General features: G+C 63.1%; 48 protein-coding genes and 1 tRNA gene (1 of these 49 running past the window's edge). 36 read left to right on the top strand and 13 right to left on the bottom strand.

Translation table 11 applies throughout. The annotated features are described in order from the left end of the window. The first annotated feature begins 200 nt into the window (after positions 1–200). The 6 genes from norR to K7I12_RS01630 all read left to right on the top strand — a co-directional run bounded on the left by norR (position 201) and on the right by K7I12_RS01630 (position 5,569). Positions 201–1,718: a nitric oxide reductase transcriptional regulator NorR gene (gene norR, locus K7I12_RS01655; RefSeq protein ID WP_231662804.1), complete on the top strand. Its 1,518-nt coding sequence runs from the start codon at positions 201–203 to the stop codon at positions 1,716–1,718. Between the two features lie 426 nt (positions 1,719–2,144). Then, positions 2,145–2,462: a hypothetical protein gene (locus tag K7I12_RS01650; protein ID WP_231662803.1), complete on the top strand. Its 318-nt coding sequence runs from the start codon at positions 2,145–2,147 to the stop codon at positions 2,460–2,462. 27 nt (positions 2,463–2,489) lie between these two features. Then, the gene (locus K7I12_RS01645) at positions 2,490–3,197 is read left to right on the top strand and encodes a succinate dehydrogenase iron-sulfur subunit (RefSeq protein ID WP_231662802.1); all 708 of its coding nucleotides are present in this window, start codon (positions 2,490–2,492) and stop codon (positions 3,195–3,197) included. 229 nt (positions 3,198–3,426) lie between these two features. After that, complete coding sequence (locus K7I12_RS01640) at positions 3,427–4,035, top strand: hemerythrin domain-containing protein (protein WP_231662801.1); 609 nt, start codon at positions 3,427–3,429, stop codon at positions 4,033–4,035. Between the two features lie 60 nt (positions 4,036–4,095). Beyond that, complete coding sequence (locus tag K7I12_RS01635) at positions 4,096–4,293, top strand: hypothetical protein (protein ID WP_231662800.1); 198 nt, start codon at positions 4,096–4,098, stop codon at positions 4,291–4,293. A 76-nt stretch (positions 4,294–4,369) separates the two neighbouring features. Further along, the gene (locus K7I12_RS01630) at positions 4,370–5,569 is read left to right on the top strand and encodes an NnrS family protein (RefSeq protein ID WP_231662799.1); all 1,200 of its coding nucleotides are present in this window, start codon (positions 4,370–4,372) and stop codon (positions 5,567–5,569) included. A 340-nt stretch (positions 5,570–5,909) separates the two neighbouring features. Here K7I12_RS01630 and K7I12_RS01625 read toward each other — a convergent pair whose 3' ends face one another. From K7I12_RS01625 to K7I12_RS01615, 3 genes are all read right to left on the bottom strand, one after another. Further along, positions 5,910–6,203, bottom strand: coding sequence for a YbaN family protein (locus K7I12_RS01625; RefSeq protein WP_231662798.1), 294 nt, complete (start codon positions 6,201–6,203; stop codon positions 5,910–5,912). A 164-nt stretch (positions 6,204–6,367) separates the two neighbouring features. After that, positions 6,368–7,756, bottom strand: a complete 1,389-nt coding sequence (hemN, locus tag K7I12_RS01620) for an oxygen-independent coproporphyrinogen III oxidase (protein ID WP_031383397.1) — start codon at positions 7,754–7,756, stop codon at positions 6,368–6,370. A gap of 258 nt (positions 7,757–8,014) precedes the next feature. Then, positions 8,015–8,091 (bottom strand) — tRNA-Pro (locus K7I12_RS01615). Between the two features lie 202 nt (positions 8,092–8,293). Between K7I12_RS01615 and K7I12_RS01610 the strand changes: the two genes are divergently transcribed. The 4 genes from K7I12_RS01610 (at position 8,294) to msrQ (ending at position 11,442) form a co-directional block, all read left to right on the top strand. Further along, a complete protein-coding gene (locus tag K7I12_RS01610; protein WP_031383398.1) occupies positions 8,294–8,659 on the top strand; it encodes a CidA/LrgA family protein in 366 nt (121 codons plus the stop codon). Between the two features lie 2 nt (positions 8,660–8,661). Further along, on the top strand, positions 8,662–9,384 hold the full coding sequence (locus K7I12_RS01605) for an LrgB family protein (RefSeq protein WP_031383399.1): 723 nt from the start codon (positions 8,662–8,664) through the stop codon (positions 9,382–9,384). Positions 9,385–9,778: 394 nt separating this feature from the next. Then, entirely contained in the window at positions 9,779–10,795 is a 1,017-nt protein-coding gene (gene msrP, locus K7I12_RS01600) for a protein-methionine-sulfoxide reductase catalytic subunit MsrP (protein ID WP_231662797.1), read from the top strand. After that, entirely contained in the window at positions 10,795–11,442 is a 648-nt protein-coding gene (gene msrQ / locus K7I12_RS01595; protein ID WP_231662793.1) for a protein-methionine-sulfoxide reductase heme-binding subunit MsrQ, read from the top strand. Before msrP ends, msrQ begins: the two co-directional genes overlap by 1 nt. Before the next feature lie 45 nt (positions 11,443–11,487). Here msrQ and K7I12_RS01590 read toward each other — a convergent pair whose 3' ends face one another. Then, positions 11,488–12,948 carry an SLC13 family permease gene (locus tag K7I12_RS01590; protein WP_231662790.1) on the bottom strand — a complete coding sequence of 487 codons (1,461 nt, stop codon included), beginning with the start codon at positions 12,946–12,948 and terminating at the stop codon, positions 11,488–11,490. A gap of 179 nt (positions 12,949–13,127) precedes the next feature. On the opposite strand from K7I12_RS01590, the gene K7I12_RS01585 reads away from it, so the two are divergent. The 10 genes from K7I12_RS01585 (at position 13,128) to ihfA (ending at position 22,505) form a co-directional block, all read left to right on the top strand. Then, the gene (locus K7I12_RS01585) at positions 13,128–13,595 is read left to right on the top strand and encodes a DUF2489 domain-containing protein (protein ID WP_231662787.1); all 468 of its coding nucleotides are present in this window, start codon (positions 13,128–13,130) and stop codon (positions 13,593–13,595) included. A 38-nt stretch (positions 13,596–13,633) separates the two neighbouring features. After that, on the top strand, positions 13,634–13,858 hold the full coding sequence (locus K7I12_RS01580; protein ID WP_031383404.1) for a hypothetical protein: 225 nt from the start codon (positions 13,634–13,636) through the stop codon (positions 13,856–13,858). A 387-nt stretch (positions 13,859–14,245) separates the two neighbouring features. After that, the gene (locus K7I12_RS01575) at positions 14,246–15,127 is read left to right on the top strand and encodes an OmpA family protein (RefSeq protein ID WP_231662785.1); all 882 of its coding nucleotides are present in this window, start codon (positions 14,246–14,248) and stop codon (positions 15,125–15,127) included. A gap of 313 nt (positions 15,128–15,440) precedes the next feature. Beyond that, positions 15,441–17,336, top strand: coding sequence for a threonine--tRNA ligase (gene thrS / locus K7I12_RS01570; protein WP_231662784.1), 1,896 nt, complete (start codon positions 15,441–15,443; stop codon positions 17,334–17,336). Continuing rightward, a complete protein-coding gene (infC, locus tag K7I12_RS01565) occupies positions 17,302–17,913 on the top strand; it encodes a translation initiation factor IF-3 (protein ID WP_084173405.1) in 612 nt (203 codons plus the stop codon). The genes thrS and infC overlap by 35 nt, the downstream gene beginning before the upstream one ends. 93 nt (positions 17,914–18,006) lie before the next feature. Then, positions 18,007–18,201 (top strand): 50S ribosomal protein L35, encoded by a 195-nt coding sequence (gene rpmI, locus K7I12_RS01560; RefSeq protein WP_231662782.1) that lies wholly within the window; start codon positions 18,007–18,009, stop codon positions 18,199–18,201. A 37-nt stretch (positions 18,202–18,238) separates the two neighbouring features. Further along, complete coding sequence (gene rplT / locus K7I12_RS01555) at positions 18,239–18,592, top strand: 50S ribosomal protein L20 (protein WP_136067628.1); 354 nt, start codon at positions 18,239–18,241, stop codon at positions 18,590–18,592. A gap of 133 nt (positions 18,593–18,725) precedes the next feature. Continuing rightward, complete coding sequence (gene pheS, locus K7I12_RS01550) at positions 18,726–19,745, top strand: phenylalanine--tRNA ligase subunit alpha (protein WP_231662781.1); 1,020 nt, start codon at positions 18,726–18,728, stop codon at positions 19,743–19,745. Between the two features lie 26 nt (positions 19,746–19,771). After that, entirely contained in the window at positions 19,772–22,171 is a 2,400-nt protein-coding gene (pheT, locus tag K7I12_RS01545) for a phenylalanine--tRNA ligase subunit beta (protein ID WP_231662780.1), read from the top strand. A 28-nt stretch (positions 22,172–22,199) separates the two neighbouring features. Next, entirely contained in the window at positions 22,200–22,505 is a 306-nt protein-coding gene (gene ihfA, locus K7I12_RS01540) for an integration host factor subunit alpha (protein ID WP_031383412.1), read from the top strand. Between the two features lie 140 nt (positions 22,506–22,645). On the opposite strand, the gene K7I12_RS01535 is transcribed toward ihfA, so the two are convergent. After that, positions 22,646–22,957 (bottom strand): SCP2 sterol-binding domain-containing protein, encoded by a 312-nt coding sequence (locus tag K7I12_RS01535; RefSeq protein ID WP_031383413.1) that lies wholly within the window; start codon positions 22,955–22,957, stop codon positions 22,646–22,648. Positions 22,958–23,088: 131 nt separating this feature from the next. Between K7I12_RS01535 and sohB the strand changes: the two genes are divergently transcribed. After that, a complete protein-coding gene (gene sohB, locus K7I12_RS01530; protein WP_231662779.1) occupies positions 23,089–24,114 on the top strand; it encodes a protease SohB in 1,026 nt (341 codons plus the stop codon). Position 24,115: 1 nt separating this feature from the next. Here the strand turns inward: sohB and K7I12_RS01525 are convergent, their stop codons facing one another. Next, positions 24,116–24,433 (bottom strand): ArsR/SmtB family transcription factor, encoded by a 318-nt coding sequence (locus K7I12_RS01525; RefSeq protein WP_231662778.1) that lies wholly within the window; start codon positions 24,431–24,433, stop codon positions 24,116–24,118. 407 nt (positions 24,434–24,840) lie between these two features. Here K7I12_RS01525 and K7I12_RS01520 point away from each other — a divergent pair, with 407 nt between their 5' ends. The 3 genes from K7I12_RS01520 (at position 24,841) to K7I12_RS01510 (ending at position 27,783) form a co-directional block, all read left to right on the top strand. Continuing rightward, the gene (locus tag K7I12_RS01520; protein ID WP_231662777.1) at positions 24,841–26,754 is read left to right on the top strand and encodes a propionyl-CoA synthetase; all 1,914 of its coding nucleotides are present in this window, start codon (positions 24,841–24,843) and stop codon (positions 26,752–26,754) included. A 167-nt stretch (positions 26,755–26,921) separates the two neighbouring features. After that, positions 26,922–27,386, top strand: coding sequence for a flavodoxin (locus tag K7I12_RS01515; protein WP_231662776.1), 465 nt, complete (start codon positions 26,922–26,924; stop codon positions 27,384–27,386). A gap of 16 nt (positions 27,387–27,402) precedes the next feature. Beyond that, positions 27,403–27,783 (top strand): hypothetical protein, encoded by a 381-nt coding sequence (locus K7I12_RS01510; RefSeq protein WP_231662774.1) that lies wholly within the window; start codon positions 27,403–27,405, stop codon positions 27,781–27,783. A gap of 259 nt (positions 27,784–28,042) precedes the next feature. Here K7I12_RS01510 and ppnN read toward each other — a convergent pair whose 3' ends face one another. Further along, positions 28,043–29,407 (bottom strand): nucleotide 5'-monophosphate nucleosidase PpnN, encoded by a 1,365-nt coding sequence (ppnN, locus tag K7I12_RS01505; protein ID WP_269438527.1) that lies wholly within the window; start codon positions 29,405–29,407, stop codon positions 28,043–28,045. Between the two features lie 386 nt (positions 29,408–29,793). Between ppnN and K7I12_RS01500 the strand changes: the two genes are divergently transcribed. Continuing rightward, positions 29,794–30,711, top strand: a complete 918-nt coding sequence (locus tag K7I12_RS01500; RefSeq protein WP_031383421.1) for a LysR family transcriptional regulator — start codon at positions 29,794–29,796, stop codon at positions 30,709–30,711. 93 nt (positions 30,712–30,804) lie between these two features. On the opposite strand, the gene K7I12_RS01495 is transcribed toward K7I12_RS01500, so the two are convergent. After that, the gene (locus tag K7I12_RS01495) at positions 30,805–30,975 is read right to left on the bottom strand and encodes a hypothetical protein (protein ID WP_160171091.1); all 171 of its coding nucleotides are present in this window, start codon (positions 30,973–30,975) and stop codon (positions 30,805–30,807) included. Between the two features lie 363 nt (positions 30,976–31,338). On the opposite strand from K7I12_RS01495, the gene K7I12_RS01490 reads away from it, so the two are divergent. From K7I12_RS01490 to K7I12_RS01460, 7 genes are all read left to right on the top strand, one after another. Further along, positions 31,339–32,544, top strand: coding sequence for an ABC transporter substrate-binding protein (locus K7I12_RS01490; RefSeq protein WP_231662773.1), 1,206 nt, complete (start codon positions 31,339–31,341; stop codon positions 32,542–32,544). Beyond that, the gene (locus K7I12_RS01485; RefSeq protein WP_231662772.1) at positions 32,541–34,253 is read left to right on the top strand and encodes an ABC transporter permease; all 1,713 of its coding nucleotides are present in this window, start codon (positions 32,541–32,543) and stop codon (positions 34,251–34,253) included. Before K7I12_RS01490 ends, K7I12_RS01485 begins: the two co-directional genes overlap by 4 nt. A 16-nt stretch (positions 34,254–34,269) precedes the next feature. Continuing rightward, a complete protein-coding gene (locus K7I12_RS01480; RefSeq protein ID WP_031383424.1) occupies positions 34,270–34,902 on the top strand; it encodes an ATP-binding cassette domain-containing protein in 633 nt (210 codons plus the stop codon). Between the two features lie 83 nt (positions 34,903–34,985). After that, complete coding sequence (locus K7I12_RS01475; protein WP_231662771.1) at positions 34,986–35,609, top strand: DUF3047 domain-containing protein; 624 nt, start codon at positions 34,986–34,988, stop codon at positions 35,607–35,609. 165 nt (positions 35,610–35,774) lie between these two features. Continuing rightward, positions 35,775–36,383, top strand: coding sequence for a sigma-70 family RNA polymerase sigma factor (locus K7I12_RS01470; protein ID WP_051907417.1), 609 nt, complete (start codon positions 35,775–35,777; stop codon positions 36,381–36,383). Beyond that, positions 36,380–36,598 carry a zf-HC2 domain-containing protein gene (locus tag K7I12_RS01465; RefSeq protein ID WP_035575196.1) on the top strand — a complete coding sequence of 73 codons (219 nt, stop codon included), beginning with the start codon at positions 36,380–36,382 and terminating at the stop codon, positions 36,596–36,598. Before K7I12_RS01470 ends, K7I12_RS01465 begins: the two co-directional genes overlap by 4 nt. Then, entirely contained in the window at positions 36,595–37,506 is a 912-nt protein-coding gene (locus tag K7I12_RS01460) for an AraC family transcriptional regulator (protein WP_084173407.1), read from the top strand. Before K7I12_RS01465 ends, K7I12_RS01460 begins: the two co-directional genes overlap by 4 nt. Here the strand turns inward: K7I12_RS01460 and K7I12_RS01455 are convergent. Then, positions 37,496–37,798 carry an EthD family reductase gene (locus K7I12_RS01455; protein WP_031383428.1) on the bottom strand — a complete coding sequence of 101 codons (303 nt, stop codon included), beginning with the start codon at positions 37,796–37,798 and terminating at the stop codon, positions 37,496–37,498. The genes K7I12_RS01460 and K7I12_RS01455 overlap by 11 nt on opposite strands. A 100-nt stretch (positions 37,799–37,898) precedes the next feature. Further along, a complete protein-coding gene (locus tag K7I12_RS01450; RefSeq protein WP_031383429.1) occupies positions 37,899–38,567 on the bottom strand; it encodes a haloacid dehalogenase type II in 669 nt (222 codons plus the stop codon). A 177-nt stretch (positions 38,568–38,744) separates the two neighbouring features. Here K7I12_RS01450 and K7I12_RS01445 point away from each other — a divergent pair, with 177 nt between their 5' ends. Both K7I12_RS01445 and K7I12_RS01440 read left to right on the top strand, forming a co-directional pair. Beyond that, the gene (locus K7I12_RS01445; protein ID WP_031383430.1) at positions 38,745–39,302 is read left to right on the top strand and encodes a carboxymuconolactone decarboxylase family protein; all 558 of its coding nucleotides are present in this window, start codon (positions 38,745–38,747) and stop codon (positions 39,300–39,302) included. Positions 39,303–39,542: 240 nt separating this feature from the next. Further along, positions 39,543–41,690 (top strand): FAD-dependent oxidoreductase, encoded by a 2,148-nt coding sequence (locus K7I12_RS01440; protein WP_031383431.1) that lies wholly within the window; start codon positions 39,543–39,545, stop codon positions 41,688–41,690. Between the two features lie 36 nt (positions 41,691–41,726). Here the strand turns inward: K7I12_RS01440 and gcvP are convergent, their stop codons facing one another. Together gcvP and gcvH are read right to left on the bottom strand one after the other, a co-directional pair. Continuing rightward, on the bottom strand, positions 41,727–44,621 hold the full coding sequence (gcvP, locus tag K7I12_RS01435; RefSeq protein WP_231662769.1) for an aminomethyl-transferring glycine dehydrogenase: 2,895 nt from the start codon (positions 44,619–44,621) through the stop codon (positions 41,727–41,729). Positions 44,622–44,716: 95 nt separating this feature from the next. After that, on the bottom strand, positions 44,717–45,121 hold the full coding sequence (gene gcvH / locus K7I12_RS01430; protein WP_031383433.1) for a glycine cleavage system protein GcvH: 405 nt from the start codon (positions 45,119–45,121) through the stop codon (positions 44,717–44,719). A gap of 527 nt (positions 45,122–45,648) precedes the next feature. On the opposite strand from gcvH, the gene K7I12_RS01425 reads away from it, so the two are divergent. Both K7I12_RS01425 and gcvT read left to right on the top strand, forming a co-directional pair. Further along, positions 45,649–47,028, top strand: a complete 1,380-nt coding sequence (locus tag K7I12_RS01425; RefSeq protein WP_031383434.1) for an alanine/glycine:cation symporter family protein — start codon at positions 45,649–45,651, stop codon at positions 47,026–47,028. A gap of 31 nt (positions 47,029–47,059) precedes the next feature. Next, entirely contained in the window at positions 47,060–48,175 is a 1,116-nt protein-coding gene (gcvT, locus tag K7I12_RS01420) for a glycine cleavage system aminomethyltransferase GcvT (protein WP_231662766.1), read from the top strand. 78 nt (positions 48,176–48,253) lie between these two features. Here gcvT and K7I12_RS01415 read toward each other — a convergent pair whose 3' ends face one another. Then, positions 48,254–48,648, bottom strand: partial view of an alpha-ketoglutarate-dependent dioxygenase AlkB family protein gene (locus K7I12_RS01415; RefSeq protein WP_031383435.1) — the 3' portion only. The gene runs 241 nt beyond the window's last position; 395 of the gene's 636 nt are visible here — the last part of the coding sequence; its start codon lies off the right edge, out of view; it ends in the stop codon at positions 48,254–48,256.

Here is a 48,648-nt window from a genome sequence, read left to right as displayed (position 1 = left end):
TTTCAAGCCGCCCGATCACGGGCTCGCGGGTACCGCAACGAGGGCTACTTCATCACCATGATCTATCTGATTGGCAGCCCGGTGGGGAGCCTGCTGGATCAGGCCAAATCCACATGAAACGTCGAAGAGCCGGTAATAATGACCCTGCTGTGGTTGTTTTTACCGTTACTTGTTCACCGCGATCCGCCAGGAGTCTTGCCATGCTCGAAGATGTCGTGTTCGCCGATCTCACCGCCGAGCTGCCCAGCGCGGTACGGTTGCAGCGTCTGGTCAGGGCGCTGCGCGAGTACTTTCATTGCGGTGCCGTGGGCTTGCTGCGTCTCGATGGCGAGGCGCTGTGTCCGGTGGCGGTCGACGGGCTGACGCGCGAGGCGCTGGGGCGACGCTTCGTGGTGGCCCAGCACCCAAGGCTGGCGGCGATTCTCGCCCGTCGCGAGACGGTGGCCTTTCCGCCCGATTCCAGCCTGCCCGACCCCTACGATGGGCTGGTCGACAATCAGCTCGGCGACCCCTTGCCGGTCCACGATTGCATGGGCGTCAGCCTGCATGTCGAGGGCAGCCTGTGGGGCGCATTGACCCTGGATGCACTTACGCCCGGCACCTTCGACGAACGTGCGCAGGATGACCTGCAGCGTTTCACCCTGCTGGTCGAGGCGGCCGTGCGGATGACTCGCCTGGAGCAGGACGTGCGTCGCCTTCGCCTGTCGCGCAGCGATACCGCCAAGGACACCAGCGAGCGTCATCAGGGAGAGATCATTGGCCAGAGTCTCGTCATTCGACAACTGCTGGATGAGCTCGTGGTGGTCGCGGATTCCGAATTGCCGGTGTTGCTCACTGGCGAGACCGGTGTCGGCAAGGAGTTGTTCGCCCGCCACCTGCATCAGCGCTCACGGCGCCGGCGTCGTCCGCTGATCCAGATCAACTGCGCGGCGCTGCCCGAGTCACTGGCCGAAAGCGAGCTGTTCGGCCATGTGAAAGGCGCCTTCTCGGGGGCGGGCAAGACCCGCGCCGGGCGCTTCGAGGCGGCGGACGGCGGCACACTGTTTCTCGACGAGGTCGGCGAACTGCCACTGGCCATCCAGGCCAAGCTGCTGCGTACCCTGCAGAATGGCGAGATTCAACGCCTGGGCGAAGACGTGCCGCGCCATGTCGACGTACGCATCATCGCCGCGACCAACCGCAAATTGCACGACAGCGTGCGCGACGGACACTTTCGCGCCGATCTCTATCACCGCCTTTCGGTCTATCCGGTGCCGATCCCGCCGCTGCGCGAGCGAGGCAGCGATGTGCTGGTGCTGGCCGGACATTTTCTCGAGCTCAACCGGGCGCGGCTGGGAGTGCGTAGCTTGCGCCTGTCGTCGGCTGCCGAGGATGCGCTGAGTGGCTACGACTGGCCGGGCAATGTGCGCGAGCTCGAGCATGTGATTAGTCGGGCGGCGATCAAGGCGCTCAGCCAGGGGGCGCGTCGTGAAGACATCGTCACGCTGGAGCCCGGGTTGCTTGACCTGCCGCTGGCCGGCGCGCAGCCGATCGCGTCCGCGGAGCCGCTCCAGGATGCACCGGTCGAGGCGCTGCACGACAGCGTGGCGCGCACCCAGCGCCAGGCCATCCGCCATGCCCTCGAACGTGCCGGCGGCAACTGGTCGGCGGCGGCGCGGCGACTCGAGGTCGATTCCAGCAATCTGCACAAGCTGGCTCGGCGGCTGGGGATCAAGTAGGGGACGCTCGGCAAAGCAGGGCATGAAGATTTCAGGGGCCGCTGTATGGCCGTATGTGCTATATGTTTTGCGGTGCGCATACTAGATGTTGTGAATTGGCTGGGCGTTGAAGTGGGGTTGCCTTGATATGGGTCAGTTTCGCGGCGTCTCTGGAGTGGCACGATGGCTATCGCTCACCGAGGTAGCCGGTCGCTGCCGTTTCAGCGCCGCGCTTACACGGCTCGAACGCTTGGCCAAACGCCGACCCATGAACCATGTTTCTGACTAGGAGCGCGTCGGACTTGACACTGACCTACTGCGAATCCCGGCCTTTCGGCCAATTCCATCGATCCATTTCGTTAAATAGTGCGCTATTCGCCTCAATCGATCGATAAATTCGACTCGAAACCCGTGCTTCTCGTGACGATCGGCCCTAGGAGACCATCCATGAATTCGCCTGCCGAGGCCGTCAAAACGTCCAGCGAGGTGCCGATGCAGACGCCCTCTCAAGCCATCTGGGACGCCAAGTACCGACTCAAGGATCGCCACGGCACGCCGGTGGACAAGGACGTGGCCGATACCTGGGAGCGGGTGGCGCGTGGATTGGCACAAGTCGAAGGCGAACAGCGCGCTGCCTGGCTGCCCAGGTTCCGCTGGGCGCTGGAAGCGGCTGGTCGAAGTGCGGCTGAAATAGACCATGACCCGCTGAACTGCCGCTCGTCGCCGACTTCGTTTCTGTGTGCCGCGAGATCGCCGAGGGCATAACCATCATCACTATCCGCAAGGAAGACCATGTTTACCGTTCAGCTGTACCGCTATCATCCCGAACGCGACGATGCACCCTATATGGAAGCCTTCGAAATCGGCGATGAGTTCCGTCACAGGATGGTGCTTGAGGTGCTGGAGAACCTTAAGGTTTCAAACCCTGAACTGGCCTATCGGCGTTCCTGCCGCGAAGGCGTGTGTGGTTCAGATGGCATGAACATCAATGGCAAGAATGGCCTGGCCTGCATTACATCCGTGTCTGAAGCGCTGGGTCGAAAGGATACCTTGATACTAAGGCCGCTGCCCGGCATGCCGGTCATTCGCGACCTGGTCGTCGATCAGACTCTATTCTTCAGGCAATTCGAAAAGATCCGGCCCTACCTCATCAACGATAGCGTTCCGTCGACGATAGAGCGCCTGCAGAGCCCCGAAGACCGTGACAAGCTCGATGGCCTGTATGAATGCATCCTGTGCGCCTGCTGTTCTTCGCAATGTCCTTCCTGGTGGTGGAATCCGGAGAAGTTCATCGGACCGGCGGGGCTGATCCAGGCCTATCGTTTCCTGAACGACAGCCGCGATACCGCGACTCAGCAGCGCCTGGCCGAACTGGAAGATCCTTTCAGCGTCTTCCGCTGTCGTCAGATCGGCAACTGTACATGGGTCTGTCCTAAAGGGTTGAATCCGATGAAGGCCATCGGTCGCATCCGGGAGATGCTATTGAAAGAGAGTGTATGAAGTTGATTGAAAGTCGGCCTTGCCGCTCGCTTGGCGAATAGGGTTGATTTAACCCATTTCGGTGATATTAACCCAACATCAGGCAGGTCAATATCACCCAGTTAGAGCAAGTCTGTGCTCCTTCAATGGCTTGAGAACTGGCATGATTAATGCAGTGAATACTGCATGGTAGGCCATCAGATACAGAGGGTTGCCGGGCGTTATCTACCGACTATGTCAGGAGGTGATCATGACCATTCCCCTTCTCAAGCAGCTGCAAGACGATCATCGGGACTACGACGGCCTTCTCTGCATTCTCGATCGGCAGCTCGCCGGTGCCTGCAAGGGCGACATGCCGGATTTCACTCTGATGCGCGACATACTGCATTATCTGACGCGGCATGCCGAGCGCGTCCATCATGCCCTCGAAGAGCTCGTATTCGAGCGCCTGGCGATACGCCATCCCGAAATCCAGCCCACCCTGACGTTGCTCGATGAAGAGCACCGGCGCATCCGCGTTTACGGTGAAGAGCTTTATGTAAAGTTTATCGCTCTATCAAGTGCAGGGTCGACGGCCGAGATAGACTCGGCGACTAGCAATACGATTCAAGCGTACATCGAGCTTTACCGCGCCCGCATGCATGGCGAAGAGAGCCGCTGGCTCACCTCGCTTGCCGAAACGCTGCCGGCGAGTGATTGGCTGGGGCTGTTGACTGCATGCGACTGGAAGTGCGATCCACTGCTTCGCCCCGATGCTGCAGAGGCTTTCCAGACCCTCAAGTCGCATATTGCCAGGAATGGGGCAGGATACTGGATGGGGCAGGATCGAAAAGCCGATTTTTGCCCGCTCTGTTCATGAGCCCGTTGATTGCTCGATTAGCTCTCCTTGAACATCTGCTCAACGGCAGAAGGAATGACCATGAATAAGCCAATCGAGACCCAGTATATGAAGGGCATTGCAGTGCTATCACCGTCACTTCACGAGCTTGATTGCTCGGCACCGGCCCGGCCAAGCGTGGAGTTACAAGTGGAAGCTGCTCTGGATGAGGTCGATAGATCGAGCATGGAGTCCTTCCCGGCCAGTGGATTCGCCTTGCTGCCGATGGGGATCGAGTGAGGCGATATGCGCGGTCACGGTAGAGGGCTGTTCCCCACTCCTATTTGCGCATCATTTCAATCAGGAATTTGCTGCCATGAACGATACGACCAGCCTTCGCTATAATGATGAACCCGTGCTGCTCGCCTTTGCGTTCCGGCCTTTCTTCCTGCTCACCGCCCTCTACGCGGCAAGCCTGGTGGCGGCATGGTTCGCCTTCCTGTTCGGCGGGCTGCCGTTGCCGCTGGGCTTGAATCCGATTCAGTGGCATGCACATGAGCTTCTCTTCGGCATGGTACCGGCGGCCATCGCAGGCTTCTTGCTCACCGCGATGTGTAACTGGACGGGAGCGCCGCCTCTCAAGGGGAGCGGCCTGTTGGCGTTGGTTCTGCTATGGGCAGCGGGGCGGGCGGCAATGTGGTTGTCAGGGTGGCTGCCGCTGTGGTTGGTCGCGACGATCGACCTGGCATTCCTGCCGGCAATGGCGGCTTATGTCGCGCGAGTGCTGCTGTGCCATGGCAATTACCGCAACTTGGTGCTGGTTGCGCTGCTCGTTCTACTCGCTGGTGCCGACCTCTCGATGCACCTGGGGTTCAGTGGGTTTTGGCCTCCCCGGGGGCGATTGGGAGAAATCCTGGCGCTGGATCTGATTGCCGCGATCATGGTCGTGGTGGGCGGGCGAATCACGCCGGCGTTCACTGCCAACTGGCTAGGCATGCAGGGCCAGGATCCCGCCCTGGTGAGGCGCTCGGAGGTGCTGGATCGTGCGGCCTTCTGGAGCACGATCGCCATGGTGCCGGTGGACCTTGCGATGTCCTTTCCCGTGCCGGCTAGCCTCATTGCACTGATCGCCGCATTCGTCAACGGTTGGCGACTCCTGGCCTGGCGTGGCTGGAAAGCCTCGGCGGAGCCCCTCATATGGATTCTTCATGTGGCCCTGGGCTGGATCGTCGTGGCCTTGCTGCTCAAGGCGATGACGCCTTGGTTGGCGCTATCTCCCAGTGTCTGGATGCATGCGATGGGGGCCGGAGCGGCTGGCACCTTGATTCTTGGCGTGATGACCCGCGTGGCGATGGGCCATACGGGGCGGCCAATGCGCCTGCCACGCATGGCGATATGGATCTATGTCGCCATCATCACTGCGGGGCTGGTGCGGGTGATCGCGGCCTTCGTGCCGCAACTGGCCTATCCCGGGCTCAGCGTCTCGACAGTGGCCTGGGTCGTTGCCTTTCTGCTTTTTGTGCTTATCTACTGGCCGATCCTGAGCCGACCGCGCGCCGATGGTCGTCCCGGCTGAACGAAAGCTCGGAATGTGGCGAAACTCTCAGTGAGGTGGTCCTATCAGTGAGGTGGTCCTATGAAAAAGACAAGCTCTGTCCCGGCGACCCCGGCTGTCGAGCCGATACGCTGGCCGGATGAGGCCGAGTGCCTGCTGACCGGCGAATCGGAGGGTGCCTGTAGTGAATAGCCGTGCGCCTGCCTGCTCTCGGAAGTCGGCATATTGGGTGCGCTGGCCAGGGATTTCTGCCTGCAGTTTCGGAGCTGGCGGCGTTCCGACCGGAAGTGATCGTGAATATCGATGAATCGGGGCTCGCACTTCCCGCCAAGCGATACGCCGACAAGCCTGTCGTCTTCGCTCAGGAGGATGTGGCAGTAGGGCGGGTCACTAGAAAGATCGCCACGCAGGAAAAGAGGAGTCCGGTGATCATCGGGACCTTGGCGCTGTCGCTGGTCGCCAGCAGAATCAGCCAACTCACGAGAAGTAGCAGGCAGGCCAGCCATTTGGCGCGCTTCGGTACGGCGCGCTGTTCGCGCCAGGCCCGCAATGGCGGGCCGAAATGCGGATGACGATGCAGCCAGTCATCGAGGCGCGCCGACCCCTTGGGAGCGGCCCAGGCAGCGACCAGCAGAAATGGGGTGGTGGGCAGCAAGAGGAAGCACGATTCCGGCTGCGCCCAGCCCGACGCAGCCATAGGCCAGGCAAAGGTAGGCGAGGCGACGTGGCGAAGCCATGGACAGCCTCCTTGATCACTCCGGTAGCAGCACGATCGCCAGCATATGTACGACCCGCGCCAGAAAGTAGTATTCCATGGCGTCACACGGTCCGCGAGAACAGGCCGCGCTGGCCTTCGCCCAGGTAGGCGTCGAAGGCCATGGCGACGCTGCGCAGCATCAACTGGCCTTGAGGCAGCAGCGTCACCAGGCCATCCCGTACCGTCACCAGGCCATCGGCGACATGGCCGGCGAGCTGTTCCAGCGACTCGGCGAAATAGTCGGTGAAATCGATCTGGTAGCGGCGCTCGAAGTGGGCCATGTCGAGGTGACCATGGCACATCAGGGCCATGATCACGTCGCGGCGCAGGCAATCGTCATCGTGGAGCCGGTAGCCGCGCTTGACCGGCAGGCGGCCGGCATCGAGGCGGCCATAATACTGGGAAAGCTCCTTGGCGTTCTGGCTGTAGCTGTCGGCCACCTTGCCGATGGCCGACACGCCTAGGCCAATCAGATCGCAGTCGGCATGCGTGGAGTAGCCCTGGAAGTTGCGCTGCAGCGTGCCGTTCTCTCGAGCCAGCACCAGTTCATCGTCGGGCAGCGCGAAGTGATCCATGCCGATGTACACGTAGCCCGCCGCGGTCAGGCGCTGGATGGTCAGTTCGAGCAGTTCCAGCTTGCGCTCGGGCGGCGGCATGTGTTCGGGGCGGATCAGGCGCTGGGACTTGAACATGCTGGGCAGGTGAGCGTAGCTGTAGGCAGCGATGCGGTTGGGGCGAATATCGATGACCTTGGCCAGGGTGGCGTCGAAGCTCTCCACGTTCTGCAGCGGCAGGCCATAGATCAGGTCGACGCTCAGCGAGTCGAAATCGGCCTCGCGGGCCGCCTCGACCAGGCTACATACCTGGGATTCGCTCTGGATGCGATTGACCGCGGCCTGTACGTCCGGATCGAAGTCCTGCACGCCGAAACTCAGCCGATTGAAGCCCAGCCGACGCAACGCATGAAGGCGCTCGGGCGTTACCGTTCGCGGATCGACTTCCACGGAAAATTCATGCGCGCCGCGAGTATCGAAGCGAAACGCCTGACGCAAGGCGACCATCAGCTCGGCAAGCTGGGCGTTGGTGAAGTAGGTCGGTGTACCGCCGCCCAGGTGGAGCTGGGTCAGCCGGCGATCGGCTTTGAACAGCTCCGCCTGCATCGCGATCTCACGCTTGAGATAATCGAGATACTCGGCGGCCTTCTCGGTCTTCTGGGTGATGATCTTGTTGCAGGCACAGTAGTGGCAGAGGCTCTTGCAGAACGGAATATGCACGTACACCGACAACGGCTTGGGCAGCGGATCGGCGTTGCTGGCTTTCGTGGCCAGCCGGTAGTCGTCCATGGCAAAGGCTTCATGAAACTGCGGCGCGGTCGGGTAGGAGGTATAACGAGGCCCCGGGAAGTCGTATTTGCTGACCAGGGCACGATCGAAAGCGTGCGGTTGGCTCATGAATCTGCCCTCCGAGACGAAACATGAGCGCACTATACGAGGTCCTGCAGTTACGCAAGTTGCTTTCGATCATCTTCGCTGCGATCGGCATTGCTCGCTTATGGGCCTGCCTGCCCGTGAAGACATTACCTGGCACTTCGCAAGGAATGGCTGAGGCATGATCTCATCGGGTCGCTTCGGTCGGCATGACCCGAATAGCCAGAAAGCTGAAGCCGCCACTCGGAATGACCCGTAAGCGGCGGTTTTCATTAATCTATTTGGTCGGAGCGACAGGATTCGAACCTGCGACCTCTGCAACCCCATTGCAGCGCGCTACCAAGCTGCGCCACGCTCCGACTTTATCATGCTCGAGTAGGGAGTCGGTGCTTGCCGAGACCCTGCCCAAGGACGAGGCATATAGTAGCGATTTTCCCATCAAATGCAAGCGGGAATTGCGCTTTCCTTTCAATCGCTTGTCTCCAGCGGAGCGTACTGTGGGCAGTGGGCGCGCGGCGTCCGTTGTATAATTTCGTCACATGTGAAGCCCGGGGAGGGAAGATGCCGTTGATCGTGGGAATGAGCGTTCTGCTGGGCTGTCAGTTCATTGGCGAGTTGCTGGTGCGAGCCCTGGCGGTACCGGTGCCCGGCCCGGTGCTGGGAATGGTCGTGCTGCTGATCGGGCTGATGGTCAACGGCCGGGTGCCGAGCGCGCTGCGCATGGCCGGCGAGGGCTTGCTGCGCTATTTGACGCTGCTGTTCGTGCCGGCCGGGGTGGGGCTCATGACTCACTTCGGCTTGATCCGCGAGGAGCTCGGCATACTGGCCGTTACCCTGGTGGCTTCCACGGCACTGACATTGGCAGTCACCGCCAAGGTGCTCGATTGGCTGGCGCGTCGCCATCTGCGAGGAAAAGGAGAGTCGTAACGATGGCGGATTTCGAGCGTCTATGGGTCTATCTCTCCGGCAATCCGCTGGTATCGCTGTTGGCCACGTTGGTGGCGTTCTATTTCGCCACGCACATCAACCGCTGGGCGCGCCATTCGCCGCTTGTGCACCCGGTGTTGGTGGCCATTGCCTTGCTGATCGGTTTCCTGATGCTGACGGGCATCGATTATGCCAGTTATTTCCAGGGCGCCCAGTTCATCCACTTCCTGCTGGGTCCGGCGACGGTGGCATTGGCGATACCGCTGTTCGATCATCGCGAGCGGGTACGACGGTTGTGGCTGCCGATCCTGCTCGCCTGCGTGACGGGCATTGTGACCGCTGTCGGATCGACGCTGGGCATTGCCATGCTGCTGGGCGCACAGCGCGAGACGTTGTTGTCGCTGGCGCCGCGTTCGGTGACCTCGCCGATCGCCATGGGAATCGCTGAGCAGGTGGGCGGTATTCCGTCATTGGCGGCGGGGCTGGTGCTGCTGACCGGTTCGATCGGCTGCGTGCTGGGGCCATGGTTATTGCGCTGGCTGAAGATCGAGGATCCCAGCGTGCGCGGCTTCACCATGGGATTGGCGGCCCATGGCTTCGGCACGGCGCAGAGCTTCGCTTCTTTCGGCGCGATGGCCGGCGCCTTCGCCGGATTGGCGATGGGGCTGACGGGAATGCTCACCGCCTTTCTGCTGCCGTTGATCGTCAGCCTGTTGGGGCTTTGAATGGCGTTGCCTGATCAGCTGTCTGACGCTCCACTCCAGTAAGCAGGCAAGTCAAGTAATGTGCCGCCCAAGAGAACAAGCCATAGCCGCAGTCGATAGGCAGCCATCGTTATCAGGTGTTGCGCGTCGCAACCGTCTCGGGCTACCTTGATGCGATACTCTGAATTGCCGAGTACATGTACAGATAGTCTTGTATAGATAGTCGGCGGTCTGGTGCTCGTCCTCGACTACCAGAATAGGCACATCGTCCTGCGCGGAATCGAGACAGGATAGCCGGCCATGCCCCTTCTGCCCATTATGACGCTGTAATCCTGCCGTCAGCTGTTTGACGAAGTCTTTGTGCCACAATGTTGGAACGTGTCGCGTCAAAGTCTGCCCCCAGTGGAGGCATCCTATGTTGATCAAAATCGCCAAACCCAGCGATCTGTGCGAATCCACGGTGACACCGGAATCCACCTACCTCTCCCGCCGCCGCTTCATGGGCGGCATGGTGGGCCTGGGGGCGGGGCTGACCCTGTCCGGCCGGGTCAGGGCCAGCACCGACTACTCGGACGTTCCCGACGGTGATGCACCGGCATGGCTGCAGGAAAAACTTGATGCCTCCCGCGAGCGAGTCATCGTGCCAGACGACCCCGAGCGGGACGAGATTGCCCCTTTCGACGACGCCAGCGGCTACAACAATTTCTATGAATTCGGCTCCAGCAAGTCAGACCCTGCTCGCTACGCAGGCAACCTGGACACTCAGCCGTGGAGCGTAGTGGTCGACGGTGAGGTTAATAACGGCGGCCGCTTGGCCCTGGAGGACATCGCCACCCCGTCCCGGTTCGAGGAGCGCATCTACCGGCTGCGCTGTGTCGAGGCGTGGTCGATGGTGATCCCCTGGCTGGGCATACCGCTCGCCGCGGTAATCAGGCGCGCCGACCCCACCAGCAAAGCCCGCTATGTCCGCTTCGAAACGCTGGTCGACCCCGAGCAGATGCGGGGCCAGCGTTCCTCGTTCTCGCTGATCGACTGGCCCTACGTGGAGGGGCTGCGGCTGGATGAGGCCATGCACCCGCTGACGATACTCGCTCTGGGCATGTACGGCCGCGAACTGCCCAACCAGAATGGCGCGCCACTGCGGCTAGTGGTGCCATGGAAGTACGGCTTCAAGAGCATCAAGTCGATCGTGCGTATCTCGCTGGTTGAAGAGCAACCTGTCAACTCCTGGCAGCGAATCGCTCCGGAAGAGTATGGCTTCTATGCCAACGTCAACCCGCAGGTCGACCACCCGCGCTGGAGCCAGGCCACCGAGAGGCGCCTGCCCAATAGCCTGTTCAGCCCCAACACCATCGATACCCTGATGTTCAACGGCTACGCCGATGAAGTGGCCGAGTTGTATGCGGGCATGGATCTGCGGAAGAACTTCTGATGGCAACGCAGCGAAAATGGCGACTCTGGCGCAGTGGTGTGTTCCTGGCGGCGCTGGTGCCCCTTGTGCTATGGGGATGGCAAGTGGCCAACAACGCTGCCGGCCCCGAGCCGGGGCGCTACCTGCTGCTGAATATCGGCCAGGGTGCGCTGTGGATGCTGCTGCTGACTCTGAGCCTGACGCCACTCACCAAGCTTACCCGCTGGAAAGGCTTTGCGCTGATCCGGCGGCAACTTGGCCTCTGGACGCTGGCCTACGCTTTCCTGCACATGCTCAGCTATGTCCTGTTCATTCTGGCGCTCGACTGGGCAATGTTGGGTAGCGAATTGGTAAAACGCCCCTACATCATCGTCGGCATGCTGGCATTGATAGGCCTTGGCGCGCTTGGCCTCACTTCCAACCGCTGGTCGATGCGCCGATTGGGCAAGCGTTGGAAGACACTACACAGGCTAGCCTACCCCATCCTGGGGCTGGTACTGCTGCACTTCCTCTGGGTGGTGCGCGCCGACCTCGGGCAATGGACAATGTATGCCATGGTATCTGCCCTGGTCATGGCGACTCGCTTGCCACCGGTGGCCCGAATGCTTCCCAAGTTACGTCAGCGACTCGCTAGTGCGTGGATTTCCTCGATAACCAGACCGCTATAAGCCTTTCATCGAGCAGCGTGTAGCGAGCTCGGCGGCTCTTGAGGCTCACCAGAAGGTATTGACTACGAAGTAAGCCACTAACGTGACGACGATCGTGCCGGCGACATTGAGGGCGAAGCCGGCGCGAATCATCGACTGGATCTTCATGTGACCGGTGGCGAACACGATGGCGTTGGGGGGCGTCGCAACGGGCATCATGAATGCGCAGCTGGCGGCGATGGCCGCGGGCACCGTGATCAGTAGCGGCGAAACGTCCAGCGACATCGCCAGGGCGCCGAGCAGCGGTAGGAAGGCTGCCGCCGTGGCCGTGTTGGAGGTCACTTCGGTGAGGAAGATGATGATCAACACCACCATGGCGACCAGGCCGATCAACGGCAGCACCTCGAACATCGACAGCTGATTGGCGATCCATTCGGCGAGCCCGGAGCTCTTGATCACCCCGGCCAGTGCCAAGCCGCCGCCGAATAGCAGCAGCACGCCCCAGGGCAGTTCCTTGGCCTGATCCCAGTCGAGCAGATTTACTCCACGCTGGCTGCCACTCGGCAGCAGGAACAGCAGCAGGCCGGCGGCGATGGCGATCGTGGTGTCTGATACCCAGTCCAGCCCCAGATTGTTGATCAGCGGGCGGGTGATCCAGGCCAGCGCAGCCAGCAGGAAGATCACCCCGACACGTCGTTCGGCCGCGGAGAAGCCACCCAGCTCGTCGAGTTGCTGGGCGACCATATTCTTGCTGTCTTCGCCGGCATCCAGCGAGAAGCCGCCGCGGGTCAGCCACAGCCAGGCGAGGATCAGCATGATGATGCTCACCGGCAGCCCGACGACCATCCACTGGGCGAAACCGATGTCGATATTGCGATCGTTGGATAGATAGGCCGCCAGCAGGGCGTTGGGGGGCGTGCCGATCAGGGTGGCGATGCCGCCGATGCTCGCCGCATAGGCGATCGCCAGCAGCAGGGCCGTGGCGTAGCGGTTGATCTCCTGAGGATCCTTGTCACCGAGCAGGTTGATCACCGACATGCCGATCGGCAGCATCATGATGCTGGTCGCGGTATTCGAGACCCACATGCTCAGAAAACCAGTGGCGAGCATGAAGCCGGCAATCTGACGGCGTGGCTGGTAGCCGACGTATTTCAGCACGTTGAGGGCGATGCGCCGGTGCAACTCCCAGCGCTGCATGCTCAGACCGATCAGGAAACCACCGAGAAACAGGAAGATGATCGGGTTGGCATAGCTCGATGCCGTGGGCTTGAGGTCATCGATGCCCAGCGCCGGTACCAGGACCAGAGGCAGCAACGCTGTGGCGGGTATGGGGATCGCCTCTGTCGACCACCAGGTCGCCATCAGCAGTGCCAGGCCGGCGCAGTACCAGGCGGTGATCGGCATTTCGCCGGGAGCCGGAACGATCAGCACCAGCGCGAGCCAGAAAAAGCCTAACCAGAGTCCGATGCGCGCGGCGATGGAAGGCTGGAAGTGGGGTTCGCGGGTCGCTTCGCTGTCATCTGTCACGTCATGCCTCCTTGCCGTTTCCGTGTAGGCTCTCTGCTGCAGGCTAGCCTGCTCCGCGCGTGGGCGACAGGCTGGCGGACGTGCATTGTACAGTGCGAGGCCGATTCGTCAGTAGCGGTTGGGTCGATCCGTGGCGCCACGTATACTGCGCGCAACGATGAGCGGGCCGGTGAGGCATGATGAATCAATCGATAGGCTGGGTGCTGCTCGGAATCGCGATTATCGCGATCCTGGGGCTTGCCGGATACGCGTGGCGGCTCTGGCAGGAGGTGCGCCGGCGGGAGCGGTTCCGTGCCGAGGAAGTGCGGCGTGCCAATGAAAATTGCCTGGAAAGCCTCGCTATCATTGCGCGGGCGATGAAGGCCGAGCAGGTCGACCTGACCGAGGGCAGCCTGCGTTGCAAGGTGCTGCTCGAGATTATCGATCCCCGCCTGCTCGAGCGTGAATCGCTGCGCGTGCTCGATGAAGTGCATCGGCGCACTGCGCACCTGCATACGCATACCGCCCGTCAGGCGTTGTCGCCACGCGAGCGCATGGGCGAAGATCGCGAGCGCCTGGCGCTGGAGGGCGAGTTGCGGCAACGTATCCTAGCCGCCGCCGGTGCGGTCGACGACTTCGTTCGGGGCTGGCCGGCCAGCCTGCACTGAATCCGACGTCTTCTAATGCGAACGATGGAGCCATCGTGATGCCCCTGTCCTTGCTCGCCACGCCGCTCGCCGATTTGCGTCACGCGCTGCATGCCTCGCCCGAGCTTTCCGGCGACGAGTCCCGAACGGCGGATCAAGTGGCCGACTGGCTCATTCAGGCGGATGCCGCTGGCGACGTTGCCCGCGGCGCATCGCTGGTCCGAGGACTTCGGAGCGTTGAGTGGCTGTTGCGAAGGGGCGATGTTCACGCTGGGAAGTGGTGAAGACTGCCTAGGTTGCATCATCCGACATTTGATTTTCCCGACGCCTTGCTCGATCGAGCGGCCACCATTTTTTGCGGATTGGCCGACTATCATCTTGCATGATCGATGCGGCCGGGTATCCTTGTATAAACTTCGTACAGGTGAAGAATTTGCACGATTTCGCGCAATCCTTCACGATGCATGCTGATCGAAGTAAAGAATGCGTCATCCCGGGCAAGCCGAGATGGCAGCATGAGAGCACTGGCCGAAATGGCGCATTTGTGCTTTCTTTTTTGAAGACGGGATAGGTGCAAAAACGTCCTGGCCGAGCTTATTGGGTTCCGACTGGTTTGGGCCCACCGAGTAACGACACGTTACGACGAGCGCTGTGTAAAGAAGGAGTCTTACATGAAGATATCAACGACTGGTTTGCTAGTTGGGTTCGCGTTAGTGCTAGCAAGTTGGACCATCTCTAGTCCCGCCTACTCTTCCTCCGATACCCGGCAGGACGCCTGGTATCAATCGCCTTTCGTCTGCGGCCTGGCCGGCGGTCTGATCGGTGGTGGCATCGGCTACGCCTCGAGCAGCGATGCCGACGAGAACGATGGTGCAGCCATAGGCGGCGTCACCGGTGCCACCGCCGGGGCTCTGCTGTGCGCCGATTATGGCAGCAATGTCGTCGACAGCGATGGCGATGGGGTTCCGGACGATCGCGATCAGTGCCCCAATACGCCGGCCGGCGTTGCCGTCAATGCCGACGGTTGCCCGCTAGACACCGATGGTGACGGCGTACCCGATTACAAGGACGAGTGCCCGGGAACCCCGGCAGGTGTGGAAGTGAACGCCTCCGGCTGCCCGCTCGATTCCGACGGTGACGGCGTGCCCGACTACATGGATCAGTGCCCCGACACCCCGGCAGGTGCCGATGTCAACGCGCTGGGCTGTGAAGCCGATATCGTGCTGCGAGATGTCAACTTCGAGTTCGATTCGGCCACTTTGACCTCTCAGGCTGAAATGATTCTCGACGATGTCGCTAGCAAGCTTGCCGCCAACGAGAATGTCCGTGTTCGCCTCGAGGGGTATACCGATTCCATCGGTAGTGAAGCGTACAACAAGGATCTGTCTCAGCGTCGTGCCCAGTCGGTCAAGGATTACCTGATCTCGCAGGGCATTTCCGCGAACCGCATGCGGGCCATCGGTTACGGCGAGCAGCAGCCGATCGCGACCAATGAAACGGCAGCGGGTCGTGCCGAGAACCGTCGCGTCGAACTGGGTGAATGGACTCAGTGACGCTGACACCATGAGGCCAGGTATCGTTTAGCTGGCTGAATGCAGGAAGGGGCGCCAAGGCGCCCCTTCTTCGTGTGTGGCTGGCCGTGCGCAACGGCCTGGAAGTGGACTCGAGTCGGGGCCGCCTGCTAATGTAACGCCGCGCATCCATTCGCCGGCCGGCTCTCATGGCCTGGTACGCTGGTGCTGAGCGCGATCGCCAGGCGACGTGCATAGAAGAAATGCAGAGTAGATAGTCAGTCTCGCCATACACCGTTTTTTTTGCGACATGTGATCCCTGGTATGGATCACCACTGCGCTTTAGGATTCCTGAATGCCCATCGTGACCCTTCCCGACGGCAGCCAACGCCGTTACGACGCCCCGTTGAGTATCATGCAAGTTGCCGAGTCGATCGGCCCGGGCCTGGCCAAGGCCTGCGTTGCCGGCAAGATCAATGGTCGGCTGGTCGATGCCGCCGATCTCGTCGAAGACGATGCCGAGGTGGCGATCATCACCGCCCGTGATCCCGAAGGGCTCGAGATCATTCGCCACTCCTGCGCCCATTTGATCGGCCATGCCGTCAAGCAGCTTTATCCCGATGCCAAGATGGCTATCGGACCGGTGATCGAGGACGGCTTTTACTACGACATCGATTTCGGCCGCTCGGCGACCCCCGAGGATCTCGAGGCCATCGAGCAGCGCATGAAGCAGCTGATCGACAAGGGCTACGATGTTGTGCGCGAGTACGTCGATCGCGATCAGGCGATGCTGACCTTCCTGCATCGCGACGAACCCTACAAGCAGGAAATCGTTCGCGAGATTCCCGAAGGCGAGACGATCCGTCTCTACCATCATGAGGAATACACGGACATGTGCCGTGGGCCTCATGTGCCCAATACGCGGCATCTCAAGGCCTTCAAGCTGACCAAGCTGGCCGGCGCCTACTGGCGGGGCGATGCCGAGAAGCCGATGCTGACGCGCATCTACGGCACGGCCTGGGACGACAGGAAACAGCTCAAAGCCTACCTCAAGCGCCTCGAGGAGGCCGAAAAGCGCGATCATCGCAAGCTGGCTCGCAAGCTCGACTTCTTCCATATGCAGGAAGAGGCGCCGGGCATGGTGTTCTGGCATCCGCGCGGCTGGACCCTGTGGCAGACGGTCGAACAGTACATGCGCAACGTCTACAAGGAGGGCGGCTATCAGGAAATCCGCTGCCCCCAGATCATGGACGTCTCGTTGTGGAAGAAATCCGGCCACTGGGACAACTACGCCGAGAACATGTTCTTCACCGAGTCGGAAAAGCGCGAGTACGCGCTCAAGCCGATGAACTGCCCGGGCCACGTGCAGGTCTTCAATTCGGGGCTGCGCAGCTATCGCGAACTGCCGGTGCGTTACGGCGAGTTCGGCGGTTGTCACCGCAACGAGCCTTCGGGCGCGCTGCACGGCATCATGCGGGTGCGGGCCTTCACTCAGGACGATGGCCACGTGTTCTGTACCGAGACCCAGATCGAGTCCGAAGTCACCGCCTTTCATCGTCAGGCGCTCAAGGTCTATCGCGATTTCGGTTTCGAGGATATCGCCGTCAAGATCGCCCTGCGCCCCGAAAAGCGTCTGGGTGGCGATGACGTCTGGGAGCGTGCCGAAGCCGCGCTGCGAGGCGCGCTCTCCGCCTGTGACGTAAAATGGGAGGAGCTGCCGGGCGAAGGGGCCTTCTACGGGCCCAAGATCGAATATCACATGAAGGACTGCCTGGGGCGCGAGTGGCAGGTGGGCACCATGCAGGTCGATTTCATGATGCCGACACGCCTGGGGGCGCAGTACGTGACCGAAGTCGGCGATCGTCAGCCGCCGGTCATGCTCCACCGTGCCATCGTCGGTTCCATGGAGCGCTTTATCGGTATCCTCATCGAGCACTACGCCGGAGCGATGCCATTGTGGCTGGCGCCTCATCAGGCGGTGGTGCTGAACATCACCGATGCGCAGCGCGACTATGTCGGAAAAATCGAAAAACGCCTGCAAAATACCGGGCTGCGCGTCAAGTCGGACTTGAGGAACGAGAAGATCGGCTTTAAAATCCGCGAGCATACGTTGCAGAAGGTCCCCTATCTCCTTGTGGTTGGAGATAAGGAAGTCGAGACCGACTCGGTGGCCGTGCGTACGCGCAGCGGCGACGACCTGGGCGGCATGACGGTGGATGCCTTCATCGAGCGGGTGCAGGCCGAGCGGTAACAGCGACATCTTCCAAGGCAAAAGTGGAGACGGAACCATCAAGAGAAGCAACCCGAGAGGGCGTCCTCAGGAAAAGCGCCCACCAATGAACGAGCGGATTACCGAAGATCAGGTCCGCCTGATCGCCAGCGACGGCGAGCAGCTGGGCATCGTACCCACCAGCGATGCACTCGAGCGCGCCGAAGCGGAAGGTATGGACCTCGTACAGATTTCCAATGCCGATCCGATCGTCTGCAAGATCATGGATTACGGCAAGTTCCTCTTCGAGCAGAAGAAGCAGAAGGCTGCTCAGAAGAAGAAGACCAAGCAGATCCAGGTCAAGGAAGTCAAATTCCGGCCTGGCACCGACGAGGGCGACTACCAGGTCAAGCTCAAGAACCTGATCCGGTTCCTCGAAGGTGGCGACAAGGGCAAGGTCACCCTGCGCTTCCGGGGTCGTGAAATGGCTCACCAGGACATCGGCCGCAAGCTGATGGAACGGATTGCCGCCGATCTCGAGGAGCTGGCCGCTGTCGAGTCCTTCCCCAAGATGGAAGGCCGTCAGATGGTCATGATCCTGGCCCCGAAGAAGAAGTGATCCGTCGGCAAGTGAACGGGTGGTCGCTGCACGCTGGTGCGTGTCGGGCCACCGGCCATGGATTTTCTAAAAAACCCGAGCGGAGTTATCTCCATGCCGAAGATCAAGAGTAACAGGGGCGCCGCCAAGCGCTTCAAGAAGACCGCCAACGGCTTCAAGCACAAGCAGTCGTTTCGCAGTCACATCCTGACCAAGAAGTCCACCAAGCGTAAGCGTCAGCTGCGCGGCATGAAGCAGATCCACGATGCCGACAAGGCATTGATCTCGCGCATGCTGCCCAACCTGTAACGCATTGGTCGAATTCATTTAACGTCAGGAGATTGCCATGACTCGTGTCAAGCGTGGTGTCGTAGCGCGCCGTCGTCACAAGAAAATCATGAAGCAGGCCAAGGGCTACTACGGGGCCCGGTCTCGCGTGTTCCGTGTCGCCAAGCAGGCGGTCATCAAGGCGGGTCAGTACGCGTATCGCGACCGCCGTCAGCGCAAGCGCCAGTTCCGCGCGCTGTGGATCTCGCGGATCAACGCGGCGGCTCGCCAGAACGGCCTGTCGTACAGCCGCTTCATCGCCGGGCTCAAGCAGGCCGGTATCGAGATCGATCGCAAGGTTCTCGCCGATCTTGCCGTTCACGAAAAGGCTACCTTTACCGCCATCGTCGAGAAGGCCAAGGCTGCCCAGTAAGTGATGGCGCCGTCGAAGCCGCAAGCTTCGTCGACAGCATCGTGAACGCCGCAGGGGAAGAGCAGCCGCTCTTCCCCTGTTTTTTTGGACCCGGATGCCAGGGTCCCGGGATTCAGGATTCGGAGCGTAACGGATGGACCATTTACCGACGGTGGTCGCCGAGGCTCGTCAGGCCATTCAGGCTGCCGAGAGCGTCGCCTCTCTGGACGAGGTACGGGTGAAATATCTCGGCAAGAAGGGCGAGATCACGGCGCTGCTCAAGGGGCTCGGCAAGTTGCCAGCCGAGGAGCGCCCCCAGGCGGGCGAGCGAATCAACCAGGCGAAGCAGGCGCTCAGTCGCGAGCTTGAGGCGCGACGCGGCGATCTCGAGCGGGCGGCACTGAACGAGCGGCTGGCCGCCGAGCGTGTCGACGTGACGCTGCCCGGCCGGGGCCAGTCCCAGGGTGGATTGCATCCGGTGACGCGCACCCTTGAGCGCATCGAGGGGCTGTTCACGCGGATCGGCTTCGATGTCGCGGTGGGGCCCGAGATCGAGGACGACTACCACAACTTCGAAGCCCTCAACATTCCCGCCCATCACCCGGCGCGCGGCATGGCGGATACCTTCTACTTCGATGCCACGCGGCTGCTGCGCACCCATACCTCGCCGGTCCAGGTGCGCACCATGGAGCATCAGGCGCCGCCGATCCGCATCGTCTGTCCGGGGCGGGTCTATCGCAGCGACTCGGATCTGACCCACACGCCGATGTTCCATCAGGTCGAAGGCCTGCTGGTCGACGAGGACGTCAGCTTCGCTGATCTCAAGGGCACCATCGAGGACTTCCTGCATGCCTTCTTCGAGCGCGACGATCTCTCGGTACGCTTCCGCCCCTCGTACTTTCCCTTCACCGAGCCCTCCGCCGAGGTCGATATCCAGTGCGTGATGTGCAGCGGCGAGGGTTGCCGGGTCTGCTCGCACAGCGGTTGGATCGAGATACTGGGCTGCGGGATGGTTCACCCCGAAGTGTTCCGTCATTCGGGCATCGACACCGAGCGTTACCAGGGCTTCGCCTTCGGCATGGGCGCCGAGCGCCTGGCGATGCTGCGCTACGGCGTCAATGATCTGCGGCTGTTCTTCGAGAACGACCTGCGCTTTCTGCGCCAGTTCGCCTGAGCGAATCAAGGAGACGGGATTCCAAGATGAAATTTTCAGAACAGTGGTTGCGCGAGTGGGTCTCGCCGGCGCTCGCGACCCAGGCGCTGGCCGAGCAGGTGACCATGGCGGGGCTCGAGGTGGACGCCGTGGAGCGGGTCGCCGCGGTATTCAGCGGTGTCGTGGTGGCCGAAGTGCTGAGCCGCGAGCCCCATCCGGACGCCGACAAATTGAGCGTATGCCGGGTCGACGACGGTTCCGCGGAGCCCGTTCAGGTGGTTTGCGGGGCGCCCAATGTCGCCGTCGGCCAGAAGGTGGCCTTCGCCCGTGTCGGCGCCGTGTTGCCCGACGATACCAAGGCTGATGGCTTCAAGATCAAGAAGGCCAAGCTGCGCGGCGTCGAGTCGCGCGGCATGATCTGCTCCGCCTCGGAGCTGGGCCTCGCTGAGGAAACTTCGCCGGGCATCCTCGAACTGCCGCTCGACGCGCCTGGCGGCGTGGATTTACGCGACTGGATGGGCCTTGAGGATGCCACCATCGAGGTCGACCTGACGCCCAATCGCGGCGATTGCCTGAGTCTCAAGGGCCTGGCCCGCGAGGTTGGAGTGCTCAATCGCCTGGCTGTCGTGGAGCCCGCCGTGTCGGCGCAGGCCGCCGTGCACGATGCGAGCTTTCCGGTGCATGTCAGTGCGGTCGAGGCCTGCCCGCGCTATGTGGGGCGGATCGTCAGGAACGTCGACGTCAATGCCACGACCCCCTTGTGGATGGTCGAGCGGCTGCGCCGTAGCGGCGTGCGCGCCATCAGTCCGCTGGTCGACATCACCAATTACGTGATGCTCGAACTGGGTCAGCCGATGCATGCCTTCGACCTGGCCAATCTCGAGCAGGCGATCGAGGTGCGTTACGCCCGCGAAGGGGAAACCCTGGTGCTGCTCGACGGCCAGCGGATTGCGCTGCGCAGCGATACGCTGATCATTGCCGATGCCGAGAAGCCGCTGGCCATGGCCGGGGTGATGGGCGGCGAGTGCTCGGGGGTCAGTGATGCCACCCGCGACGTGTTTCTCGAAGCGGCCTTCTTCACGCCGCTGGCGGTGGCCGGGCAGGCGCGCTCCTACGGGCTGCACACCGATGCGTCGCATCGTTTCGAGCGGGGCGTCGATCCGGCACTGACTCGCCAGGCCATCGAGCGCGCCACGCAACTGCTGCTGGCGATTGCCGGCGGCGAGCCGGGTCCGTTGAGCGAGACGGCAAGCCCGGATCATCTGCCCGCTGAGCAGCATATCCTGCTGCGTGCCGCGCGCCTCGAGCAATGCCTGAGCATGCCGCTGCCCGGCGAGGAAGTGATCGATATTCTCACCCGGCTGGGCATGCAGGTGAGTGCACAGGGCGATACGAGCTGGCGGGTCGGCGTGCCCAGCTGGCGCTTCGACGTGGCGATCGAGGAGGACCTGATCGAGGAGCTGGCGCGGATCCACGGTTACAACCGCCTGCCGGTGCGTCGTCCGGCGGCGCGCCTGTCGCTTCAGGCCGATGACGAAGCGCGCCAGCCACTGTCGCGCTTGCGCCGTCAACTGGTGGCGCGAGGCTACCAGGAAGCGATCAGCTACAGCTTCGTCGCGCCTGAGTTGCAAGCTTTGCTGGCGCCTGGTGTCGAGGCCCCGCGCCTGGCCAACCCGATCTCCAGCGACATGGCGGTGATGCGGGCCAGCTTGCTGCCGGGCCTGCTCAAGGCGTTGATGCACAATCTCAACCGCCAGCAGCAGCGGGTCCGGTTGTTCGAGTCGGGGTTGGTGTTCAGAGGCGATCTCGATTCGCTGGAACAGACCGCCATGCTGGGAGGGCTGGTTTGCGGGCCGCGCGATCCCGAGGGCTGGGCCGCGCGCCGCGATGACGTCGATTTCTTCGATCTCAAGGGCGACCTGGAAAGCCTGCTGGCGATGGGTGGCAATCGCGACGCGTGGCGTTTCGAGCCCGCCGAGCATCCGGCGCTGCATCCGGGGCAGACCGCCGCGGTGTTGCATCTGGGCCAGCGTGTCGGCTGGATCGGTGCCCTGCATCCCGCGGTACGTGCCGAGCTGGGCCTGAAGAGCGACCCGCTGGTGTTCGAAATCGAGCTGGATCGTCTGGTGCGTGGCCGGTTGCCGCGTTTCGCTGCGCTGTCGCGCTATCCCGAAGTGCGTCGCGACCTGGCGCTGGTGGTCGACGAGTCGGTGGCCGTGCAGGCGCTTCTCGACACGTTGCGCGATCAAGCCGGCGAATGGCTGACGGATCTGCATCTGTTCGATGTCTATCAGGGCGCCGGTATCGCCGAGGGTTACAAGAGCGTCGCTTTGGGCTTGACCTGGCAGCATCCTTCGCGCACGCTGAATGACGAAGAAATCAATCAGTTAGTCGAGGCGATCGTCGCCGAATCCAGGCAGCGTTTGGGTGCCGAGCTGCGCGGCTGAACGTCGTCATCCAGCACGAGGAGAGACCATGGCTGCATTGACCAAGGCGGAACTGGCTGAACATTTGCATACTGAGCTCGGCGTTTCGAAGCGCGAAGCCAAGACCCTGGTCGAGGCGTTCTTCGAAGAAATCCGCGGCTGCCTGCGCGAGAACGAGCAGGTCAAGCTGTCGGGCTTCGGCAATTTCGACCTGCGCGACAAGCGCGAGCGTCCGGGACGCAATCCCAAGACCGGCGAAGAGATCCCGATTTCAGCCCGCCGCGTGGTTACTTTTCGCCCCGGGCAGAAATTGAAGGCCCGGGTCGAGGCCTTCGACGGACCCGCGCCGCAGTGATGCCAACCGGTAAACGGCTGACATGTGAATGCAAAGGCCCCGCTTGGAAAGCGGGGCCTTTGCATTGTTGCACTCTCTTCGCCGGGGCCGTTGTGGGTGGCTATAGTTGATGACAGCTTGAGTTCGCGATGGCTTGAAGCTCAGGGGAACAGCTGATTCAGCTTGGTCGCCAGCATCAAGTTGCCGCTGGCCTTGAGGCGCCCGGACATGAAGGCCTGCATGCCATTGAGCTCCCCGCTCAGAACGCCCTTGAGCGTATCGCTATCGGTGGAGAGCGACACCGAAGGGTCGTCGTGTTCACCTGACTGAATGTCCAGCGTACCGTCGTCGACGGTCATGAAATAGTCGTCGGCATCGGCGATATGAAACTGAAAGGTCTCGTGCATGCCCTTGGCGGCTTGCGGGTCGAAGCGAGACTTGAGATTGTCGATTACCTGAGTGGTGTCGCTCATGGTGTTTTCTGCAGCCTATGAACCGTGAAGGTTCCGAGCTTATTTTGAACAGGCGTTTGAATCAAGCGTTGCCCTTGGCCGGCCGAACGAAAGGCCCCACGGATTTACAACTCGCATCGAGGAGAAGCAGGGTGAGTCAATGGTTTGCCGAATACGGCTTGTTCCTGGCCCAACTGGTCACGCTGGGCGTGATGATCCTGGCGGTGCTGGCCATCGCCGGTCGTGCCAAGGCCGGCCAGGCGCGCAGCCAGCTGCGCATCGAGGAACTCGACAAGCGCTATCGCGCGCGGCAGCGACAGCTGCGCCTGGTCGGCCTCGACAAGAAGCGTCGCAAGGCGGCACTCAAGGCGTTCAAGCGCGACGACAAGCGTCGCGACAAGCGGGATGGCGCGAAACGACCAACGCTTTGGGTGCTTGATTTCCATGGCGACATCAAGGCGTCGGGGACGGCACGGCTTGCCGAGGAAGTTTCGCTGATCCTCGGCGTCATCGACGAACGCGATGAGGTCGCCATACGCCTGGAGTCGCCCGGCGGGCTGGTGCATGCCTATGGACTGGCCGCCGCCCAGCTCGACCGGCTGCGCGATGCGGGCGTGTCGACGACGGTCTGCATCGACAAGGTGGCGGCCAGCGGCGGCTACATGATGGCGTGTTGCGCCGATCGACTGCGTGCGGCGCCGTTCGCGGTGCTGGGCTCGATCGGCGTGGTCGCGCAGCTGCCCAATATCCACCGTCTGCTCAAGCGCCACGATGTCGATGTCGAGCTGCTTACCGCCGGGCGCTACAAGCGTACGCTGACGGTGCTCGGGGAAAATACCGAGGAGGGACGCGAGAAGTTCATCGAGGAGCTTGAGAGCACCCACGCGCTGTTCAAGCGTTTCGTTGCCGAGCGTCGCCAGGGGCTCGACATCGACGCCATCGCCACCGGCGAGACCTGGTACGGCAGTCAGGCGGTGGACAAGGGGCTGATCGATGCGGTGGGAACCAGCGAGGCTTACCTGCTCGAGCGCATGAACGACGCGCGGGTCGTCACGGTGAGTCTCGAAAAGCGCCGTCGCCTAACCGAACGCCTGGGACGCGCCGTGTCACTGGGCATCGAGGACGGACTGCAGCGAATCTACGAGGCGCTTGAGGCGAGCGGATGGCAACGCCGTTGAGCTAGTCGAGATACAGCGCGCCCAGGGTGTCGATCAGTTTCTCCGCTTCGCGGCCCTGCAGCGAATAGTAGATGGTCTGCGAGGCGCGACGCGTGGTTACCAGCCCTACGCGGCGCAGTATGGCCAGATGCTGGGACAGCGCCGACTGGCTCAGCGACAGGCGCGCATTGAGCTCGGACACCGAGAGTTCTCCGCTGTCGAGCAGGCACAGGATGCGCAGACGATTTTCGTTGGCGACCGCCTTGAGCAGGTTGGTCGACGCTTGGATGGCATCGTTGGGGGCGTTCAGCAGTCGTGAAGCGGGTGGGCGGCTACTCATGTTTCGTCTCCTGTGGCCGGCGCGTCCTGCGCCGTGTCCATTTCCCCGCTGCCGATGGATGCGTGCATCGCAGGCTTTCGAAACCGCCGCGGGTGACGTGAGAGGTAACGCAACAAGTCTGCCTCTCTTACTGATTTAGTGAAACTTCAACAACCACGCAAATTTGCCGTGATAGCGCGGCAAACGCTAATTAAGCGTCACGAGGGTGGGCGACATGATTGCGTGCACCGATTGTCGACAAAGCCCTGTCGGTGGTGCTCAGGAAAAGTCGGCGACAGATTTTCCGGTCGACTAGCCGATGGTATGACGGGAAAACGCGCTTAAATGCTCTAGAGTTGTGTCGACAACTCATCGTGAGCCACCGCGATCGATGAAGCCCTCGATCATCCTTAAATGGCAGGCATTTCATGAGCGCATACCGGACTGAATACCAGCGATCGATCGAGCAGCCCGCAACATTCTGGGCTGAGCAGGCGCAGCGTATTCCCTGGTTCCGCCAGCCCAGTGAAATCCTCGGCTTTGACAGGCAAGGGCATGCGCGCTGGTATGGCGACGGCGAAATGAATACCTGCCATGTGGCGCTCGACCATCACGTCGCCGAGGGGCGCGGCGACCAGCCCGCCATCCACTGGGACTCGCCGGTGACCGGCGGCAAGCGTACGCTGAGCTACCGGGAATTGCGCGACGAAGTGGCGCTGTTCGCCGGCGGGCTGGCCTCGCTGGGTGTGGTCAAGGGCGATCGGGTGGTGATCTACATGCCGATGGTCCCCGAGGCGCTGATCGCCATGTTCGCCTGTGCCCGGCTGGGCGCCGTGCATTCGGTGGTGTTCGGCGGATTCGCGGCGCATGAGCTCGCCGTACGCATCGAGGACGCCGAGCCACGGGTGATCATCGCCGCTTCCTGCGGCGTCGAGGTGGACCGGGTCATCGCCTACAAGCCGATCGTCGACGAGGCGCTGGCGCGTAGCCGCCATCGCCCCGAGGCCTGCGTGATCCTGCAGCGCGATTCGCTGCATGCGCAGCTCAATGACCGCGATCACGACTGGCAGGCGCTGGTGGCGACTGCTTCACCCGCCGATTGCGTCGCCGTCAATGCCTGCGATCCGCTGTACATCCTGTACACCTCGGGAACCACCGGCAAGCCCAAGGGCGTGGTGCGCGATAATGGCGGGCATGCGGTGGCGCTGCACTACTCGATGGAGCGCGTCTATGGCATGACGCCCGGCGAGGTGTTCTTCTCGGCCTCGGACGTCGGCTGGGTCGTCGGCCACTCCTACATCGTCTACGCTCCGCTGATCTACGGCTGCACCACGCTGGTCTACGAGGGCAAGCCGGTACGGACCCCCGATGCCGGGGCTTTCTGGCGCCTGATCGAGGAGTACCGAGCGCGGGCCTTCTTTACCGCGCCGACCGCCTTTCGCGCGATCAAGAAGGAAGATCCCGATGGCCGGCGGTTGGAGGGGCATGACATTTCTTGCCTGAGGACGCTGTTCCTGGCCGGCGAACGGCTCGATCCGCCGACCTTCCATTGGCTGGAGGACCTGTTGTCGGTGCCGATCGTCGATCACTGGTGGCAGACCGAGACCGGCTGGCCGATCGTTGCCAATCTGCAGGGTCTGGAGCCGATGCCGGCCAAGGCCGGCTCGGCGACGCTGCCGGTCCCCGGGTTCGATGTGGCCGTGTTGAACGCCCAGGGCGAGCCGGCCGCCATCGGCGAGCAGGGTAGCGTGGCGATTCGCGAGCCGATGCCGCCGGGCTGTCTGGCGGGGATATGGCGCGATCCGCAGCGCTTTCAGCGTGCCTACATGGCGGCTTTCCCGGGCTACTACCTGAGCGGCGATGGCGGCTATTTCGACGAAGATGGCTATCTGTTCATCATGGGGCGCAGCGATGACGTCATCAATGTCGCCGGGCACCGCCTGTCCACCGGCGAGATGGAGGAGGTCGTCGGCTCGCACGCCGCGGTGGCCGAGTGTGCGGTGATCGGCATCCAGGACGCGTTGAAAGGGCAGGTGCCGATCGCCCTGGTGATCCCCAAGGATGGCTTCGAGGGCGACGTGACCACGCTCGAGCGAGAACTGGTCGCCCTGGTGCGCGAGCGGATCGGGGCCATTGCCAGCCTGCGTCAGGCCTTGGTGGTCTCGCGGTTGCCCAAGACCCGCTCGGGCAAGATCCTGCGCAAGCTATTGCGCAACATCGCCGATGGCGAGTCCTACGGCGTTCCCTCGACCATCGACGACCCGGCCAGCCTGCAGGATGTCCACCAGGCGATGGTCGCGAGCGAGGTGGGCACCGCGCATCGCGCGCAGCAGAGCGGTTAGGCGCCGGAGGGTTTGCAGGGCTATCGCCGTTAGCGTTTCGCTCGGGGCTTATCCCCGGCGCCCCTCGTCAGTTCAACTGCGATTGCCCTGGGTGGGGCTGGCGAGAAACTGCGCGAGCGGCGCTTACGTGCTAATATCCGGGCAAATTTTCCAAGCAAGTCCTGCCCATGCCCACGCTCAAGATCATTGTCGGCACCGTCTACGGCGGCGCCCTGGATGTCGCCGAACAGGTCAAGCCGCTCTTCGAGCAGGCCGGCTATGAGGTTTCGATCCTCGAACAGCCGACGCTCGCCGACATTACCGTTCAAGCCGCCGGCCTGACCCTGTTCTGCGTCTCGACGACCGGCAGCGGCGATTATCCCGGCGGCATTACGCCGTTCGCCCGCGCGATCAACGAGCAGCATCCTATGCTCGGCGAGCTGCGTTACGGACTGATCGCGTTGGGTGACAGCTCCTATGGCGACACCTTCTGTGGCGGCGGGCGCAGTCTCGATGCGCTGCTCGAGGACCACGGCGCTCAGCGCATCGGCGAGCGACTCGAGGTCGATGCCATGGAAACCTTCATGGCCGACGATGCCGCCGTGCCCTGGGTCGAGGCGTGGATCGACGAAAACGGTCTGCGCGGCGAATGACGACGGGGTGCCAGCAATGACGACTCGCGTCATGACCGCCGAACGGGTCAGCATCCTCGTCGGCATCCTGATCGCCATGCTGACGACCTTGCTGCGCTATGTCGCCAACGGCGTGGCGCAAGATCGCTTGATCCTGTTGTGCATCGCCGCCGTGGTGGTCCTGGGGGTCGCCGTGGCCTCCTGGCGATTGCTCGACGCCGGCGCGCGCCAGCGCTTGCCGGCGTTGCTGGGGCGGATGGGCGTGGCCATGCTCTCGAGCCTGCTGGTGGTCGCCGTATGGCAGGGCCTCCAGGGCGGGATGGCCAATCTCGACGGCCTGGCCGTGCTCTCGCACGGCACGGCGCTGGGGCTGCTGATTCATGCCCTGGCGTCGGGCTGGCGCCGCAAGCGTGCCTGATCGCTCGTTGGGTCATTCATCAAGACCGGCCGCTGGCGACCGGTTTTTGCATTGAGGCGACAAAGCGCTCAGAAAAGGCCGCGATTTGCGGCTTCCTAGCAGTCTGTCGGATTTGACCGATCGTCGCGAGAAAAGCGGATTTCGAGACAAGTTGATCGATCTGATGAGGCGAATAGCGCGCTATTTAACGAATCAGAGCGAATGAAATTGGCCGAAAGCCCGGGTTTCGCAGCAGATCAGCGTTAAGTCCGACAGGCTGCTAGCCCAGCGTGTAGCAAGGAACGTAGTGACTGCCGGGCAGCTTCATGCGCCCCTGGGCAACGAACGAGCTGAGCAGGGCATCCAGCCGCGCCATCAATTCGGCCTCGGCGTGCAGCCGGAAAGGACCGTGTGCCTCGATGGCGCGAATGCCGGGTTCCTTGACGTTGCCGGCGACGATGCCCGAAAACGCCCGGCGCAGATTGGCGGCGAGTTCATGGATCGGCTGGTCGTGATGGAGCTGCAGGGCGGCCATGGCCTCGTGGGTGGGCTCGAAGGGCTGCTGGAAGCCGGGTTGTACGTTGAGGCGCCAGTTGTAGTAGAAGGCGTCGTTGTGCGCGCGACGGAATTCGGTGACCTCGTCGATTCCCTCGCGCATGGCGCGAGCCACCTTGGCCGGGTCGTCGATGATGATGCGATAGCGCTGGCAGACCTCATCACCCAGCGTATAGCGCAGGAATTCATCAATGCGCTTGAAGTAGTCGGCGGCGCTCGGCGGGCCGCTGAAGATGACCGGGAACGGCGTGTCGGCGTTCTCCGGGTGCAACAGGATGCCCAGCAGGTAGAGCGCTTCCTCGGCGGTGCCCACGCCGCCGGGAAAGATGATGATGCCATGACCGACGCGCACGAACGCCTCGAGCCGCTTCTCGATGTCGGGCATCACCACCAGTTCGTTGACGATCGGGTTGGGCGACTCGGCGGCGATGATCCCGGGCTCGGAAATGCCCAGGTAGCGGCCATGCCTGCGACGTTGCTTGGCGTGCGCGACGTTGGCGCCCTTCATGGGGCCCTTCATGGCGCCGGGGCCGCAGCCGGTGCAGATATCCAGATCGCGCAGTCCCAGATGATAGCCGACATCCTTGGTGTAGTCGTACTCCTCGCGCGAGATCGAGTGGCCGCCCCAGCACACCACCAGGCTGGGCTCGCGGGACGGCTTGAGCGTGCCGGCGTTGCGCAGGATATGAAAGACCGCGTTGGTGGTGCCGTCGCCGGTCGTCAGGTCGAAGCGCGAGTGCTGCTGGATCTCGTTGAAGACATACACGATGTCGCGCAGGATCGCCGACAGGTGTTCGCGGATACCGCGGATCATGCGGCCGTCGACGAACGCCTCGGCGGGGGCATTGGTGAGCTTGAGGCGGATGCCGCGATCCTGCTGCAGCACCTCGATATCGAAATCGCGATAGGCTTCCATTACCGCCAGCCCATCGTCGGTCGGCGAGCCGCAGTTGAGCACCGCCAGGGCGCAGCGGCGCAACAGATCGTGAAGGCCGTTGGCCGACGTGTCGCGCAGGCGGTTGACCTCCTGCTGAGACAGCACCTCGAGGCTGCCTTCCGGGGAAATCGTGGTTGAAATCGTTTCCGGCATTAGCGGTTCCTTGTCATGCCTGCAATACAGGTCGCGACGCATACGGCGTCGTTCCATGAATGAAAGTTACATACGGGCGCGGTCAGCGACGTCCCGCTCCATTGACCATCGTACTGGCTCGAGCATCTCGGCGAGCGTCGAGATGCGAGCCGGTCGCGACAGCGGTTTTTACCTGAGCGTAGTTCTTGCGTAGTCCTTGCATAGCGCCTGTCGAACGATGCTAACACGCCGCTATCCCGGCCGCAGCGCTGCGCCGTGGGGCCATTCTTTGCTAAGATAGCGCCCGGCATGTCATCTGACGGCAACGAGGCCCGGGGTGCGCCCGTGTCGAGCCGTTGCCTGGCGCGCTGTGGTCAATGAAATTCCAGCGAGTGGTCGCCCGTTCCATGTTCAATGCCCAGTATTTCCGTACGTTCATAACCCTGGTCGAAACCGGCAGCTTCACGCATACGGCACGGCGACTCGAGATGACCCAGCCCGGGGTCAGTCAGCACATTCGCAAGCTGGAGAACTATCTCGACAAGTCGCTGATCAATCGCTATGGGCGTCGCTTTACGCTTACCGAGGCCGGCCGGCGGGCTTACGATTACTCAGTTCGGCTGTTCGCCGAGCACGAACATTTTCGCCACTCGCTGGATGACGAGTCGCTGGATTCGGGCGATTGTCGCGTCGCCTCGCCGGGCAGCATCGGACTGTTGTTCTATCCGTTCATTCTCGGTTATCAGCAGATGCATCCCGGGCTCACCGTCAGCTACAGTTTCGCCTTCAACGACGAGATCATCCAGGACGTGGTGGCCGGCCGCTACGACCTGGGTATCGTCACCGAGGTGTTCAAGCACCCCGACCTGAAATTCGAGCCCTGGCATCAGGAGCCGCTGTGCCTGGTGGTGCCGGCCGATTTTACCGGTACCTCGCTGCAGGAGCTGATGGCGCTGGGCTTCATGAACTACTCGGACGGCATCAACTATGCCGGCCAGCTGCTGCGCGCCAATTTCGCCGGCGAGTTTCGCTCGATGAGTCACTTTCCGCGCCAGGGGCATACCAACGAGGTCGCCATGGTGCTCGACGCCGTCGCGCGCGGGCTGGGTTTCACCGTGGTCTCGCGGCCGGTGCTGGAGACCTCGCCCTGGCAGCGCCAGGTCAAGGCGTTGACGCTGCCGCATCAGGCCTACGAGTCGCTGTACATCGTCACCCAGGCGGGTACCGAGACGCCGAAGCGATACATGCAATTGCTCGACGATTTCCGCGAGGAGCGGCGAAACACGCTGTACGGGCTGGTCGAGGAGCCGGGATTCGATATCTGAAGGACGACGAGCGCAAGCCGGCCTGCAAAAGCCGCTGAAGACCGAACCGAGCTCATCGTATGACAGCCTGTGGCCGGCATTCGGTTTGCGTCTTCAAGACGTTTGTCGGGTAGCTGCCTCGGCGATGTCGGCGAAGATCGTATCCAGCCTGGCGGCGATGTCGGACAGTGACTCGGCCTCGCCGGGGGTCTCCAGGCCCGCGATATAGGGCGAAAAGATCGCACTGGGCTGCTCGCTGTGCGGCGGTCTGGGTGGGGCCCACATCGGTCACGATGCCCATGTTGTTGGCGGCAATCGCGCTCTTCAGCCGGCTCAGCAATGTCGCGTAGCTCTGTTGCGTTGGCATGACCTGCCAGCCGTCCGCCGGCCATCGCGTCTGCGCCATGCCGGGCGAGACCCCATTATCAGCATCAGAGCAAGGGCCCAGCGCAGGGCGCGCTTGTGGATGTCTCTCATGACTGCATCTCATGGAGTGGCGAAAATGTGCGTTGCCAGTGACGCAACGCCGAAGGGTGTACGCCGAACGTGTTCGTAGGGCGCGGCGTATTGGGCGGATGGGAGATTGCCCACGAAGAACGAATGTCGCTGCGCCACGACCAAGACGGTGATCAATCGAGGGAGAGAGGCATGACGTATTCGCGAGGCTTGCTGGTGGCGGTGTTGTCGCTGTTGCCGACCATGGGCCAGGCCTACGAGTTGTCGGATTGGGATTCGGTGACCGCGGCCGCCCGGGGGCAGACCGTGTACTGGAACGCCTGGGGCGGCGATCCGCGCGCCAATGCCTATATCGATTGGGTCGCCGAGCAGGTCGGCGAGCGTTACGGCATCGATCTCGAGCACGTCAAAGTGGGCGATACCGGCGAGGCGGTGACCCGCGTGCTGGCCGAGAAGGCGGCGGATAACGAAGACCGAGGTGCGCTCGACCTGATCTGGCTCAACGGCGAGAACTTCGCCGCCATGAAGGAAAATGACCTGCTCTATGGTCCCTGGGCCGAGCGACTGCCCAATTTCTCGCTGACCGCCCCCGAGCAGAACCCCGAAGTGCGCGAGGACTTCACCTTGCCGGTCGAGGGCTACGAAGCGCCCTGGGGGCGTGCACAGCTCACCTTCTATTACGACAGTGGGCGTGTCGACGCGCCGCCGCGCAGCATTCCCGCATTGCTCGACTGGGCCCAGGCGCACCCGGGGCGCTTCACCTATCCGCAGCCGCCGGCCTTTCTGGGCACGACCTTCCTCAAGCAGGCGTTGCTGGCCTTGACCGAGCAGCGCGAGGCGCTCTATGCGCCGGTCGGCGAAGCCGATTTCGAGGCCGTCACCGCGCCGCTATGGGACTACCTGGACCGCTTGCAGCCTTATCTATGGCGCGAGGGCGAACGCTTCCCCTCGGGCGGGCCTCAGATGCGCCAGTTGATGGGTGACGGGGCGCTGAGCCTGGCGTTCACCTTCACCCCCACGGCGCCGGCTGCCGGGGTGCTCGATTATCAACTACCGCCGACCACGCGCAGCTATATTCTCGACGGCGGCACGCTGGGCAACGTGCATTTCGTCGCCATTCCCTTCAATGCCCAGCACAAGGCCGGCGCGCTGACGATCGCCAACTTCCTGCTCTCGCCGGAGGCCCAGGCCCGCAAGCAGGATCTTGCGCTGTGGGGCGATGCCACGGTGCTGGACATGTCGCGCCTGAGCCCCGATCAGCGTGAGGCGTTCACCCGCGATGGCCGGGCTGCCGAGAGCCTGCCGCCGCCGTCGCTGGGCAAGACGCTGCGCGAACCCCATCCCTCCTGGATCGAGCCCCTCGAGCAGGCCTGGCGGCAGCGTTACGGCGCGCAATGACATCGGCCGTTGCCTACCGGCTCGTCCTCGGGGTGCTGCCCTGGCTGACCATCGCCTTGCTCAGCGTGCCGGTGGCCGCCGGTACGCTGGGCGCGCTGGCGCCAGCCTTCGGCTGGCTGCCGGTACTCGGCGGTGAACACCTGACCCTGGTCCCCTGGCGGCAGCTCTTCGCGGTACCGGGCCTCGCCGACATGGCGCGGCTCAGCCTGGTGACCGGGTTGGCCAGCACGGCGCTGTCGCTGGTCCTGGTGGTGCTATTTTTGGGCAGCTTCCTGGGCACGCCGCTGTATCGGCGCATTCAGCGCTGGCTGTCGCCGTTGCTGGCGGTGCCTCACGCGGCGGCGGCGATCGGCCTGGCGTTCCTGCTGACCCCATCGGGGTGGGTGGTGCGTGGCTTCTCGCCCTGGCTGAGCGGCTGGGCCTACCCACCGGATTATGCGTTTCCCGGCGATGCCTGGGGGCTGTCGCTAATCTTGGGCTTGATCATCAAGGAGGTTCCCTTCCTGCTGCTGATGAGCCTGGCAGCCCTGGTGCAGTGCCAGGCCGGCGAGCGCCTGCGCGTGGCACGCAGTCTGGGCTATCGTCCGCTGACGGCCTTTCTCAAGGGTGTCATGCCCGGGCTCTATCCCTTGCTGCGGTTGCCCGTCTATGCGGTGATCGCCTTTGCCACCTCGACGGTGGACGTGGCCATGATCCTGGGCCCCACGACGCCTTCGACGCTTGCGGTGTCGGTGGTCGGCTGGCTCAACGACCCCGCGCTGTCGATGCGCTTCATGGCCTCGGCGGGGGCGATGCTGCAACTGCTGCTGACGCTGGCTGCCTTGTTGATCTGGTGGTCGTTGGAGCGATTGGTGGCACGCATAAGCCGGGGCTGGTGCCGGGACGGGCGGCGCCACTGCGGCGAGCGCTGGCTGGGCAGCATCGCCTGGCTGGCCATGCGCACGGTGCTGGGCCTGATGATGTCCGCCCTGGCGGGGCTGGCGCTGTGGTCGGTGGCCGGGTACTGGCCGTTCCCGCAGTTCCTGCCCTGGCCGCCGACCGTGCATAACTGGCTGAACGCGGCCGATGACCTGATCGCCCCGGTGTGGCAAACGCTCGGCGTCGCGCTCACCGCGACCCTCGTCTCGGTGGTGATGGTGCTGGGCGCGTTGGAGGCGGAGACCCAGCGCCGTCGGCCGATGCGCCCCTGGGCGCAACGGATTCTGTACCTGCCGCTGCTGGTGCCATCGGTGGCCTTCCTGTTCGGGCTGGTCATGATCCAGGCGCAAGTCGGCGTCCGGCCCGGCTTGGGCGCGGTCATCATCGGGCATGCGGTGTTCGTGCTGCCCTACGTCTTTCTGTCCCTGGCGGAAAGCTATCGGCGCCTGGACCCGCGCTGGAGCCATCAGGCACGCAGCCTCGGTGCCGGGCCATGGCGGGTCTTCTTGCGCGTGCGCCTGCCGTTGTTGCTGGCGCCGATCCTGACCGCGGCGGCGGTGGGCTTCGCGGTGAGCGTCGGCCAGTACCTGCCTACCATTTTGCTGGGCGCCGGGCGCGTGGTTACGGTGACCACCGAGGCGGTCAGCCTGGCCAGCGGCGGGGACCGGCGGCTGACCGCCATCTACGCCCTGGTCCAGTTGTTGCTGCCGGCCTTGGGGTTTTTGCTGGCGATGCGGGTGCCGCGCTATGTGTTTCGACGGCGGCGCGGTCTGCTGCCAGGTGCCGATTGATGAAAGGATGCATGCCATGGCGTCATTGATGCTCGACGACATCGTCATCGAACAGGGCCAGCAGCGCCTGCTGAGTCTGGACACCACGGTCGCCCCCGGTGAGGTGCTGACCGTCATGGGGCCCTCCGGTGTGGGCAAGTCCACCTTGCTGGCGTTCATCGCGGGATTCCTGAACCCGGCCTTCCAGGCGCGGGGACGCGTGATGCTCGATGAGACACGCATCGATACGCTGCCCGCCGAGCGGCGTCGTGTGGGGGTGCTGTTTCAGGATCCGCTGCTGTTTCCGCATCTCGACGTCGGGGGCAACCTGGCCTTCGGCATGGCGCGCGAAGGCACGCGTCGGCAACGCCGTGAGCGCATTCATGAGGCCTTGTTGTCGGTGGGTCTGGAGGCGTTCGCAGGGCGCGACCCGGCGACGCTGTCCGGCGGGCAGAAGGCGCGGGTCGCGCTGTTGCGGGTGCTGTTGTCGCAGCCGCGCGCGATCCTGCTCGACGAGCCGTTCTCCAAGCTGGACGCCGAGCGGCGCGGCGAGATTCGTCACTGGGTCTTCGAGCGCGTGCGCGATCACCGGCTCCCCACGCTGATGGTGACCCACGACGAGGCCGACGCCCGGGCGGCCGACGGGCGTATCGTGAGGTTGACCGAATGAGGTGTCGCAATGGGACGTATCGACCAGGAGGGACGCACATGATGACGTATCACTGGGTTTTTCGGGCGCTTGTCCTGGGGAGCATGACGCTCTCGACAAGCGCCGTGGCCGCTGAAATCGATTTCTCCGCCCGGGACATGGTGTCCTGGTCGACGCGCTCCTTCGAGGGGCAGACGCGTTACGCGGTGGTTCGCGACGGCGGCGTCGAGGTGCTCGAGGCAAACGCGCGGGGCCAGGCCTCCGCCAAGTACCTGGAGCGCGAGATCGACCTGAGCGAGACCCCTTACCTGCGCTGGTGCTGGAAGGTGAATGCCCGTTATGCGGGGCTCGACGAGCGTACCCGGGCCGGTGACGACTACCCCGCCCGGCTCTACGTGGCGCGCAAGACGGGGCTGCTGCCGTGGCAGGTGCAATCGGTGAACTACGTATGGTCCTCCAATCAGGCCGCCGGGGCACGCTGGCCGAATGCCTTCACCGACCGGGCGATGCTGCTGGCCCTTCAGGGAAAACGCTCGCCGCTCGGCGAGTGGCGGGCGGAAGTGCGCGACGTGAGCGCCGATTTCAAGACGCTGTTCGGCGATGCCGCGAACACGATCGACGGCGTGGCGCTGATGAGCGATGGCGACAACGCGGGCGGCGACGCCACCGCCTGGTATTACGGCGTCGGCTTCTCCGACTCGCCGGCGCCCCCGGATTGTCCGGGGTGAATCAGAGCAGAGATAGCGTCATGCTGACACGGGATGTCGACACGCCACGCGATCTCGAACGCTGGCGCATGCTGGACGCTAGGGTATCGATGCGGGTTTGGGCGGATGGTGGATGACACGTTTTATTGCCATGATGGGCGATGCTCATCGAAGGGGAAGCGCATCATGGCAGCAAGACCCGATTCGTCATCTGACGCGGGATCTCTCGGCGAGCGTCAACGTCGCCTGGCGGCGGTACGGCCGCGGCTACTGGCTTTCGCGCGTCTGCAATTGCGCGATGCCTCCGAGGCAGACGATGTCGTGCAGGAGGCTCTGATCACCGCCGTCGAGAAAAATGACAGTTTCGAAGGAAAATCCGGTTACGAGACCTGGGTCTTTGGGATTCTGAAACACAAGATTCTCGATGCACTGCGTGCCCAGAAGCGCCGGGGACAATGGCAGTCCTGGGACGATGACGGCGTCGAGGAGGCCATCGAACGGCAATTTCAGGACACCGGCAGGTGGACGAGAATGGCGCGCCCCAGGTCCTGGGGCGATCCCGAGAGCACGCTTGCCAGCGAGCGGTTCTGGCAGGTGTTCGATAGCTGCATGATCGCGCTGCCCGATAATATTGCCAGGGTCTTCACGCTGCGCGAACTCATGGGGCTCTCCACGCGTCAGATTTGCGAAGAGGTCGGTATCCAGGAAAACAACTGCTGGGTCGTCCTGCATCGCGGCCGCCTGTTGTTGCGCGCGTGTCTGGAAAAGGGCTGGCTGGCGGAGGCCGACTCATGAAAATGCTGATGTGCCGAGAGGCCACGCGGCTGATGTCGAAGCGTTTGGATGTGCCGTTGGGCATTCAGGAAAAAATGGCGCTGAAATTTCACCTAGCCATGTGCGGGGCCTGCAAGCAATGCAATAAGCAGTTTCAATTGATGCACGATGCAGGACGCGTCCTGGAACATCAGACCCCGACAACGCCCTTCGATCTGGGTGGCGATTCTCGATGACACACCGCGAAACACGAGAAGACGTTGCCCGGGATCCACTGACGGCACTCCTGAAACCCATCTTCATGGGGAGTGATTTTTACCATGTCGCCAAGCAATGCGGCGATTGGCTGCTGTCGCATGAACATGCCGTCGCCCCGAGCTTTCATCTGGTGACCGAGGGGCAGTGTCGTCTTGCCTGGCATGACGGGGGCGAGGAGCATTTGCAGGCCGGCGACTTGGCGTTCTTTCCCGGTGATACGCCGCACCAACTTACACCCCAGGGCGTGCCCGCCGATACGCCGACGCAGGTGGTAACGCTACGCAGTTCACGACCGGGCGTGGGATTGATCTGCGGCCATTTTCGCTTCGTGCATGACGTCCCCCCGGCCTGGTTCGGCGCGTTGCCGCGTATCGTGCGTATTCCCCGGCAGGCGCGTGGGCAAACGTTTCAACATGCGGTCGAGGCCTTTGCCCAGGAGTTGTCCAACGGCAATGCGCCCGGACACGCCCCGGTGACGAATGCCTTGGCCAATGCCCTGTTGATCCTGATGCTGCGCCACTGTCTGGAGACGCAGCTGCTCGATCACCGTCACCTGATGGCGTTTCTGGACGCCCCTATTAGCCGTGCACTCAAGTTGTTGCATGAAGATCCGAGACGCGACTGGACGCTGCACGAACTGGCCCGTGCCGTGGGGCTTTCCCGTTCGAGTTTCAGTGAACGTTTCCATCGCGTCGTGGGGATGACCGTGGTGCGCTATCAAGGACGGCTGCGCATGATATTGGCGGACCAGGCCCTCGCCAACGGCGAGAGCATCGTGGGAGCCATGCTGGCCAGCGGCTATCGCTCGGAATCCACCTTTCGCAAGGCCTACAAGCGGATCAGGGGCGAGCCGCCCTCACGTCTTAAAACGCACGCTACGGAGTGACCACCTCGCTGACCTGCAACACCGGTTCCACATTGGTGAAGTGGGGAACGTCGTCCATGAGCTGCTGCCCCACGGCGTCAAAAGCCGACTCGAAAGCCTCCGCCGAATCGAATCCCAGATGAGCCATCAAGTGGTAGGGAGACGCGGCATCGGTACCGCGATGAATTCTCGCATAACGCAGGACGTGTTCGCCTAGTTTTTCCTCGACAAGAGGAACATGTTTTTCCAGGTAGTACTGATCATCGAAGGTAAGATCATTCTGGTTGGGATACGCTACCATGACGTCGATCATTGTCGTCTCCAGGGAATAGACAAGAATTGAGGGAGTGTTCTCGTTCAGTCGTGTGGTGACTCTACACCTTACATGTCGCTTCACTCTTTCAGTCACGGCTTTACGTTTTAACGTCTGCCATCAGTTGCTGGCTCAGCGTCGTGAGTGAATCGGCTTGCCAGTCCGGCTCGAAGAGTTGTGTGTCGATTACTTTTCCGGGGCGAGCGATGAACCCGGTCCTATATCCCGCGCTGGCGGCGCCGATAAGGTCCCAGCCATGAGCCGCGATCATGACCAGCTCACGCGGTGATACCTGCCAGTGATCGGCAACATATTGGTACGCGATTGGGCTTGGCTTGTAGGTCTCTACGGAATCGACGCTTAGCACGGCGTCGAAAAGGTCTCTCAATCCGGCGTTTTCCAACTGACACTGCACGGCGTCGAGGGTGCCGTTGGTCAGAGCGGTCAATTGATAGCCTGCAGTGCGAAGCTTGGTGAGGGCAGGCGCTGCATCGGGGTGCGGTGGCAAGGTGACCAGTATGTCAATGAGCTGGCGCTGGTGGTCGTCGCTAATGTCGACACCATGACGCAAACCGGTTTGCCGCAAGGCACTTTTCGCGAGCAATCCGAAGGGAAAGTAGCGACCGGAAAGGGTGGTCGTCATCCATGCCCCTTCCAGGGTCAGGAACCACTCGCCACGCACGGCCGCATTGCCAAACATCTTCTCGAAAAGTGGCGTCAATGCTGCGGTATCGAGCAACGTCTCATTGATATCGAATACCAGGATCATGTGTGTTTTCCGCTATCAGGTAAAAGGCCCATCACTCAAGCATGCGTGGCCGTGCTCCGCAGCGATTTTGGCTTGATAGTGTACGCTGCGACATGAATTGGAGACGTGGAGTAGCATTCTTTGCGCCCGAGGGGGGCTACGCTGGTGGCTGACATACGTCATCACGAGGAGAGTTACATGACGGACTTCACACTGCATACGGTCGACAGCGCGCCCCAGGAAGCCAAGGAACGCCTGGAAAGCACGCAAAAACAGATGGGGTTTTTGCCCAACCTGTTCGCCAAGATGGCCGAGGCTCCGGCGCTGCTGGAGGCCTACCAGACGCTCGACGAGATCTACTCACGGACCAGTCTGACGGCGGCGCAGCAGCAGGTCGCGCTACTCGCCATCAGTTCCGTCAATGGCTGCAGCTTCTGCGTGGCCGCTCATACCGGTGGGGCGAAAGCGGCCAAGGTGCCGCAGGGCGACATTGCCAAGCTGCGCGAGCTGCAAAACCCCGATGACCCGAGACTCAACGCCGTGTCGCGCTTTGCCAAGCATCTCGTCGAGGCACGGGGCTGGGCCAAGGATGCCGAGATTCAGGCGTTTCTGGAGGCCGGTTTCGAAAAACAGCAGTTGCTCGAGCTGGTGATTGCCGTCAGCCTCAAGACGCTATCCAACTACACCAATCATATCGCCGGCACGCCGCTCAACGACGAGTTAAAGCCTCTCGAATGGCAGGATCCGCGTACTTGAGAGATGTGAACGTGCGACACTAGCGGTCGCGCAAGAGAAGGTGGGCGATATACCGGCGTCGGTGTATCGCTTTTTTCATGGTGGCGACGGCGGTGGCCTGCAAGGATATTGGTCGGGTAGCGACTCAACATATGAACGCGTCGCCATCCGGGCTGCTTGGCCGAGTGACTGAAGCATGCGGGTATCGCGTCACCGGCGACGTCGATACCCATCGACCAGCGTGGGCACAGGGGAAATGGATTGAAACGTTATCGCGTGGTGATTCTGGGCATGGTGCTGGTGGCGATCATGGCCTTCTTCGCGGGAGGCTTCGACGATTACCTGACGCTCGAGTCCATCAAGTCGCTGCAAGGGCGGTTCGATCAATGGTTCGCCGATGCGCCCTGGCTGGTCGCCGGCGGCTTCTTCCTCGTCTATGTGCTGATCGCCGCGTTTTCGCTGCCCGGTGCTACGCTGCTGACGCTGCTGGGTGGGGCATTGTTCGGCCTGGGCTGGGGGTTTTTGATCATCTCCTTCGCCAGCACGATCGGCGCCACCTTGGCCTTCCTGGTTTCCCGTACGCTGTTCAGGGAAACCGTGGAGCGTCGTTTTTCGCGCCATCTGAAGACGATCAACCGCGGTGTCGAACGCGACGGCGCGCTGTATCTGTTCAGCCTGCGGCTGGTACCGATCTTCCCGTTCTTCGTCGTCAACCTGGCGATGGGCCTGACTCGGCTGCGTACCTCGGTGTTCTATGTCGCCAGCCAGATCGGCATGATTCCCGGCACGCTGGTCTACGTGAACGCCGGCCAGCAACTCGGCGAACTGCAATCGCTGGGTGGCGTCGTGTCGCCGTCGTTGCTGCTGTCATTCGCCCTGTTGGGCGTCTTCCCGCTGATCGCGCGTAGGCTCGTCGACGGGCTGCAACGCCGCAAGCGTTACCGGGGACATACCAAGCCTCGGCGCTTCGATTACGACATTCTGGTGATCGGCGGCGGCTCGGCGGGGCTGGTGACCAGTTACATCGCCAGCGCAGTGCGAGCCAAGGTCGCGCTCGTCGAACGCGACGCCATGGGAGGCGACTGTCTCAATACCGGCTGCGTGCCCTCCAAGGCGCTGATTCGCGCCGCGCGGGCTGCCCAGAACGTGCGCGACGCCGAGCGAATGGGCGTTCACGCGGGGCCTTCGCGTATCGACTTCGGCGAGGTCATGAATCACGTGCGGCGCGTCATCGAGGAGGTGGCGCCCCATGACAGCGAGGAGCGCTATAGCGGGCTGGGCGTCGAGGTGAAGCGCGGCACGGCGCGGCTGCGTTCGCCGTGGACGGTCGATGTCGACGGCCAGCCGCTGACGGCTCGGCATATCGTCATCGCCACTGGCGCCACGCCCATGGTGCCGCCGATTCCAGGCATCGAGCAGGTCGACGTGCTGACCTCCGAGAACCTGTGGACGCTGACCGAGCAGCCGCGTCGTCTGGTGGTGCTGGGCGGTGGCGCGATCGGCTGCGAGCTCGGCCAGAGCTTCGCCCGCCTGGGCAGCCAGGTCACGCTGGTCGAGGGCGCCGAGCAGCTGCTGGGGCGCGAGGACGACGAGGTCGGCGAATTCGTCGCCGGCCTGCTCACCGAGGAGGGCCTCGAGGTCATGACCGGCACCCGGGCGCTGGCGGTGACGGTCGAGAACGGCGAGCACCGGCTCCTCGTCGAGGCGGCCGACGGTGGCCAGGCGCGTATCCCCTTCGACCGCCTGCTGGTCAGCGTCGGTCGTCAGGCCAACGTCGACGGGCTCGGGCTGGAAGCGCTGGGGGTCGCCACTCGCGACAACGGCACTCTGGAGGTCAACGAGCAGCTACAGACCAAGCTGCCCAACATCTGGGCCTGCGGCGATGTCGCCGGCCCCTATCAGTTGACCCACGCCGCCGCGCACCAGGCCTGGCATGTCGCCGTCAACGCCCTGTTCGGCGAGTTCAAGCGCTTCAAGGTCGACTACCGCATCATGCCCGCGGTGACCTACCTGCAACCCGAAGTGGCGCGGGTGGGGCTCAACGAGCGCGAGGCCAAGGTGCAGGGCATCGCTTACGAGGTCACCCGCTATGCCATGGCCGAGAGCGACCGGGCGATCGCCGAGCGCGCCACCGCCGGTTTCGTCAAGATCCTCACCGTGCCCGGCAAGGATCGCATCCTCGGCGCCACCCTGGTCGGCGAAAACGCCGGGGAATGGCTGGCGGAGCTGACGCTGGCGATGAAGCACAACCTCGGGCTCAACAAGCTGCTCGGCACGATTCACCCTTACCCGACCCTCTCGGAAGCCGTCAAAGGCACTGCCGGCGTGTGGAAGAACGCCCACAAGCCCGAGCGCCTGCTCGGCTGGCTGGCGCGCTATTTCCGCTGGCGACGGGGAGGGCGTCGCTGACATCGCCCTGGCACCGGTTCGTTGAGTCAGATGCCGTCAGTCGCGGTATTCGTCGATGCTCGGGCACGAGCAGATCAGGTTGCGATCACCGAACACGTTGTCGACGCGATTGACCGCCGGCCAGATTTTTCCGGTCTTGGTGGCCTGCGACGGGAACGCCGCCAGCTCGCGGGAATAGGCATGCGGCCACTCGGCGTCGCGCAGATCGGCCATGGTGTGCGGGGCATTGACCAGCGGGTTGTCCGCGAGGCTCCATTCGCCGTCCTCGACTCGTCTTATTTCCTCGCGAATCGCGATCATCGCCTCGCAGAAGCGCTCGATTTCGTAGCGCGATTCCGACTCGGTGGGCTCGATCATCAACGTGCCGGGCACCGGGAACGACATGGTCGGCGCATGGAAGCCGTAGTCCATCAGGCGCTTGGCGATGTCTTCCTCGCTGATCCCCGAACTCGTCTTGAGCGGGCGAGTGTCGATGATGCACTCGTGGGCCACCATGCCGTTGGCGCCGCGATAGAGCACCGGATAGTGCTCGGCGAGACGCCGGGCGATGTAGTTGGCATTGAGGATCGCCAGCTCGGTCGCCTCGCGCAGCCCGCGTGCGCCCATCATCTTGATGTAGGCCCACGAGATCGGCAGGATCGAGGCGCTGCCGTAGGCCGCCGCCGAGACCGCGCCGCACGCCTCGCGCACCCCGGCGATCGGCGTGACCACGTGGTTGGACACGAATGGCGCAAGATGCGCCTTGACGCCGATCGGTCCCATGCCCGGGCCGCCGCCGCCGTGCGGGATGCAGAACGTCTTGTGCAGGTTAAGGTGCGAGACATCGCCGCCGAAATCGCCGGGGCGGCACAGCCCCACCTGGGCGTTCATGTTGGCGCCGTCGATATATACCTGGCCGCCATGCTCGTGCACGATCCGGCACACCTCGCGCACCGTCTCCTCAAACACGCCGTGGGTGGAGGGGTAGGTGATCATGATCGCCGAGAGCGTGTCGCTGTGCTGTTCGGCCTTGGCGCGCAGGTCAACGACGTCGATGTTGCCGCTGTCGTCGCACTCGACCACCACCACTTTCATCTGCGCCATCGCCGCCGAGGCGGGATTGGTGCCGTGCGCCGAGCTCGGGATCAGGCAGATATCGCGATGGCCCTCGCCGATGTCGGCCTGGTAGCGGCGGATCGCCACCAGCCCCGCGTATTCGCCCTGGGCGCCGGAGTTGGGCTGCATGGAGATGTGATCGTAACCGGTGATCTCGACCAGAAACGCCGCCAGTTCATCGATCATCTGCTTGTAGCCGACGGTCTGATCGTTGGGCGCGAAGGGGTGGGTCTGAGCGAACTCCGGCCAGGTGATCGGGATCATCTCGCTGGTGGCGTTGAGCTTCATGGTGCACGAGCCCAGCGGAATCATCGCGTGGGTCAGCGACAGGTCGCGATTCTCCAGGCGCTTGAGATAGCGCAGCATCTCGGTCTCGCTGCGGTAGCGATTGAAGTTGGGGTGCGTAAGATATTCGCTCTCGCGGTGATAGCCCGTCGGAATGCCGTCGCGGCCCTCGGCGACGAGCGCCTCGTCGAGTGCGCTGACCGACAGTTCGTGCTCCTCGCCGAGCAGCACGTCGAACAGCACCGCGACATCGGCAGGGGTGGTGGTCTCGTCGAGGCTGACGCCGACCCGGCCGTCGTCATGCAGGCGCAGGTTGATCTCGTGAGTCAGCGCGCGGCCGTGGATCTTGCCGACATCGACGCCGGTGAGCGTCAGGGTGTCGAACCAGCTGTCGTGTTCGAGGCTCACGCCCTTGCGCGCGAGGCCCTCGGCGAGAATACAGGTCAGCCGATGGATGCGCGTGGCGATGGTGCGCAGGCCCTCGGCGCCGTGATAGACGGCGTAGAAGCCGGCGATGTTGGCCAGCAGGGCCTGGGCGGTGCAGATGTTGGAGGTCGCCTTCTCGCGGCGGATATGCTGCTCGCGGGTCTGCATGGCCATGCGCAGGGCGGTATTGCCGCGGCTGTCCTTGGACACGCCGATGATGCGTCCCGGGATCGAGCGCTTGTGCTTGTCGGTGGTGGCGAAGAAGGCCGCATGCGGGCCGCCGAAACCCATCGGCACGCCGAAGCGCTGCGAGTTGCCGAGCACGATATCGGCGCCCAGCGCGCCGGGTTCCTTGAGCAGCGCCAGGCTCATCAGGTCGGCGGCCACGCAGGCCATCGCCTGGTTGTCCTTGGCGGCACCGATCAGCGTCGCCAGGTCGTGTACGCGGCCGCCATCGCCGGGATACTGGAACAGCGCGCCGAAGACCTCATGCTCGGCGACCGCCTCGGCACGATCGACGATGAGTTCGATGCCCAGGTAGGTGGCGCGGGTGCGCAACACGTCGAGCGTTTGCGCAAAGACGTCGTCGGCGACGAAGAAGCGCTCGCTCTTGACCTTCCTGTTGGCCCGCCGGCACAGCGCCATGGCCTCGGCGGCGGCGGTGGCCTCATCGAGCAGCGAAGCGTTGGCCAGGTCCATGCCGGTGAGATCCATGACCATCTGCTGGAAATTGAGCAGTCCCTCCAGACGACCCTGGGCGATCTCCGGCTGGTAGGGCGTATAGGCGGTATACCAGCCCGGGTTCTCGAGCACGTTGCGCACGATCACCGCCGGGGTGTGGGTGTTGTAATAGCCCTGGCCGATGTAGGTCTTGAAGACCTTGTTCTGGCGGGCCAGGCGCTTCAGGTAATCCAGCGCTTCCGCCTCGCCGCGCGGGGCTTCGAGGGCGAGTTCGCGGTCGAGCCGAATGCCCGCGGGAATGGTCTTGTCGATCAGCGCGGCCATGTCGGCGACATCGAGCGCGGCGAGCATGGCATGCGCATCGTCGGCATCGGGGCCGTTGTGACGTTGAACGAAGGCATCATGACTGACCAGCTCGGCCAGGCGACGGTTGTCTGTAGACATGCAGCACCCTGAAGGAAAGAGGGGCGGTCAGGCCCGGGAAAAGACGTCATCAAACGAATGATGGAAGGGCGGGCGCGCTGCCCGCCCCGTCGAATTCACGCTTCTGCGTCGACGATGGCGGCATAGGCGTCGGCATCGAGCAAGTCATCGAGCAAGTCATCGAGCGCGTCGCTGTCGCCGGTTTTGAGGGTAAGCAGCCAGCCATCCTCGTAGGGCGAGCTATTGACCGTTTCCGGCGCGTCCTCGAGCGCTTCGTTGATGGCGACGATTTCTCCATCCAGCGGCGCGTACAGATCCGAGGCGGCCTTGACCGACTCGATCACGCCAAACTCCTCGCCCTTGTCGAGCGCGCGCCCCACTTCGGGCAGCTCGACGAAGACCACGTCGCCCAGCGCCTCCTGGGCATGGTCGGTGATCCCGATGGTCAACGTGCCGTCGCCATTGTCGAGGACCCACTCGTGGCTTTCGGTGTAGCGCAGGTTTGCGGGAATGTTGCTCATGAGGTTTTCCTATACGAAAAGAAGTTTTCTTATCGGGGAATCGTATCGCGAAAAGCATCGGTTGGCGAGCCTTTGGCCGCCAACGCAGGGCCTGGCAAGACGCTTCCGAGAGGCTATGACCTGACCGTCAGAGTAAGGGTGGGCAGATTTGCCGGGCAAGTCCAGTCAGTGTGCAGCAGACCTTGCCGCATCCAGGCCCCATGGGTGCGTACGCAGCGTGAAAAGGGCATGTTCGGAGCGTGGCGCTCGCAACGGCGACGCGGGTGAAGTCGAGTCCTTGTGATTCGCGCTGACGCTCGGTAATGTTGTCGCGTTTCCTAAAAGAAACAATTATCCGGATCCCACGTGCCACCTTTGCTCCGTGGGACTCTGCATTATTGATGCAAACCAGCAGAAAGTCGGGTTTTCCAACTTGAATTTGGCGTCATAATAGCGAATTCCGCCGGGTGCTTGCTTGCTTACGCTCGTCGCGAGCCCACACTCGGCTTGATAATTGCCAAGACAACAACCGCTAGGGGAGAACGGACGTGGATGCATTGACCAACTTTTTTTCAGCCGTCGAGGGCGTGGTATGGGGGCCTTTGATGCTGGTCCTGCTGCTGGGGGTAGGCCTCTATCTGCAGTTGGGCCTGAAGATCATGCCCCTTCGCAAGCTGGGGACGGGCTTCAAGCTGCTCTGGCAGGGGCGGACCACCGCCGAGGGCGACGAGAAGGAGGGGGAGGTCTCGCCCTTCAACGCCTTGATGACCTCGCTGTCGGCGACCATCGGCACCGGCAATATCGCCGGCGTGGCCACCGCGATCTTCCTGGGTGGCCCGGGCGCGGTGTTCTGGATGTGGATCACCGCCCTGGTGGGCATGGCCACCAAGTTCTCCGAGGCGGTCCTGGCGGTGCGCTATCGCGAGGTCGACGAGGCGGGCGATCATGTCGGCGGCCCGATGTACTACATCCGCAATGGCCTGGGCAGAAAGTGGGCCTGGCTGGGCGGGCTGTTTGCATTTTTCGGCGCGGTGGCGGCCTTCGGTATCGGTAACACCGTGCAGTCGAACTCGGTTGCCGATGGCCTCAGCGAATCGCTGGGCATGCCGCACTGGCTGACCGGGGTAGTGATCATGGTGCTGGCCGGCGCGGTGATCCTCGGCGGCATCAAGCGCATCGCCAAGGTCGCCGGCAAGCTGGTACCGATCATGGCCATCGCCTATATCGTCTGTGGCCTGCTGGTGGTGATCATCAACGCCGATCAGATTGGCGCGGCGCTGGGGCTGATCTTCAAGTATGCCTTCACGCCGGTGTCCGCTGCCGGTGGCTTTGCCGGCGCCGCGGTGGCCAAGGCGATCCAGTATGGCGTGGCGCGGGGAGTATTCTCCAACGAGGCGGGGCTCGGCAGCGCGCCGATCGCCCATGCCGCGGCGCAGACCAAGAATCCGGTTCGCCAGGGCCTGGTGGCGATGCTCGGCACCTTCATCGATACCATCGTGGTGTGTTCGGTGACGGCGCTGGCGATCCTGACCAGCGCCGAGTGGACTTCCGGCGAGACCGGCGCCGCGCTGACGGGCATCGCGTTCGACGGCTCGCTGCCGGGGGTCGGCCAATACGTGGTGTCCTTCGCGCTGGCGGTGTTCGCCTTCACGACTATCCTCGGCTGGGCCTTCTATGGCGAGAAATGCTGTGAATACCTGTTCGGCGTCGCCTCGATCAAGGTCTATCGGGTGATCTACATTCTGGCGATTTTCGCCGGCGCCGTCGCCCCGCTCGAGTTCGTGTGGCTGATGGCGAGTGTCTTCAACGCGCTGATGGCGATACCCAACCTGATCGCTCTGGCGCTGCTGTCTCCGGTGGTCTTCAAGCTGTCGCGGGACTACTTTGCCGGCAAGACGGTGCTGCCCGGCGAAGACCTCGGTCGCTGAGACCGCCCAACAACCTGACCCTGGAGCAATCATGACCGATCTGCGCACGACCCCGCTATACGACCTGCACCTCGAACTGGGTGGCAAGATGGTGGAATTCGCCGGCTACCGGATGCCGGTGCAATATCCCTTGGGGGTCAAGAAGGAGCACGAGCACACCCGCGCGGCCTGTGGGCTGTTCGATGTGTCGCACATGGGTCAGGTTGTGGTGCACGGGCCGCATCCGGCGCAGGCCCTGGAGAGCCTGGTCTGTGCGGATATCGTCGGGCTGGCACAAGGCACTCAGCGCTATGCGCTGTTCACGGGGACCGGGGGCGGCATCCTCGACGACCTGATGGTGGTCAACGCCGGCGACGGCCAGCTTTACCTGGTGGTCAACGCCGCCTGCAAGGCCCAGGACATCGCCCACCTGCGCACCGGCCTGGGTGGCGACTATCGGATCGAGGAGCTCGACCGCGGCCTGCTCGCCCTTCAGGGGCCGCAGGCCGCCGCCGTGATGCGCAGGCTTTGCCCCGCGGCTTGCGAACTGACATTCATGCAGCACGAGCGTTTCGCGATCGACGCCATCCCGGTATGGATCAGCCGCAGTGGCTATACCGGCGAGGACGGCTTCGAAATCTCGGTGCCCACCGAGGACGCCGAGCGTCTGGCGCGGATGTTGCTGGCGCAACCCGAGGTCGAGGTGATCGGCCTGGGCGCGCGCGACTCGCTGCGCCTCGAGGCGGGGCTGTGTCTGTACGGCCACGATATCGATCAGACCACCACGCCGATCGAGGCCAACCTGATCTGGGCGGTCGGCAAGCCCCGGCGTATCGGCGGCGAGCGCGAGGCGGGCTTTCTGGGCGCGGACGTGATTCTGCATCAATTGCAGGCCCGCGATCACCGGCGCAAGCGTGTCGGCCTGCTCGGTGAAGGGCGGGCACCGGTCCGCGAGGGTGCGGAGCTGTTCGACGCCGATGGCCACTCGATCGGTCAAGTGACCTCGGGCGGTTTCGGCCCGACGCTGGGCAGGCCGGTGGCGATGGGCTATGTCGCCAGCGAATCCGCCGAGATCGATAACGTGGTCTATGCCGAAGTGCGCGGCAAGCGCCTGGCGATGACGATCAGCAAGATGCCCTTCGTCACGCCGGGCTATCATCGCGGCTGAAAGGCGTTATAGTAGACTTCTTATACCGTTATCTTGTTCAAAGGCCCCCCAATCGGGTGGCCTTTTTTTTCCAGTCGTTCAAGTCGACGGCGGGGTGCCGGGTCCATGTACCTGACGAAAGGTCAGGCTGAGACGGACCCCGGGAATCGCCCGCGGCAGCAGCGCATGCTGGAGAACGCGCTGACAGCCGCGCCCCATGAGCAGCAGGCTGGCGTGGGGAAGCCAGACATTGAAGGCCTGGCGCGGTTCATGGCGATGGCGAAAGCGCAGCGGCCGTTCGGCGCCCAGGCTCAGCGCGGCGACCAGCGGCGCTGAGCCGAGTTCGGGTTCGTCGTCGCTGTGCCAGCCCATGCGCTCGTCACCGCTGGCGTAGCGGTTGATCAGCACGCTGTTGAAGCGCACGTCGGGGTCGTGTTCGGCGACCCGCGACTGGACGCGATCGCCCAGCTCGCGCACCGCCGGATGCCAGGCCT

The sequence above is a fragment of the Halomonas sp. IOP_31 genome (assembly GCF_021151495.1).
Lineage (GTDB): Bacteria > Pseudomonadota > Gammaproteobacteria > Pseudomonadales > Halomonadaceae > Modicisalibacter > Modicisalibacter zincidurans.
The sequence above is the reverse complement of the archived record's forward strand: the minus strand, read 5'-3'. Positions and strand labels throughout refer to the sequence as shown.

Coding starts and splice junctions, on each gene's coding strand:
- K7I12_RS01580 (WP_031383404.1), top strand. CDS start 13,634: ATGCCCCTGTCCTTGCTCGCCACGCCGCTCGCCGATTTGCGTCACGCG.
- K7I12_RS01585 (WP_231662787.1), top strand. CDS start 13,128: ATGAATCAATCGATAGGCTGGGTGCTGCTCGGAATCGCGATTATCGCG.
- K7I12_RS01475 (WP_231662771.1), top strand. CDS start 34,986: ATGACGCTCTCGACAAGCGCCGTGGCCGCTGAAATCGATTTCTCCGCC.
- K7I12_RS01610 (WP_031383398.1), top strand. CDS start 8,294: ATGCCGTTGATCGTGGGAATGAGCGTTCTGCTGGGCTGTCAGTTCATT.
- rplT (WP_136067628.1), top strand. CDS start 18,239: ATGACTCGTGTCAAGCGTGGTGTCGTAGCGCGCCGTCGTCACAAGAAA.
- K7I12_RS01630 (WP_231662799.1), top strand. CDS start 4,370: ATGAACGATACGACCAGCCTTCGCTATAATGATGAACCCGTGCTGCTC.
- K7I12_RS01480 (WP_031383424.1), top strand. CDS start 34,270: ATGGCGTCATTGATGCTCGACGACATCGTCATCGAACAGGGCCAGCAG.
- K7I12_RS01525 (WP_231662778.1), bottom strand. CDS start 24,433: ATGAGTAGCCGCCCACCCGCTTCACGACTGCTGAACGCCCCCAACGAT.
- K7I12_RS01520 (WP_231662777.1), top strand. CDS start 24,841: ATGAGCGCATACCGGACTGAATACCAGCGATCGATCGAGCAGCCCGCA.
- K7I12_RS01470 (WP_051907417.1), top strand. CDS start 35,775: ATGGCAGCAAGACCCGATTCGTCATCTGACGCGGGATCTCTCGGCGAG.
- gcvP (WP_231662769.1), bottom strand. CDS start 44,621: ATGTCTACAGACAACCGTCGCCTGGCCGAGCTGGTCAGTCATGATGCC.
- msrQ (WP_231662793.1), top strand. CDS start 10,795: ATGGCAACGCAGCGAAAATGGCGACTCTGGCGCAGTGGTGTGTTCCTG.
- rpmI (WP_231662782.1), top strand. CDS start 18,007: ATGCCGAAGATCAAGAGTAACAGGGGCGCCGCCAAGCGCTTCAAGAAG.
- pheT (WP_231662780.1), top strand. CDS start 19,772: ATGAAATTTTCAGAACAGTGGTTGCGCGAGTGGGTCTCGCCGGCGCTC.
- ihfA (WP_031383412.1), top strand. CDS start 22,200: ATGGCTGCATTGACCAAGGCGGAACTGGCTGAACATTTGCATACTGAG.
- msrP (WP_231662797.1), top strand. CDS start 9,779: ATGTTGATCAAAATCGCCAAACCCAGCGATCTGTGCGAATCCACGGTG.
- K7I12_RS01645 (WP_231662802.1), top strand. CDS start 2,490: ATGTTTACCGTTCAGCTGTACCGCTATCATCCCGAACGCGACGATGCA.
- K7I12_RS01500 (WP_031383421.1), top strand. CDS start 29,794: ATGTTCAATGCCCAGTATTTCCGTACGTTCATAACCCTGGTCGAAACC.
- K7I12_RS01495 (WP_160171091.1), bottom strand. CDS start 30,975: ATGTGGGCCCCACCCAGACCGCCGCACAGCGAGCAGCCCAGTGCGATC.
- K7I12_RS01575 (WP_231662785.1), top strand. CDS start 14,246: ATGAAGATATCAACGACTGGTTTGCTAGTTGGGTTCGCGTTAGTGCTA.
- K7I12_RS01490 (WP_231662773.1), top strand. CDS start 31,339: ATGACGTATTCGCGAGGCTTGCTGGTGGCGGTGTTGTCGCTGTTGCCG.
- K7I12_RS01640 (WP_231662801.1), top strand. CDS start 3,427: ATGACCATTCCCCTTCTCAAGCAGCTGCAAGACGATCATCGGGACTAC.
- hemN (WP_031383397.1), bottom strand. CDS start 7,756: ATGAGCCAACCGCACGCTTTCGATCGTGCCCTGGTCAGCAAATACGAC.
- infC (WP_084173405.1), top strand. CDS start 17,302: ATGCCTTCATCGAGCGGGTGCAGGCCGAGCGGTAACAGCGACATCTTC.
- K7I12_RS01445 (WP_031383430.1), top strand. CDS start 38,745: ATGACGGACTTCACACTGCATACGGTCGACAGCGCGCCCCAGGAAGCC.
- gcvH (WP_031383433.1), bottom strand. CDS start 45,121: ATGAGCAACATTCCCGCAAACCTGCGCTACACCGAAAGCCACGAGTGG.
- gcvT (WP_231662766.1), top strand. CDS start 47,060: ATGACCGATCTGCGCACGACCCCGCTATACGACCTGCACCTCGAACTG.
- K7I12_RS01515 (WP_231662776.1), top strand. CDS start 26,922: ATGCCCACGCTCAAGATCATTGTCGGCACCGTCTACGGCGGCGCCCTG.
- K7I12_RS01605 (WP_031383399.1), top strand. CDS start 8,662: ATGGCGGATTTCGAGCGTCTATGGGTCTATCTCTCCGGCAATCCGCTG.
- K7I12_RS01510 (WP_231662774.1), top strand. CDS start 27,403: ATGACGACTCGCGTCATGACCGCCGAACGGGTCAGCATCCTCGTCGGC.
- K7I12_RS01460 (WP_084173407.1), top strand. CDS start 36,595: ATGACACACCGCGAAACACGAGAAGACGTTGCCCGGGATCCACTGACG.
- ppnN (WP_269438527.1), bottom strand. CDS start 29,407: ATGCCGGAAACGATTTCAACCACGATTTCCCCGGAAGGCAGCCTCGAG.
- K7I12_RS01485 (WP_231662772.1), top strand. CDS start 32,541: ATGACATCGGCCGTTGCCTACCGGCTCGTCCTCGGGGTGCTGCCCTGG.
- K7I12_RS01465 (WP_035575196.1), top strand. CDS start 36,380: ATGAAAATGCTGATGTGCCGAGAGGCCACGCGGCTGATGTCGAAGCGT.
- K7I12_RS01650 (WP_231662803.1), top strand. CDS start 2,145: ATGAATTCGCCTGCCGAGGCCGTCAAAACGTCCAGCGAGGTGCCGATG.
- norR (WP_231662804.1), top strand. CDS start 201: ATGCTCGAAGATGTCGTGTTCGCCGATCTCACCGCCGAGCTGCCCAGC.
- K7I12_RS01450 (WP_031383429.1), bottom strand. CDS start 38,567: ATGATCCTGGTATTCGATATCAATGAGACGTTGCTCGATACCGCAGCA.
- pheS (WP_231662781.1), top strand. CDS start 18,726: ATGGACCATTTACCGACGGTGGTCGCCGAGGCTCGTCAGGCCATTCAG.
- K7I12_RS01535 (WP_031383413.1), bottom strand. CDS start 22,957: ATGAGCGACACCACTCAGGTAATCGACAATCTCAAGTCTCGCTTCGAC.
- K7I12_RS01635 (WP_231662800.1), top strand. CDS start 4,096: ATGAATAAGCCAATCGAGACCCAGTATATGAAGGGCATTGCAGTGCTA.
- K7I12_RS01455 (WP_031383428.1), bottom strand. CDS start 37,798: ATGATCGACGTCATGGTAGCGTATCCCAACCAGAATGATCTTACCTTC.
- thrS (WP_231662784.1), top strand. CDS start 15,441: ATGCCCATCGTGACCCTTCCCGACGGCAGCCAACGCCGTTACGACGCC.